This is a genomic window from Donghicola eburneus (assembly GCF_900115865.1).
In the GTDB taxonomy this organism is placed as follows: domain Bacteria; phylum Pseudomonadota; class Alphaproteobacteria; order Rhodobacterales; family Rhodobacteraceae; genus Donghicola; species Donghicola eburneus.
Map to the genome: position 1 here is coordinate 1 of NZ_FOXY01000010.1, position 55,179 is coordinate 55,179.

Consider the following 55,179-nt stretch of genomic DNA (forward strand, 5'->3'; position numbering starts at 1 on the left):
ATAGGCCAATAAGCGTCGCGGGATGGAGCAGCCCGGTAGCTCGTCAGGCTCATAACCTGAAGGTCGTAGGTTCAAATCCTACTCCCGCAACCAACATTACTTCTTCAATATTATCAAGGGCTTGGCTTCCTGGCCCCTTTGAGGCGTGCGCCTTCCTGTCTGTCGACCCCGTCGCAAGATGCAGAAGCGCTGCGAGATCCCCCTGAAGGTCGATCGCATACCCATCACGCGCGTCAGGGAGCAGCACAAGCTTCTCGATCAGACCCCGCAAGCTGTCCCAACTCTCAACCATCTCGGTCCGGTCCCCAAGAGAACGGATAAGGGCCGTCACCCGCGCGCGATACATATCCGCCATCTTCGGGTGAAACCTCACAGGGGCCTCTTCGCTGGCGCGCGAGAGGGCAGCCTCAACACGTTGGGTCCGTGCCATGTTCTTATCGATCGCCGCCTTCAGAAACTCCGCAGGGACAACGGTCTTGATCGAGGCGATCAGCGTCGCCTGTTCCTTTTGCAGACTGCGAAGCTCCCGTTCCAGAGCGGCTTTGCTGTGCTCCGACGTTGCCGCCCCGACTTTGCCGGAGCGTATTTTGCTCAATAACTAAGCGACCAGATCGACTGACTTCAGGTTTGCATAGAATGCTTCCTCTGCTTCACCTGCGGAATGTATCCGGTGGGTCGTGAGGGCGGCGATTGTTATACCGATCGACCCACTTGAGCGTTTCCCATTCGGCTTCATGGACAGCTTCTACGGTCCGATCGGATTTATCACCTCGGTATTGAAGAGGCCGATCAAACATTCGGCGAGTGCATTGTCGTAGGCAGCAACAACGCTTCCGACAGACAGATCTATCTCTGCATCCGCCGATCAGTCCGTATACTTGATAGACAGATATGGCTAGCCGCGGTCAGGATGGAAAACCAAGCTTTTGTGAGCTGGTGTTTATCCTTGCCAGATCGCTTCTATCTTGAGACACAAACAAGCCTCGGACTTTGCCCAGGCCAAGGCCCGGGGTGAGTCAGGTCTAGAACCAGGTCGTCTTCGTGCGGCAGAGATTCTTTGTGCCGCAGCCCAGATTCAAGAATTATGCCGAGCTTAATGCTTTGCTCCAAGACCGCTGCGTGGCGTGGCCAAGGCCAATCCCCAGCTAGACCGCAAGGATCGAATGACTTGGGAGGTGTTCCAAGCGGAGTGCGAGAGCCATTGTCCGTATGTCGCTACTCTTGATCGTTAGTCGGCAGGCGATTGCAGCGCAAGCGGCCGAGAGGGGGCTTCCGTTTAGTTCCTGTTTCTGTGTCTAAGACGTGCCTCGCGTGGTTCGACAACAACCGGTATTCAGTAGATGCTCGCGCCTTCGGATGCGCCGTTCGAGATCCGCGCCTATGCCGAGCGCATCAAGTTCTTGCAGGACGGCAAGGTCATTTGCCAGTATGATCGCGCTTTTGGCCGAATAGGGATATCTTTGATCCTCTGCACTACATCCCTGTTCTTGCTCGCAAAGCTGGCGCCGTGCGCAACGGGGCACCGCTCAAGGAATGACCTTTCGCCCACCATCAACCGGGTCCAACGCAAGCTTGGCAAGGTGCCGACCGCCAAATGGTCCAGATGCTGAGCATGATCCCCACAGACGGACCGGATGCCGTGGAGGCCGCTTGCCCTGAGGCCTTGAAGGAAGGCGCTCCAGCAGCTGCTTTCGTATTGAACATCTTGGCCCGACACCTTGAACTTAGAACGCCACTCACAATCGCCACGACGGATGCCTTGCGCCTGACCTGAGAGTTGGTGGCCGACTGCAAACGCTATGACAGCCTGAGGAGGCCCAAACATGGAAAGATCACAGGTGCTGTACGCGATGAGCCAGCTTACGCGCTACTGGATGATAACCGCCTACGACGCGATCATCGCCACATCGGTCGCCTGCCTTGCGCTGGCCAAAATGTCGACGAGTTTACCTTCGAAAATAAGCCCGTGAACGAGACGCTGGTGCGTGATCTCGCATCGGGTGACTTCCTTGATCAGCAGCGCAACGATCGTGTTGATCGACGGTACCGGAACCGGCAAGTCGCATCTCGCGGTAAGAATCGCACGATCCTGCATCAGACCGGGCAAGAGGGGTCGGTTTTTCAACGTGTTCGACCTCGTGAACAAGCTTGATGACGAAGCCCGTGATGATCGCCAAGCCCGCACCGCCGGTCTGCTATGCTGCCTCGACTTCCTGATACTCGACGACTGGGCTATCTGCCGTTCGCGCAAACTGGCGGACAGCTCCTGTTCCATCTCAACAGCTATCTCTACGAATGGACTTCGATCATCGTTGCAACCAACCTCGACTTTGGTGAGTGACCCTCCGTCTTCGGTGATGCCAAGATGACCACCGTGCTTATGGACCGTCTAACCCAGCACTGTGACATCGTAGAAACCGGTAACGAGAGCTGGCGCGTCAAGACCTGCGAATAGCGGAAACGTGCCTGGCCCGACGCGGCTACGCTACAAGAAGGCTACGCCCAGGCCAGCTGCCCTCGAACATCAGCGGGTCACTTTTAGTGGCGATAAGGGGAGGGAATTCGATGCCGATCGACAACGCGTGGAGTAGTGCCAGCGGGCCGCCATTTGCTTTAAGTGCTTCTCTCGGGTTCTTCAGTTTGTGGCAAATTCGGTGGTAAGGTGCCTCTGTCCATAGGCTACCAAAGAGCGAACCCGTGCAGTCTGATCTTCCCATTTTATGGAGCTTTCGTCGGTGCCCCTATGCCATGCGGGCAAGGTTGGGTGTGCGCAGTGCGGGCATTCGAGTGGAACTCCGTGAGATTAAGTTGAGGGCAAAGCCAGAGGCTTTCTTGCAAACATCGCCGACGGCGACCGTGCCGGCATTGCGTACGGCGGGCGGTGTCTTGGACGAAAGTCTGGACATCATGATTTGGGCTTTGCGCCAGAACGATCCCGATGCTCTGCTCGAAATGACTGCCGAAGGCTGGGACCTGATTTACCAGAATGATGGTCCGTTCAAGCGCGCCTTGGATCGCACAAAATATGTGACCCGTTATCCAGACTGCGACCCAGAAGAAGAACGCGCTAAGGCTGTTGCTCACCTGATGGGGCTGGAGGCCCGACTGGAAATGACACCTTGGCTCTTGGGCGAGCGGCAGACGCTGGCGGATCTGGCGATCCTGCCATTTATCCGTCAATTCGCCCATATTGACCGCGCTTGGTTCGATGCTCAGCCTTGGCCGCATCTGATCGCTTGGCTTGATCGGTTTCTTGCAAGCGATGGCTTTGCACAGGTGATGGAGAAATATGATCCTTGGCAAGCAGGCGACGCGCCGATTTTCTTTGGCGTGGTCTAGGTAAAACGACGAACGCTCTGGTGACGGCTCGCGGATCGGCGGATAGGTCAATCTAATCCGGGCGTTCCACCCGCCCAAGGGGCAGTTAAGGGCGCCGCAGATCGCAAGGCGCCCTGTTAGCGTTAGGCCAATGCCTTCGCTTCTTCGCGTAGAACGAACTTCTGGATCTTGCCCGTAGAGGTGCGCGGGATCTCTTGGAAGACGAATTTGCCGGGGACTTTGTAGTGGGCCAGATGTTCGCGGCACCACGATTTCAAAGCATCGGCATCAGCCTGTTGCCCTTGCGCCAGTTCGACGAAAGCACAGGGCGTTTCCCCCCATTTTTCGTGGGGCATGGCAACGACCGCGACCACAGAGACGGCGTCGTGACGATAGAGCACCTCTTCGACTTCGATGGACGAGATATTCTCGCCGCCAGAGATGATAATGTCCTTGGACCGATCCTTAAGCTGCACGTAGCCGTCAGGATGCACGACGCCGAGGTCGCCGGAGTGGAACCAGCCGCCGGCAAAGGCTTTGGCCGTGCCCTCTGGGTTGCGGAAGTAGCCCTTCATCACGACGTTGCCGCGGAACATGACTTCGCCCATGGTTTCGCCGTCATGCGGCACGGGTGTCATAGTCTCGGGATCCATGACCTCGAGCCCTTCGAGAGGCAGGTAACGGACGCCTTGGCGGGATTTCAGAGCCGCTTGCTCGGCAGGCGGCAGATCAGACCAGTCGTTGTGCCAATCGTTGACAACCGAAGGCCCGTAGGTTTCGGTCAGGCCGTACAAGTGGGTCACGTCAAAGCCGGCGGCGCGCATGTCGGCCAGCACCTTTTCCGGCGGTGGCGCCGCGGCGGTAAAGAACTGCACGGTGTGATCCAGAGCGCGCTTTTCGCTCTCTGGTGCTGTGATCAGCAAGGACATGACGATCGGGGCACCGCAGAGGTGCGTAACCCCTTCGTCCGCGAGCGCGGCCCAGATCGGCTCGGCACGCACTTGGCGCAGGCAAACATGGGTCCCGATGATTGCGGACAAGGTCCAAGGAAAACACCAGCCATTGCAATGGAACATCGGCAGGGTCCACAGGTAGACCGCATGCTTGCTCATGGATGTGGTCAGGGCGTTGCCTTGGGCCAGCAGATAGGCGCCGCGGTGATGATAGACGACGCCCTTGGGGTCGCCCGTGGTGCCAGAGGTGTAGTTGATGGTGATTGCGTCCCATTCATCCTCGGGCATGAGCCATGCAAACGCGGGGTCGCCTTTGGCCAAAAACGCCTCGTAATCCATAGCTTCGGTGTCTATGCGCGGCCCATCGTACTCGGGATCGTCACATTGGATGACGATCGGCGTGGCTTTGGCCTGTGCCAAAGCCTCTTGCAACAGGGGTATGAATTCGCTGTCCACGATAACGACTTTGGTCATCGCGTGGTCGAGTTGGAACGCGATGATCGCTGCATCCAAGCGGGTATTGATCGAATGCAGAACGCCGCCGCACATGGGAACGCCATAGTGACATTCCAACATGGCTGGAGTGTTGGGTAGCAACGCCGATACCGTATCGCCCCGCCCGATTCCATGCTGGCTGAGCGCAGACGCCAACTGGCGGGATCGGCTGTAGAACTCCGCGTAGGTGCGGCGGATTTGCCCGTGGACGATGGCGGTGTGCTTCGGGAACACGGTCGCCGCGCGCTCTAGAAACTGGATCGGGGTCAGCGGCTGGTGGTTTGCGGGATTGCGGTCCAGATCAGTGTTGAAGGGATTACTCATAGTCACACATCCTCCCATTGGGGTGCGCGTTTTTGAATGAATGCGTTGATGCCCTCTTCGGCATCGCGGGCTAACATATTTTCCACCATGACCTGTGCGGCATAAGCGTAGGCATCTGTCAGCTCCATCTCGCTTTGGGCATAGAAGGCGCGTTTGCCGGTGGCGAGGGTCATGCTGGATTTTGACGCGATCTTGCGAGCCATTGTCATGACGGTCTCGCGCAGTTCCTCTGCGGCGACGGCGTAGTTGATCAGGCCGATCTCTGCGGCGCGTATGGCCGATGTCATGTCGCCGGTCAGCAGCATTTCCATGGCGTGTTTGTTCGCCACATTGCGGGAGAGGGCCACCATTGGGGTCGAGCAGAATAGCCCGATATGCACACCGGGGGTGCTGAACTGCGCGTTCTTGTCGGCGACAGCCAGATCACAGCTCGCCACCAGTTGGCAGCCCGCAGCCGTGGCGATGCCAGAGACTTCGGCAATGACCGGCTTTGGGCAATTCACAATGCCCTGCATTACGCCCGAGCATTGGCTCATCACCCGAGAGAAGTAGGCGCGGCCCCCGTCGGATGCGTCGCGACCTGCGGTCATTTCCTTGAGATCGTGTCCGGCGCAAAATGCGGGGCCATTCGCAGCCAGAACAATGACGCGGACCTTCGGATCGCGGCCCGCCGTTTCAAATGCCTCGCCAAGGGCGGTCAGCATCGCTTCGGACAGGGCATTGCGTTTGGATGGGGTGTTCAGGGTTAATCTCAGGATGCCGTCAGCATCCAAGTCTTGCAGCAAGATCGCACTCACGTGGGGCTCCTTGCTTTAAATCTGAGTCGTGAGCGCGTCAAAAGACTGCGCATGCGCGATAAAAATCGGTCGAAATACGTGGTGACGCATCTGTCTCAACTCCTCCTCCGAGACAATGTCAGAGGATCGAAACGCACAACCAGAGGCGTGTCAATGCGCGTTCCTGAGGTCTATCCGGTTCACAGATGCGCAGAGCAAAGTGACGTAGCGTCCGTCTAACTCCTTGATTGCGCTAACAGAGCATGGTGCGCCAATGCGGTCACCTCGCGCAGGTAGGCGTCCTGAGACCAGCCGCAATCGCGAACCAAGCGTTCCCAATTCTCGACCGAGAGCAGCACCCAAAGAAGATCGGTTGCAGCCTCTTCGGTCAGGTCCTCTCGCAGGTCTCCATCAGTGGCTAAGGCGCGTATGGCCGCCGCGCATCCGTGCCGAACGGCCTGCATCCGATCATCCCACGCTGCTGCAGCCTCTGGGTCGCCTTGCATTGCGCGCAGGGCGACCGAGATCCCGTGGATCTGTGGAATGTACCCGCCCCACGCCGCGATAAAGGTCTCCAGCCTCTCGACCCCGCGTGTTGCTGCACGGCTTGGGGCGAGCCGTGTATCCACATCGTTCACCGAGTCGATGTGGCGCGTGACGGCGATCAGCAGTTCTGCGCGATTCGGAAAATGCAGATACAGCGCTTGGCGGCTGATCCCAGCCCCCTTGGCGATGTCGGACATGCGGACAGCTTTGTCGCCGGATTCCAAGAGCTTCCAAGCGGTTTCAAGGATGCGGGTGCGGGTGTCGGCAGGATTTCTTGACATCATGTCAAGTTATCGGTTAGCGATGGGTTGTCAACTTTACACTGTGTCAAGTTGATGCTGAAATTCGAACACACAAGGAGACGACCCTATGAACGTCATCGTTTTTGGCGCGACTGGCAGTGTTGGAAAGCTCGCAGTCTCGGAACTCTTGAACGCAGAACACAGTGTCTCGGCATTCGCCCGAACACCCGACAAATTGGAACTGACAAACCCAAACCTGAGGCGCATTTCTGGCGACGCACTACGCCCCGATGAGGTGTCCGACGCAGTCGCGGGCCATGACGCAGCGGTCATCACCTTGGGTGCGGGCCTATCACGCAGCAGCCTGATCCGGTCCGAAGGCACGTTGAACGTGATTAACGCGATGCAAGCTCACGGCGTCCGGCGTCTGATCTGCCAGTCTACATTGGGCGCGCACGAGAGTTGGTCGAACCTGAACTTCTATTGGAAGCGCATCATGTTTGGCGCATTTCTGCGCCCCGTGTTCAAAGATCATGAGTTGCAAGAAAGTCTGGTGCGGGCCAGCGGTCTGGATTGGACCATTGTGCGGCCGGGCGCCTTTACCGATGCGCCGGCGACTGGGGCGTACAAGGAGAATTTTCCGCCGAGTGATCGCAAACTGACCCTGAAAATCGCACGGGCCGACATAGCGGCGTTCCTCGCACGGCAGGTTGCTGATATGACCTATCTCAAGCGCTCCGTCGCGATCTCGAACTAATCCCAGCGCTTTCTTGAGCAGGAGAGGACGATGCCAGACCAGCCCGTACTTCATATGATCGCTGGCAAGATTGCCTCTGGGAAATCGACCTTGGCGGCAGAGCTTTCAGCCGGAAAAGGCACGGTTCGGATCTCAGAAGATGCGTGGTTGAACGCGCTCTTTGCCGACCAAATGACCACCCCAAAGGACTATGTCCGCTGCACAGCACGTCTACGTGCGGCGGTGGGGCCGCATGTCGGTGATCTGCTGCGGGCAGGGGTGTCTGTCGTGCTCGACTTTGCGGCAAATACGCCAGAGGTGCGGTCGTGGATGCGCGGGATCGTCGATGACACCGGAGCAGCCCATCGGCTGCATGTCTTGCAGGCCGATGACGCGCTGTGTCTGGATCGGCTGCGCGCCCGCAATGCATCCGGCGCGCATCCGTTTTTTGTAACCGAAGAGCAGTTCCACCTGTTCACGCAACACTATGTGCCGCCCCAGCCGGACGAAGGCTTTGATCTGGTCTTTCACCCGCAGACCGGGTGACGGACCGGCTCAGGCAAATTCGATATAATCCCAAATCTGCGAGTATATGACGGGAGTATCGAAGGCCAGTGTGATCGCGTCGCCAGTATCCTCGAAGCCAATCCCAAAGTTCCAACTTTCCGTGTCCTGAACGATGTGAATGTTTTGCGCGGCCATCGCGGCTTCGATCTCCTCCGCCGTCGCGGTGGATGTATCGATATCGACCCCGAACCCTTGAAGCCGGAGCTTGTCACCGCCGGTTTTGTCCATGCTGACCAAGTCGGTGCCACCGGCTACCCCCTTCTTGAAGATGAACAGATCAGCGCCGCTTCCGCCCCACATGTAGTCATCGCCGCGCCCGTCGATGAGCGTGTCATCGCCAAAACTGCCCGAGAGTCTGTCGTCGCCGCCGCCACCAATCAACCTGTCATTGCCAGCGCCGCCCTGAACATTGTCCGAGCCTGCGCCACCGGACAAGACATCCCGGCCGTCACCGCCCACCATGCTGTCATTGCCACTGCCACCGGTCAGGCGGTCGTTCCCGTCTTCGCCGCGCAAGGTATCGTGCCCGCTGCCTCCGGACAGCTTGTCCTTGCCCGCGCCGCCTTCGATAGTGTCTTTGCCGGCCTGACCGAACAGCTTGTCATTTCCGCTGCCGCCATAAATCTCGTCATTGCCTTTGCCGCCTTTCAGAACGTCGCGTCCGCCAAGGCCCTCGATAACGTCATCCTGATTGGTGCCGTAATAGCGGTCTCGCCCACTCGTGCCTTCCCAGCCTCCTTCGACGGCGAACTCACCGTTGACCAAGGGGGACAGGGAAACCAGATCTTGTTCGGTCCAGCTCTCGACAAAGTCCTGTACTGTCGGCCCTTCGCCGTTGAAGTCGATCAGGATGCGGTATTGCGCGGGTGCGAGGATGTGGACCTCTTCGATCTGAAGATCGGCAGTGCTCTCGACCCAGGTCTGGTTTTGCCCGAGTTCGGCCAGCGTCAGCGGCTCTGGCCAGTCGCCGTAAAAATCAGCTGTGACTGATCCAGTTGCCGCGCTGTAATAGGTCAGTCGGAATGCGCCCTCGGGAATGGCGCTTGGTTGAACCATCTCCGCCTGACCGGACAACATATTGTCCGTGGACCAATTTAGATCAAAAATTGCCCCGCCCCCTGCAAAGAATTGCAAATCGACATCGGCAAATGTGTATTCGATCAGACCATTCAGGTCGGTCAGCGTGACCTCGACTGTCATGGGGGCGTATCCTGTCCAAGAGGGTTAACTGAGCAATCCTTAAGCGCGTTTTCTCGATACCGGTATGCTGGTTTTCCTGTAGTCAGAGTTAACCTTTCCCAGCCCAACGGCTGGCTTTGACCTCTGAAAGACAGGCGCGGCGAGTGAAAATAATTCTAAACATTTTCTTAAATGAGCCCGTTCCACTCGATAGCGACCAGTTTACACGCGGCGCATGCAGGGGAGTTTAGGCCATGATCAAAGCAGGTTCGACGGGGGCAGTGAATGCCGCTCTGAACGCGATTTCTGCAGCAGATCAGGAGCGACAGAGATCGATGCAAGCTCTGACGACCGGATCGCGGATCAACAAGGCGGGCGATGACGTCGCAGGCGTATCCGGCGCGGCCAAACTGCGAGGCGAGATCGTGGCGGTGAAGCAGGGCATACGCAATATCGGGGACTTCGGCGGCTTTCTGGAAACGGCTGAATCGATCCATACCGGTGCCATCGATATTTTGCAGAACATGCGGGTTCTGGCTTTGCAGTCCGCGAATGGGGTCAATTCCTCGGATGAACGCTTTTCGTTGAACGACAGCGCACGGAATTTGTTGACCCAATATCGCGAGGAAACGTCTGGCGGCAATCTGGCGGCACGTTTCTTGGTCGACGGGTCCTTTTCTGACAAACAGCTGACCTTGGGCGCTGGCGATGACCGAAATCTGAACATCAGCATCCGTTCGATTCAGATGCCTGACATTGGCGAATTTCGCGTGGGCACCGAAGCGTCGATTTCCTTTACGACTGGCGCCGGCGAGGCAGCGGGGCCGATCCAAGGCGGGGCGTCGTTCCGCGTAGATAGTGCGGGGCGCAGCGCGACAGTGAGTCTGGACGCGGGCATGTCAGCGCGCGATTTGGGGGACAAACTGCGCGTGGGTGCTGGCGAAGCCTTGCAGGCCTCTGGTGTCGGCTTGGTGGCGTCGACGCAAGTCGAGGTCAGTTCGTTGGCCGCTGGCACTTTTGGGTTTTCGCTCAATGGCGTTCAAATTGCGGGTGTCGTTGATGGAGGCGGGGATTTGTCCAACATCGGCGCCCTGATCAATTCCAAGTCGAACCAAACCGGCGTCACGGCAAGTTTGGACTCCGACAAGACCACGATGACGTTGACCGATGCTATGGGTGACAACATTCGCCTGTCTAACTTTGAAAGCGCCAATGGCGCGCGCCTGCAGTTGACTGCGCTCGAAGGGGACGGCGTTGCGGCAGGAGCGACCAGCGGCATTCATCTCGGCGTGCTGGAAAGCGGCGGCAATCTAGGGGCCACGATCACGGGCCAGCTCAATCTGGTCGGGAACGAGAACATCAGCATTTCCCAAGACACCAACACGGCTGCGGGGCAGGGCTTTGCTGAAGCGGGGCTGAAGAACAGCAGCTTCAGCAGCCTAGGAGATATCGACCTGACCTCGACCGAAGGCGCGCTCAAAGCGGTGTCGATCATCGACAACTCCATTGCCCGCGTCGAAACCGGACGGGGCAAGCTGGGTGCGACGCAGAACACTCTAGAGGCACTGACTCGCAGCTTTGGACGTCTACGCAGCAATCTAGAGGCCAGCCATTCCCACATCATGGACGTCAACATGGTGCAGGAGGTCAGCCAGTTTGCCCAAAGCCGGATCATTATGAACGCGGCTCAGGCGATGCTCAGCCAAGGGATGAAGGTCCAATCAGGTTTCCTTGGCCTCCTGCGCAGCTAGGCGCGTTTGGGTCAGTTGATGGGCGAGAGCAGGGCAGGCTCGGTCACGATCTGACGCACGCCGTGAGAGTGATCTTCGTTAAATTTGTTCTCTTCGGCCCATGCGTGCAGCGACGTGATGTCGACCCGTGCACATGTTGGACGAACCGACCACGTGACCTGCAGCGGCGAGCATTCTTGTTGAGAATACTTTGGACCCGTGGTCGAGCCTGCAAACACCACTGGTTGCCCAGTGTCCGTGGGCAGAGTGTCAGGCTGGTGTAGGCCGTCTACGACTTTGCCGTGGTAGTCATAGGTCCGGAAATCTGCCGCATAGGGATCATTCACCACCAGAAAGACCTGAGCTTCGACCCGCAGTTGAGGATTGGCGCAGGCAGGGCTCATACAGGACCCTAGTCCTTCGCCGGGGGACACGTCGCAGGAGGAGTAGACCCAGTGCACCTCGATCGTGTCGCCGGGTTTGACACCGCCAAAGGGGCCGTGCCCATCAAAGGGGTCCTCGCGTTCCTGCGCCGTCAGCTCTTCGGTGTCATTGCACTTCCATCCGCCATGGGTGCCCTTACCGGCGGCAATCGCAAAGCCGGGGCCCTTGTGCTCGGCGTTGGTGTGGGTGTGAATGTTGCACAGGTTCAGATCAGACGCGGGTGGGGCCAGATTGAACAGACGGGGATTGCTGCCCGTGGTCTGGGTAATGTCGCGCGGCGTTTGCGGGCCGTAGCCGGTGCAGATATCAGCGGCCATGCCGGTTGCAGGCCACAGTGTTACGATCGCAGCACAAATCAGGCGTCGGTTCATTCGGTCTCTCCCCGTCCAAAGCGGTGCGCTGAGTTTCGTCAGCGCTTTGCGGAAACCTAGGGGAGAGGTCGTGAGCATTTCGTTACCAACCCCGCAGAACTGCGGGAATGGTTAATGGCGCCCTTAGTCAAACGACCGAATGGTGTCTGCCAGACGCTTGGCGCCCTCGCTCAGCTTCTCGGGGGTGTTGAGCGTAAAGTTAATGCGGATACCTGATTGGTCCTTGCCCTCTGGGTCAAACACGCTGCTGGGCGAGATGCAGACGCCATAGTCCAGACAGCGGCGCATCAGTTGCTCGGTCTGGATTGCGGGGTCTTTGACCTTGGCCCAGACGAACATGCCGCCGCAGGGTTTTTCCCACGTCAGGTGGTCGCTCAGATGCTTTTCCAACGCGGCACACAGGGCATCGCGGCGCGCGCGATATAGTGCCAGAACACGCGGCAGAGCGTTATCGGCGACACCTTCCTCATAGGCCTTGGCAGCGGTCATCTGGCAGACGCCGCTGCTGAACATGTCGGACCCTTGTTTCGCGGTCGCCAAGGCTTCGATCATCTCGGGCGCGGCGATGATCCAACCGATGCGCAGGCCGGGGGCCAGCTCTTTGGAAACTGTGCCGACGTAGATGACAGGGCCGCTGTAGGGGGTGCCGTCGCCGCTGAGTTCCAGCAGGGTCGGCAGGGGGTCGCTGTCGTAATAGAGCTTGCCGTAGGGGTCGTCTTCGATCAGCCAAGCGCCGGTCTTCTGGGCGGCTGCCAGCAATTCCTTGCGCTGCTCCAGACCGACCAAACGACCACTGGGGTTCGAGAAATTCGGGACCGTGTAGGCGAACTGCGCGCCGGTCATATCCTGAACCGGATCGAAATCCGCGGCTTCTAGGATCATGGGTTGGTATTCCGGCGTGCGGGGGCGCCACGCGTCCAGGGCTCCAAGATAGGTCGGGCTTTGGGCGGCGATCTTCTGGCCGGGGTTCAGCAGGACCTGACCGATCAGGCTCAGGGCTTGGGTGCCGCCGGTGGTGACCAGTACGTTGTCGCGGGTCAGCGGTACGTTGTCGGTGCTGTATCGCTTGGCCAGCACGTCGCGCAAATAGGGCAGACCGGGCACGGGGCTGTAGGTCATTGTCTCGGTCGGGTATTCGCGCACCACGCGGCCCGAAATCTCGGCGATTTCTTCGACGGGCCAGACATCGGGCGAAGGCAGGCCTCCGCCAAGGTTGATCAGGCCAGGAATTTGGCCTGCGGACAGAAATACGGAGATCACATCGTTCGTGTCGTTCAGCCAGCTGGCAAATGGGGCGCGATCGGTCATCGGAGGTGTCTTTCGGTTTTGTCTGTGTCGGGGTGGTCCCTGAAAGCAAATGCCACCCGTTTCGGGGTGGCATCGCGTTTTGGTCTGGTGGGCGCCCTTAGTCGCGGGTGCCTGCGAAACGCTGCTGCCACTCTTCGCGCTGATCATCGCTGATCTTGCCGAAAAGGTTGTCGGGCACGGAAAAGGCGTGACCGGCGGGCAGGCGCTTGACCGCGTCGGCGGCGCTGCCGGGCCATTCGGCGTCGACCTTCATTGCGGTTAGCAGCGTGTCAGCAGCATCGGGGATAAAGGGCGCGGACAGCACAGCATAGAGCGGGATCAGGTTCAGGGCGAAACGCACCTGACCGGCAGCCTTTTCGGGGTCCTCCTTGAAGGTCGACCAAGGCGCGGCCTCTTGCAGGTACTCGTTGCCCATGACCCAGATCGCACGCAGGGCACCGGCGGCCTTGCGGACTTCTTTGTCTTCCATGAACTGCTCGTAAGCGCGGATGTTCGCTTCGAGTTGGTCTATAAAGGCCTGATCCACGGGCAACTCGTCGCCACCTGCGGGAACCTCTTCGCCGAATTTGGAACGGCAGAACTTGGTGACTCGGCTGACAAAGTTCCCCAGCACGTCGGCAAGGTCTTTGTTCACCGAGGCTTGGAAGTTCTCCCACGTGAATTCGCTGTCCGAGGATTCCGGGGCGTGGCTTAGCAGCCACCAGCGCCAGTAGTCGGCGGGCAGAATGTCCAGCGCCTGATCCATGAACACGCCGCGCCCGCGCGAGGTGCTGAACTGGCCGCCATCATAGTTCAGGTAGTTGAACGATTTGATGTAATCCACCAGCTTCCACGGCTCGCCCGAGCCCAGAATGGTCGCGGGGAAGGACAGGGTGTGGAACGGCACGTTATCCTTGCCCATGAACTGGGTGTAGGTCACGTCGTCCGCGCCCTTGTCGGTGCGCCACCAGCGCTCCCAGTCGGTGCCTTTGCCCGCATCGACCCATTCCTGACCGCACGCGATGTATTCGATCGGCGCGTCGAACCAGACGTAGAAGACCTTGCCTTCCATGCCGTCCCAGTCCTGATCGCCCTTCTTGACCGGAATACCCCAGTCCAGATCGCGGGTGATGCCGCGGTCCTGCAGGCCGTCACCGTCGTTCAGCCATTTTTTGGCGATCGAGGTGGTCAGCACGGGCCAGCCCTCGCGGGTGTCGATCCACTCTTCTAGTTGGTCCTTCATCTGGCTTTGGCACAGATACAGGTGCTTGGTCTCGCGCATCTCCAGATCGGTCGAGCCCGAGATGGTCGAGTGCGGATTGATCAGGTCCACAGGGTCCAGCTGCTTGGTGCAGTTGTCGCACTGATCGCCGCGCGCGCTGTCAAAGCCGCAGTTCGGGCAGGTGCCCTCAATATACCGGTCGGGCAGGAAGCGGCCATCGGCGTGGCTGTACATCTGCGTCTCGCTGACTTCACGGATCAGGCCCTGTTCCGCCAGACGGCCTGCGAAATGCTGGGTCAGCTTGTGGTTCGCGTCCGAGGACGAGCGGCCAAAGTGGTCGAACGACAGGCGGAAGCCCTCGGCGATTTTGGCCTGAACCTCGTGCATTTCGGCGCAATATTCGGCGACGGGCTTACCGGCCTTGGCGGCGGCCAGCTCGGCGGGGGTGCCGTGTTCGTCGGTGGCGCACAGGAACAGAACCTCGTTGCCGCGGCCGCGCTGGTAGCGGGCGAACAGGTCCGCCGGCAGCTGGCTGCCCACAAGGTTGCCAAGGTGTTTGATGCCGTTGATGTACGGAATGGCCGAAGTGATCAGGTGCCGTGCCATGAGGTGCCCCCAGAATTCTGTTGTCCGGCCTCCCTTAGCGCATGAGGCTGCGGTGTTCCAGCAGAACTGGCGCTTGTGTGCCGGGCCTAGTCTGCCCCAGTGGTGGGCGTCAGGATCAGTGCCCCGCTGTGGTCCCGCGCCATGGTCCAACTGGCGGGGGCGGCCATACGGGCGCGCACACGGTCCAGCCGCCACGCCGGATGACCCGAGGGCAGAGGGGTCACCTGCCAGCGCGTCTCGACCCCCGGTGCGCCGCCCCGTTCGGGGGTCAGCAGGATGCCAATGGGGGCTTCGGCGCCTTTCTGCGCGCCGCGCTCGGCGGCCAGATGCAGACGGCGGATCGGGGTCAGTTCGGGGATTTCGCTGACCTCACTGATGACCGCCGAAACCGCGCCACTATCGAGCGCCTCTTCCATGGCCCACAGGATGTCGCGGGTCTGGCCTGCCTTGACCGTCAGGATGCGGGTCGGGTCGCACCAGGGTCCCAGGCCGGGGGCGAAGAGCGTTTCGGTGCTCCATGCAGGTTTGATCCACATGACTGGCCCGCTGGTCCGTCCCGCCCATTCCAGCGCGAAGACCCAGCGCGCCGCACCGCAGATTTCATGCACGCGCGCCCGCGCCACCCGCAGTCCGCCTGCGAGGGTCAATTCCGGACCGTCCCGATGGGGCCGCCGGTCCAAGAGATGGGCCTGATTCACCATGTCCCCATTTTATGTTCCTATTTTGTTCCGTAAAGGTATTCTATCGTTTGGGCAGTTTGTGATGTGCTGGAACGCGGCTAGGCTGCTGACAGAAGAGACATGATAAAGGGAGGAGATATCATGACCCGATTACTATGCGCCTTGGCGATCACCTGCATGGCCCTCTGGGGCCAGCTGGCCGAAGCTGGAGAGAAGATGAAAGTTGTTTACCACGTCGCTGACGCGGAGAAGGTCGGCTTTGCCCTTGGCAATATGGCCAACCACATCAAGGGCGCAGGCGGCCCAGAAAATGTGGAAATCGTGTTGGTCGTCCACGGTCCCGCGCTCAAGGCATTTCACGATGGCGTCGACGCTAATCCCAAGGTGCTGGAGCGTTTGACCGCCCTTCAGGGCAATGGCGTTACCTTTGAGGCCTGCGGCAACACCATGAACGCGCAATCGGTGTCCTTGGATGACCTGATGCCCAACTTCACCCGCCGCGACGAAGGCGGGGTGGTCCGCATCGCGGATTTGCAGTCCCAAGGCTACATCTACATCCGTCCATAACATTGCATTCCCATGATACGGGAAATGCAGGCGCCCCCCTTGAGTTTCCCAAGCGGGGGCGCATGTTTGCATCCAAGTTATTGCAAAGACAAAGGACTATCTGATGAAGACCAGACCGCTCGGCCGCACGGGCCTTGATGTGAGCGTATTCTGCTTGGGTTCCATGACCTGGGGCACGCAAAACACCGAAGAAGAGGGACACCAGCAGATCGAGCGCGCCATTGAGGCGGGCATCAACTTCATCGACACCGCCGAGATGTATCCCGTGAACCCGGTCCGCGCCGAAACCGTCGGCGTGACCGAGGAAATCATCGGCAACTGGTTCGAAAAGACAGGCCGCCGCGACGATCTGATCCTGGCAACCAAGCACAGCGGTGCAGGCTCGCATTCGCGGGATGGTGCGCCGATCACCGCCAAATCCATCCCCGAAGCTGTCGAGGGATCGCTCAAGCGCCTAAAGACTGACGTCATCGACCTGTATCAATTTCACTGGCCGAACCGCGGCAGCTACCACTTCCGCCAGATGTGGAACTACGACCCCTCGGGTCAGAACGCCGCCTACACCCAGCAGAACATGGAAGACTGCCTTGGCGCGCTGCAAAAGATGGTGGATCAGGGCAAGATCAAGCATTTCGGTCTGTCGAACGAATCCGCGTGGGGCACCACCAAATGGGTGCAGCATGCCGAAGCGGGCAAAGGCCCCCGGGTGGCTTCGATCCAGAACGAATATTCGCTGCTGGCGCGTTACTATGACACCGATCTGGCCGAAGCCTGCGTGAACGAGGATGTGGGCCTGCTGTCCTACACCACTTTGGCGGCGGGTCTGCTCACCGGCAAATACCAAAAGGGCCAGATCCCCGAGGGCTCGCGCATGGCGATCAACGGTGATCTGGGCGGCCGCAAGACCGAGCGCGTCTTTGATGCCGTGGATGCCTATCAGACGCTGGCCGACAAATACGGTTTGAGCCTGACGCAGATGTCGTTGGCATGGGCGCGTGACCGTCCGGGCATGTGCTCGGTCATCATCGGGGCGACCACCATGGACCAGCTCGAAGAGGTTCTGGGTGCCCACGATCTGGAGCTGCCTGCAGAGCTGCTGACCGAGATTGACGAGGTGCACAAACAGTACCCGCTGCCTTTCTAAACCATCACGGGGCCTTCGGGCCCCGTTTTCATTGGGGTGGCGCGTGAATTTTCTGGCGGGGCGGGCCGCAGGGTGCAATATCGCCCAATGGATGCGTGGATACTGATCACCTTTGCCGCCGCGACGTTTCAGACCCTGCGGTTTGTGCTGCAAAAACGCCTGAGCGCCAAAGAGTTGAGCGCGGCGGGGGCGACGTTTTCCCGCTTCATCTATTCTTTCCCCTTCGCTTTTGCGATCACACTGGCCTACCAGCAGTTGCGCGGGTTCGACTGGCCCGAACTGTCCCCAATGTTCTGGGTGCACGGCGCGGTTGGCGGCGTGGCGCAAATCCTTGCCACGCTTTGTGTGGTAATGCTGCTGGGGCGGCGCAATTTTGCGGTCGGGATCACCTTTAAAAAGACTGAAGTCATTCTGGCGGTCATCGTCGGATTGATTGTGTTGGGGGACGTGATCACTTTGCCCGCGCTTGGGGCGGTGCTGATCGGAATGGGCGGCGTGCTGCTTCTGTCAAAACAGGCCAAGGGCGCGGCGTGGGACAATGCAGCGGTTGCGCTGGGGCTGGGATCGGGTCTGCTCTTTGCGATCTCGGGCGTGACCTATCGCGGGGCGACCCTCGCGGTTCTGAGCGATGATCCCTTCTTGCGGTCCTCTGTGGCGCTGGCGATGGTGACACTGTTCCAGACCGTCGTGATGGCGGCATGGTTGCAGATCAGAGACCCCGGACAGATCACCAAAGTGGTCAAGGCGTGGAACCGTGCGGGTCTGATCGGGATCATGAGCCTGTTTGGCTCTCTAAGTTGGTTCACCGCGTTTACCTTGCAGCCCGCAGGTCTGGTCAAAGCGGTCGGTCAGGTTGAACTGATCCTGAGCATCATGGCGGGGCATCTGATCTTTGGCGAACGTCTCTCGCGGCGCGAACTTGTGGGTATCGCGACCATCGGGCTGAGCGTCGTCGTGCTGGTATTGGTCAGCTAAGAGGGCTGCCCCCGCCAAGACGGGCAAAGTGGATATCCTCGTCCCGATCTTTGTAAAACGGCACGCTGTCGGGCACCGGGCCGCCTCGCAAACGGGCGGCGATTTCGGCCAGAACGACCTCTGTGATAAAGGGCAGATCGAACTTGCGCACCTCGGGCAGGGGGATCCATTGCAAGTGGCTGAGTTCATCGCAAGCGGCCGAGAAATCGTCGGGATCTGTGACCAGCGCCTCTGCGTCGATCAAGAAGAAACGCGCATCGAACCGGCGTGGACGGCCGGGCGGAGTGATTGCGCGGAACACAAACTCCATCGCACCTGCCGCAGGCAGATAACCGCGCTCTGCGAACCCGAGCCAATCTTCGGGAACGGTGTCGGGCCAAGTGCCCGCTGTTCCCAAAATCTGGCCGGTCTCTTCCCACAACTCGCGGATCGCGGCGATGGGCAGGGCACGCGCCACGGCCTCTGGGGTCTGTTCGGCGAGCCGCGCACTGCAGGGATCGGGCAGGGGCGCAGCCATCGGGATGGTGCTGTCCCCAGCGTCTACGGCCCCGCCGGGAAAGACAAACTTCGAAGGCATAAACGCCGCTTTGGCTCCGCGCTGGCCCATCAATATGCGTGGGGCGGTGGACGCGTCACGCACCACGATCACGGTGGCGGCGTCACGGATGGCGGTTTTGTCGATGCCTGTCGAAATAGTGCTACCCTTTTGCACGCCCGAAGCCGTGCATCCTTTTTGACCACTGAAGCGCAACCATCGCGCCCTTTAACCTAGGCAAAAGGTAGAGCGAGAGCGCAACGCAGCCAATGGTGAAAATGGTGAACAGCACCAATGGATCAGGGCGCCATATTTCAAAGGCAAGCAGCAGGATCGGCGCCATCAGGTGGCCCACGATCAGGATGGTCAGATAGGCGGGACCGTCATCGGCACGCTGATGGTGCAGCTCTTCATGACACACAGGGCAAGTGTCGCGGACCTTGAGATAGCCCTTGAGCAGGGGACCACTGCCACAGTTCGGGCATTTGCGGCGCCAGCCTTTCCATAATGACGGGTAGAGCGGGCGATCCTCGCCGACGCCCGCTTGGGTGTTTTCAGACATTCCATCCTCGTTCACGCTGAATGTGCGGGAAACTTATACGTTAGCGCTCAAAGTAAAAGGGTGCGGAGTGTCCTTGCGTCTCCATGTCGCGAAGCATCGCGCAATCTCTTCTGACTCTTGCACAAAAATTTTGAGCCCCTTGCGACGGAATTCCAGAGCCCCCGCGTTTTACTTCATGAACACGGCGAGAGTTGAGGCCTCTCGCTGAGGTTCGAGGCCACACTGTAAATGGAAACTGGAAGGACGAACAGGATGACCAAGACTTCGACAAAAATCGTACTGGGACTTGCTGGACTGGCCGCGAGCGCCATGCTGATGGTCACCACCGCCCAAGCGCGCCCCGGCGGCATGATGGGTCACGGCGACCGTCCTGCTTTTGCCGAGCTGGATGCCAATGCGGACGGTGAAGTCTCTGCCGAAGAATTCGAAGCGTTCCGCGCTGCAAAATTCGCCGAAGCGGACACCGATGGCGATGGCGCACTGAGCCCTGACGAGATGGTCGCGCGGATGGAAGCGCAGCGCGCCGAACAGATGCGCAGCCGTATGTTGCAGCGCTTTGACACTGACGGCGACGGCAAAATCTCGCCCGAGGAAATGGCGGCCAAACGTCCCGGTGACATGATCCAGAAGATGGATAAGGACGGCAACGGCACCATCTCGGAAGAAGAGTTCGCTGCTATGGAACGCCCGATGATGCGCAAGGGTGACGGCCCCCGCGGTATGAAGAACACCTGTGAAAGCGATGGTGGTCGCCACGGCGGTGGTGAGCGTGGCGAAGGTGGCAAGCACATGCCCCGCTGCCAGTAACCGGCATTGATTAAGGGGTGGCGCGTTTCGGCGCGCCACCGGTTGCCGGTCTCGGCGGTAACGGAGTAATCAGGGCTTTATGACGATGCCTTATGACGCAGTGAGCGAGCTTTCGGACGAAGCGCTCTTGGTGCTTTACGCCAAGGGGGATCCGTTGGCTGCCCAAGTGTTGTCGCGCCGGTTCCTGCCGCGCGTGCTGGCCCACGCCACACGCGTGCTCAAGGATCAGGCCGAGGCAGAGGATGTCGCCCAAGAGGCAATGCTCCGTCTGTGGAAGATAGCGCCGGATTGGCGCGCGGGCGAAGCCCAAGTGACCACGTGGATGTACCGCGTCACGGCCAACCTGTGTACAGACCGCATTCGCAAACGCCGCAGTGTTCCGCTGGACTCAGCGCCAGAGCCCGAGGATGACACCCCGAGCGCAGGCGAGGCGATGCAGGATGCCGCACGGGCACAGGCCCTGAATGCCGCGCTCATGGAGTTGCCGGACCGTCAGCGCCAAGCCGTGGCCTTGCGCCACCTCGAGGGGTTGTCGAACCCTGATATTGCAGAAATTCTGGACTGCGGAGTCGAGGCTGTCGAAAGCCTGATTGCCCGCGGGAAACGCGCCCTGACCAAGATATTGCAGGGTAAACGAGAGGAACTGGGATATGTCGATGAATAAAGACGACGACAGCTTGGACCTGGAACTCTGGTTCAGTGCGTCCCGCAAACACACGCACGACCCCTCTGATGATTTGCTGGCCCGCGTTTTGGCGGATGCCGCGATGCTCCAGCCCGAGGCGCCTGGCATCGTGACCACCGCGCCCGATCCTGCGCCGCGTGTCTCGCTCTGGGCGCAGTTTACGAATGCGATTGGCGGCTGGTCCGGTCTTGCTGGTTTGGGGACTGCGACAGTGGCGGGCTTGTGGATCGGGCTGAGTGCGCCGAACACCCTAGTGACCCTGAGCAGCGCGATGACCTCTGGGGAATACGAGCCGACCTATCTGTCGGAGATAGAAGATTACGCCTTGTTGGTGATTGAAGAAGGGGCCGAATAAGATGGCTGATACGGACAAGCCCGCAAAATCCGCGGCGTCGACCCCGCGCTGGATCAAGGCCCTGTTGGCGGGATCGCTGGCGCTGAACTTTGCGGTGATCGCAGGGGCCATCGGGATGGCGGTCACCTTTGACGGCCCCCCGCCGCCCAAGGATGGCGGCATGTTCGGGATCAGCGGCTACGTCCGCGCCCTGCAAGAGGACAAGCGCAAGGAGTTCGGCCGCACAGTGCGTGATGCGCTGCCCCAGCGTCCGTCACGCGAAAGTTTTATGGCACAGGCGCAGGCGACTTTGGACCTGATCCGTGCCGAGCCCTTTGATGCAGCAGCTTTGGACGCGCAACTCAGCGCGATGGCCGAACGGTTCGAAGTGGGCCGCAAGACCGGAGATCGCGTGTTTGTTCAGATCGTTGAACAGATGACTCCCGCCGAGCGCGCGGATTACGCGGACCGTCTGGAAAAGCGCATCGAAAAAGGCTTTGAGCGCAACAAAGGCAAGTTCAAGCCGCACTAAGCGGCGCGACACACACGCGATTGCGGCCATCATTCTTGGCCGCATAAAGCGCGCCATCGGCAGCCTGTAGCGCGGTGTCGATTCCGCCGAGCCCACCTGAAAACAGTTGCACCCCCACCGAAACAGTCAGCGCCACTTCAGGTGCATCAGCACCAAGCGCGACAGGGCAGGCCGAAATGGCGTGGCGTATTTCTTCGGCCACAGCAATCGCGTGAGAGGGGTCTTCGACCGTCAGTCCGATCAGGAACTCTTCGCCGCCGATCCGCGCCAGAACAGGCGCATCGGGCAGGGCCGCATGTAATCGGCGCGAAATCTCGATCAGGGCTTCGTCGCCGGCGCGGTGGCCGTAGGTGTCATTGATCCGTTTGAAGTGATCCACGTCTACCAGCATCAAGGCTAGCATCTGATCGCTCCGGCGCGCCCGCTCGCTTTCCCGTGCCAGCGCAGGCATTGCGCCGCGCCGATTTTGCAGGCCTGTCATCGGGTCCAGTAGCGCCTCGGCGAAACCCTGACGCAGTGCGTCTTGTTCCGCTTTTATCCGCAGTTGCCGCCGCATCAGTGCGCTGATCCGCAACCCGATCTCGCGCGGGGCCATGGGGCCGACAAACAAATCGTCTGCCCCCATATTCATGAGCTCGATTCCGTGGCGTTCAAGCGCGGTGTCGAACAACCCAAGGATCGCTGCGCCGCCAGAGCCACGATGGGCCCGCAACTCCATCAGCAAATGCGCGGCCGGAAAGGGCTGGGCGTCACTGACCGCAAAGATCACCACCTCGGGCTTGGCGCCACTGTCGCAAGCCTTTGCGGCGTTGCTCCAGTCTGAGGCACGCATGGGGCCGGTCCACCCTTTGGCGATTTCTTTCAGCGCGGTCTTTGCGGTCTCTTGGGTCGCGCCGACGACTAGAACGGGGGCAAGCGCAAAGCAGGCAGGACTGTCGATCGCATAGCCCGCAGGCAGCGCTGCAGTGCCAGCGGCATCAAACCCCGCGCGGCGGGTCAGGCTACGCAGGCGAGCCACCAATTCGGCGGGATTGGCGGCGCGCCACAGGGCGTCGTCTGCACCGGCTGCCAGCGCATCGGCGGCTCTGTCCGACTCTGGGGTGTCGAGCAGCACCATAACGGGCACGCGTGCGCCCAACAGGTTCCGGACATGCTGGACCGCGTCCACTGGCAAGCCGCCCAGACACCGCGCTGCGATGATCACCGCATCAAACATCTCTTGCGGTTGAATTTCGGCGATAGAACCCAGCAAACTGACCTGATAGGACAGTTGGGACAAACGCACTTCGAGCATGATCCTGTTGATCGCCACATCATCAATGACAAGGATATGACCCGCCATGAGTTGCCTGCCTCTGGTTTGCTGCTGTTAGGTTATTTATCGGTAATGTGGGTTAAAACTTCCTTTCCAACTTCGGAGAAATTTGAATGAACAGTGCTGCTGCAGAGGTTTTGGCAATCAAGGCTCTGGGCTGGCTTGCCGCCCAAGAGGATCTGCTGGGGGTCTTTATGGGCTCTAGCGGTATCCAGCCCGACGAGCTGCGCACCAAAGCTGGCGATCCGGAATTTCTGGGGGCTGTGCTTGACTTCATTACCATGGACGACGCATGGGTCGTTCAGTTCTGTAATGACAACGGCTTGGCCTACGAGGAGCCGCTGCGCGCCCGTCAGGCCTTGCCCGGAGGACAGCAGGTACATTGGACATGAGCGCACCCGTCAAAGGCATTCTCTTCGACAAGGACGGTACCCTTTTCGATTTCAACGCGACATGGGCGGCATGGGCCTATGACTTTCTGACCGATCTCGCAGGGGGTGATGCATCCAAAGCGGCGTTTCTGGCAGGTACGCTTGGGTTCGATTATGCCCATCGTAGTTTTCACCCCGAAAGCCCCGTGATCGCGGGCACGCCAGAGGAAATCGCTCAATATATCATGCCATTCGTACAGGACGTGCCTGATGCCGAGCTTTTGGATCGCATGAACCAGTCCGCTGCAAACGCCCCACAAATAGAGGCTGTACCGCTTGCGCCGCTCTTGGATCAGATGAGGGCTGCCGGTCTGCGGTTGGGCGTTGCGACGAACGATGCAGAGCTGCCCGCCCGAAGTCACTTGGGCCGCGCAGGCGTGCTCGACAAGTTTGATTTCATCGCCGGTTTCGACAGCGGTTTTGGGGGCAAACCCGCACCGGGCCAGATGCTGGCTTTTGCGGACCAAGGTGAGCTGGACCCCGCGCATGTGGTCATGGTCGGCGACAGTCTGCACGATCTGCACGCGGGCCGCGCGGCAGGGATGCGGTGCGTCGGCGTTCTGACGGGTCTCGCCACAGGGCCCGATTTGTCGGAGCATGCTGATGTTGTCCTGCCCGATATCGGTTTCCTTCCCGATTGGTTAAAGCAACAGGGACTCTGGCCGGTGCCGGAAACACTTCGCTAACCCTTTCACCGATGCCATCAAATACTGCGAATTTTATCTGTTAGGGCGCTATTAAGCCTTCGTCCGCTACGCCTCTTTCAAACAAGGAGGCTCTGATGCACGGCTTGATTAATTGCGCGATCGAACGCTTTGTGCGGAATACCTACGGTGATCAGACGTGGCGGATGGCCTGCGCTGCGGCGGCAGTGCCAGAGCAAAAGTTCGAGCCGCTTCTCACCTACGAGGACCCGCTGACTCAATCGCTGATCGCCTCTTGCGCCGAAGTCCTGCGCCGCACTCCGGACGAGGTTCTCGAGGATTTGGGCTCCTCGCTTATCTCGGGGGCGGGAGATGCGGCGGTCGCGACACGCCGATTGCTGCGTTTCTCCGGTCGTAGCTTTGTCGATTTTCTCTATGCTCTGGACGATCTGCCCGACCGGATTGCGCTGGCCGTACCTGACCTGAAACTACCGGAGCTGCATGTGGAAGAGCAGCGCCCCGACCTGTTTTACGTGAGCGCAGGCGAGGGCTGGCCCGGCTACCTCCATGTCGTCCACGGAGTCTTGCGCGCGATGGCCGACGAATACGGTGTTCTCGTGCTCATCGACCTTGTCGATGGAAAGCCGGGGCTAGAGGTGCAGGTCATCGACATGGCGTTCACGGCGGGGCGCGCGTTTACCCTGCGCGCCGGATGACGATCTCGTCCCCCCAAACATCGCTGCTGGATCATCTATGCCCGCTGCATGCCGTTCTGGACGCAGAGGGGCAGATCACATCCTCCGGGCCGACCCTGACCAAGATTGTGGGGGGCGATCCCCAAGGCCCGATTTTGGACCTGTTCGATCTGCGTAGACCCACGGGGCTGACCGATCCCCAGACCTTGGTGAAGACTCGAACGGATCGTCTGCTTTTGTCGCCCAAGACCCAGCCGGATCTCAAGATGAAGGGGGTCCTGCATCCTATGCAGGGCGGTGCCGTCTTGAACCTGTCTTTCGGCCTGTCTGTCCGAGAGGCGGTGCAAGCCTATGATCTGACCCAACACGACTTCCCCGAGACCGATTTAACGGTCGAGATGCTATATATGATCGAGGCGAACACCTTGGCGATGACAGCTGCCATCGATGTGACCCGACGTCTGCAATCGGCGCGGCAGCGCGCGGAGTCGGCGTCGCACACCGATCAGTTGACCGGCCTCTTGAACCGGCGCGGGTTGGAGGTGGCGGTCGACGCGCTCAAAGAGGGGACGGTGCCCTGCGCCCTCGTGCTCATGGATCTGGATCACTTCAAATCGGTGAATGATACATTGGGCCATGCCGCAGGGGACCGCGTGCTAGAGCATGTTGCGAATCTCTTGCGGCGTTACACGCGCCAAAACGACGTGGTCGCGCGCTGCGGCGGAGATGAATTCACTCTTCTGATCCCTGAAATCACCGCACAAGATCTCAGTCAGAGACTGGACGCGCTCATTTCTGCTGTGAGCGCTCCCATAGAATTCGAGGGCCAAATGTGCCGCATCGGTGCCTCTGCGGGCTGGTCTGTTGTTGACGCGGCGGAACTCAAAGACTTTGAAAACTTAGTAAAAATTACCGATGAGGCCCTTTATGCAGCCAAGCAAAGCGGGCGGAGTTGTCATCGTCCCGCGCAGGTCGCGCAAAAATTGTAAATTACATCAGGGGCTTGCAAAATTTTCCTATTCGGCATTTTCATGAGGCGCTGCTTTTGGATTATTTCTATCCGTAAGTATGCCAAATGAAAAAGGGCGGCTCACTCGGCCGCACCGAAAGGGATGTAAATGAGAGTTCTGTTGGCTGACGACCACGAATTGGTCGCGCAAACAATCGCGGCATATCTACGCTCAGAGATACATGCCGATGTAACAGTGGTTCCCAATCTTCCAGAGGCCTTGCAGCAGGTCTCTATTCAACGCGCGTTCGATTTGGTGATGCTCGACCTCAATATGCCGGGTATGAATCACCTCGAGGGGCTAGAGAAGATGTTGTCTGCGTCGGATGGGGCGCGGGTGGCGATTGTCTCTGGTCACAACGGGCGCATCATCGCAGAAGAAGCGATTGCGCGGGGGGCCTCTGGCTTCTTGCCCAAAACGATCGCGCCGGTTTCCATGATTTCCGCAATCCGTCTGATGGTGGCGGGCGAGGTGTTCTTGCCCTTTGCGTCACTCATCGCAGTGGACGAAGACACCGCAGCGGCGCCCCTCACACGCCGCGAGCTGCAAGTGCTTCAAGGGATCTGTGAAGGTAAATCCAACAAAGAGATTGCCCGCACCCACGAACTGCAAGAGGTCACCGTCAAGCTGCACGTCAAAACCCTGAGCCGCAAGTTGGGGGCCAGAAACCGCACCCACGCGGCTATGATCGCCCGAGACCGTCAGCTCTGCTGAACGGAAGATGGCAAAAAAAACACCAAAGACGGCGTACGCGCCGTTTTTTTGTGTCTGCACTGTCAGGAAGAAGGTGGCAGTCCGTAGGGGAATCGAACCCCTCTTTCCAGGTTGAAAACCTGGCGTCCTAACCGATAGACGAACGGACCAGCCTTGGTGACGGGTGTTTACTGTTGGGGCGGTGTCTGTGCAAGAGAAAATCCGCAGATTTTGACAGTTTTTTGAACGCGCGAAGGCACATCAAAACCAAAGCAAATCTATGGAATTTCAATTGGGAAAAGTGGCAGTCCGTAGGGGAATCGAACCCCTCTTTCCAGGTTGAAAACCTGGCGTCCTAACCGATAGACGAACGGACCATCCTGTCGGTAGGGCGCTATTTAACGCCCCGAGCGGCGGACGCAAGTGCCAATTTGCGCTGTCGCTACAATTTGTTTTCGCCCGCTTTCAGAGCCGTCAGAAAACAAAAAAGCCGCTCCGAAGAGCGGCTTTTGACCCGACAACAGTGGCAGTCCGTAGGGGAATCGAACCCCTCTTTCCAGGTTGAAAACCTGGCGTCCTAACCGATAGACGAACGGACCATCCTGTCGGTGAAGGGGTATTTACTGTTCTGCGCAGCTCGGTGCAAGCACAAAATGCAGAACACAGCATGATTTTTCAGAAACCCGAAAAATCACGTGATAACAAAGCGGTATTTGAAAGCTCTGCGCGGGATTTCAGCCTTCGGACGCGGGCGCCGCATCTTCGAGCCGCAATTGAACGCTGGTGCGCCCTTGCCAGTGATTCAGTTCCAGACGACCGGCGAGATGGAACGGCGCGCCATTATGATTTTCGAGCCGCGTCCCGAGGTCCGTATCATACGCGCCAAAGCAAATGCCCTGCAGGCGTCCCCCCATGCCGTCGGACACGGTAAGCCGCAAATGGCTTTCGCCGACGCGCTTGGCAAAGGTGATCTTGCAAGAGGGCAGGGCAAAGCGCGGCCCCGGCGCACCCGCGCCATAGGGCCCCGCCGATTCCAGTTGCTCGATCAGTTCTGGTGTCGCAGCGCCGGGCATGATCGGGGAATCGATGCGCAGCGCGCGCGGACCGCCAGCCCCAGCGCCTTGGCGTTCTAGCAGTTCTGACAGCCGCGCCATCGCGGGCTCCAACTGCTCTTGCGAGACGGTCAGACCAGCCGCCATCTTGTGGCCGCCGCCCTTGAGCAGCAGTCCCTCTTGGGTCAGCTTGTGGATTGAAGCCCCCAGATCAACGCCATTCACCGAGCGGCCCGACCCTTTGCCTTCGCCATCCGCGAAACCGATCACGACCGAGGGGCGGTTGGTCGCCTCTTTCAAGCGCGAGGCGACGATACCCACGACGCCCGGATGCCAGCCGTCGCCCGCAGCCCAGACCAAAGGGAGCTCCAGACCGCGCCCCTCGGCTTGTTCCATCGCGGCGGCGCGCACGGCGGCCTCGATCTCTCGGCGTTCTGTGTTGTAGCCATCCAGCCGGTCGGCCAAAGCGCGTGCTTCATGTGGATCTGCGCAGGCCAACAGGCGCGCCCCCAAATCGGCTTGGCCCACGCGGCCACCGGCATTCACGCGCGGTCCCAAAACAAAGCCAAGCGAATAAGAGGTCGGCGCAGTGTCCATCCGCGACACGTCGCACAGGGCAACCAGACCGGGCCGTTCGCGCCGCGCCATGATCGCCAGCCCCTGACGGACGAGCGCGCGGTTCACCCCGATCAGCGGGGCCACGTCCGCAACAGTCGCCAACGCCACCAGATCGAGCAGGCCCATCAGGTCGGGCCCTTTGGCACCTTCCTCGCGCAGCTGTCGTCCCGCCTCGACCAACATCAAGAACACGACGCCCGCCGCGCACAAATGTGCCAGATCACCGGACTCATCCTGCCGGTTCGGGTTCACCACCGCCACGCAATCAGGCAGGGTCTCTAGCCCCATGTGGTGATCCAACACGATGACGTCCGCGCCTTGGGCCGCCGCGATCGGTTCGAAAGACAGGGTCCCGCAATCGACACAGATGATCAGGTCATGATCCCGCGCCAGCGCCTGCATGGCGGGCACGTTGGGGCCGTAGCCCTCGTCAATACGGTCTGGGATATAGAGCGTCGCCTCGCGCCCCATCGCCCGCAGCCACACCAGCAGCAGCGCCGCTGAGCTGCCCCCATCCACGTCGTAATCACCGAAAACCGCAATCTTTTCGCGCCGTTTGACCGCAGCCAAAAACCGGCGCGTCGCGACCTCCATGTCCCGCATCGAGCGCGGGTCAGGCAGCAGGTCACGCAGCTGAGGACGCAGATACTTTTCCGCACCATCCGCAGAGACCCCGAGCCGCGCCATCACACGGCACAGCGGCTCTGGCAGGCCGGTCTGTTGGGCCATGGCCAGTCCCAAACGCTCCACTTCGGGGCCGGGCCCCTCCCATGTGCGTCCGGTGAGCGAATACTCTACGTCCAGAAAAGCCAAATCAGCTGCGTGTCCTCGGAATACGGTAGCTCATGCGCCGGATGGATCCGGTTTTGCTGCGCATCAGCAGGGTTTCGGTCTGCACATAGCGCGGGGCACGGATCATGCCGCGCAGCAGGCTGGAATTCGTCACGCCGGTTGCGGCAAAAATCACGTGGTCGGTGACCAGTTCATCCCGCGTATAAACGCGATCCAACTCGCGATTCCCGAAGGAGCGGGCGAGGTGGCGTTCATCTTCATTTCGATAGATCAGCTGCCCATAGAAATGCCCGTCCAAGCATTTCAGCGCCGCCGCCGCCAGCACACCTTCGGGGGCGCCGCCGGACCCCATATACATGTCGATGCCGGTGTCTTCGGGCTCTGCGCAGTTGATGACCGCAGAGATGTCGCCGTCAGTGATCAGACGCACAGCCGCGCCGGTGTCGCGCAGCTCGTCGATCATGGGCATATGGCGCGGACGCTCCAGCATACAGACGGTCACATCCTTGGGCGCGCAGCCTTTGGCTTTGGCCAAGGCTTCGATGCGCTGGGTCGGAGTCATGTCCAGCGTGACCGTATCCGGCGCATATGTGCCGCTAAAGGCCAGCTTTTCCATGTAGATATTCGGAACCTGCGTGATCGACCCCTTGGGCGCCATTGCGATCACGCTCATGGCGTTGGGCAGATCTTTGGCGGCGAGCGTTGTTCCCTCTAGTGGGTCCACGGCCACGTCAAGCTCAGGACCATCGCCGTTTCCGACCGAAGCGCCCACGCCCATGCGGTCTGTGTCGGTTTCACCGATCACAACGGTCCCGCGCAGGTCCAGACGGCTAAGCTCGGTTTCCATTGCCGCACCGGCCGCTTTATCCGCCGCGCGCTCATCGCCGCGCCCGATCAGATCTTCGGTGGCAAGAGCTGCTTTTTCGGCAACGCGCCCCAGTCCAAGGGCGAGCATACGGTCCTGAAAATCATCCGGCGCAGACATAAAAACTTCCTTTTTGGTAATACGCCCCGCCTCTAGCCTATCGAAACAGGGCGCAAAAGTCAGTTAAACCTGCTCAATCCGCAGAGCGACGGGCTCTGCGTCCAAGACATTGGTCGCAGGCAGCGCCGCCAGTGCGCTGTCCAGAGAATCGCGAGTGCACTTGTGGGTCACGATCAGCACAGACGCGGTCGACTCGTTGTGTGCGGTCTGGCGCATCCGGTCGATCGAGATGCCAGCTTCGCCCAGAATGGTCGCAACTTTGGCCAGCGCTCCGGGTTTGTCGGCCAATTCCATGCGCAGATAGTAGGGGGCAGGGACCGCACTGCGGGCCGACTCCGCCTGAACCAACTGGTCCGCCGGAACGCCAAAGGTCGCGATCTTCAGACCGCGTGCGATATCGCAGATGTCGCCCATCACAGCGCTTGCGGTCGGACCTTCGCCCGCGCCGGCACCGCGCAGCACGATCTGGCCGACGCTGTCCCCTTCGAGGATGCACATGTTGGTCGGCCCTTCGAGCGCGCCGAGGGGCGAATTCGCAGGCACCAGACAAGGCGACATACGGCTTTCCAGACCACGGCCAGACATCTGTGCGACGCCCAGCAGCTTGATCCGGTAGCCCATGTCGCGCGCATGGCGGATGTCGGAAATCGAAATGCGCTCAATGCCTTCAATCTCGATCCCGTTGAAGTCCACCTGCGTGCCAAACGCGATCGACGCCAGAATGGCCAGCTTGTGGCCCGCGTCGATGCCGCCCACGTCCAAGGTCGGGTCCGCCTCGAGGTAGCCAAGCGCGTTGGCCTCGTCAAAGACGGTCTCGTAGGTCAGGCCCGCGCTTTCCATGCGGGTCAGGATGTAGTTGCAGGTGCCGTTCATCACGCCCATGACGCGGGTGATCTGGTTGCCTGCCAAGCTCTCGGTCAAGGTCTTGATGACAGGGATGCCGCCAGCGACCGCCGCTTCGAACCGCAGATTCACGCCTGCGCCCTCGGCCTCTTCGGCGAGTGCCTGACCGTGCACGGCCAGCATCGCCTTGTTGGCGGTGACCACGTGCTTGCCCGCTTTCAGGGCGGCTTCGGTCGCGGCTTTGGCGGGGCCATCGCTGCCACCCATCAGTTCGACGAACACGTCCACATCATCGCGGGTCGCCAGCGCAACGGGATCGTCTTCCCATGCGAAACCGCTCAGGCTGACGCCGCGATCCTTGTCACGGGTGCGCGCGGACACGGCGCTGATTTCGATCTTGCGACCGGTGCGGGCGGACAGCAATTCGGCTTGCTGTTTCACGATCTTGACGACGCCGATGCCGACGGTGCCCAGACCGGCAATGCCAAGGCGCAGGGGTTGGGTCATCGGAGCCTCCAGTTTTTCTGTCTTTGGTTAGTTCTGATCGCGCGCCATCTAGCCGCTTTTGTGGACCGCTTCAATGCGGCGCAGGGGCTATTGGCGCAATAGACGCAGGTTTATTGGGCCTGAGCCGCCAACCGGTCGGCCCGCGCCTGCAGCGCCGCCATGGATTCGTCGTCCGAGTCCGTCGGCGCGGGGGCAGAGATGCCGGGGGTCAACGTGATCAGGTCAGGGTAGGGGGCCGTCTCGACATAGGCGCTCTCGACCTCGGTCAGGTCGGGCATCGGCTCGCATGCCGCCAATAGGCAGGCAAGGCTGGCAAAGCAGATGATCGGGCGCATGCGGGCTCTCCGTCGGCAATCAAATGGTTCAGACCTGCATAGGCAGACCCGACCTTCGCATCAAGCACGAACGGAGGGCTTTGCCATGAACGTCCGTTCAGTTATTGATGGGGATATGGCACGTACCACAGGCTCTCATTCCGACATCACTGGTCCCCGCATCCGCGAGGTCGCCCTGCGTCTTTTCGCAGCCGAAGGCTATGCTGCCGTTTCCATGCGGAAAATCGCAGCCGAGGTGGGGGTGCAGGCAGGGGCGCTGTACAACTACACCCCCGATAAACAGAGCCTGCTGTTCGATCTGATGCACAGCCACATGGAGGACCTGCTGGCTGCGCGGTCTGAGGCTGGCACCACAGGCACGCCGACGGATCGACTCGAGGCGTTCACGCGGTTTCACATCAGCTATCACGAAGAGCGCCCGCACGAGATTTTCATCGCCTACATGGAGCTGCGAAACCTGACCCCCGAGAATTTTGCGGTGATCGAAGAATTGCGCGGCAAATACGAGGATGAACTCTCGGGCATTCTGCGCGCAGGGGTCGAGGCGGGTGAATTCACTCTGGTCGATCCGCGCGTGGCAACCCGCGCCATCATTTCGATGCTGAACGGTGTGACCACGTGGTACCGCCGCGAAGGGCGCCTGACCCTGACCGAGGTTGAAACGATCTACTGGGACATGGTGCGCAAGGCTGTCGGGGCCTGAAACGCAAAACCCCCGCGCAGCGCGCAGGGGCCAAAGCTGTTTAGTGGGCGGGCTTGATGAACGTCCCGTTCCGCAACTCCCGCATCGCCTGCTGCAATTCGGCCTGCGTGTTCATGACGATCGGGCCATGCCATGCCACAGGTTCCTGAATCGGGGCGCCGGAAATCAGCAAGAACCGGATCCCCTCGGGGCCCGCCTGAACCGTCACTTCGTCTCCAGTCCCGAACCGGATCAAGGTGCGGTTGCCGGACATATCGCGAATGTTCACTTCTTCGCCCATGACCTCTTTCTCCAGCAGCACACCGGTGGGCGCACTGGCGTCGGCAAAGGCACCGGCCCCTTCGAACACATAGGCGAACGCACGGCGGTAAGTGTCGATCTTGAAGGTCTTTTTCACGCCCGCAGGCACAAAGATATCCAGATACTGCGGATCAGCGGCAATCCCATCGACAGGGCCGGTCTTGCCCCAGAACGATCCGACGATCACCTTGACCCGTGTGCCGTCGTCATCGATGATTTCAGGGATCTCTTTGCCCTGAACATCCTGATAGCGCGGCGCGGTCATTTTCAGGCTGCCGGGCAAGTTCGCCCATAGCTGAAAGCCATGCATCTGACCGTTGATGTTCCCCTTGGGCATTTCCTGATGCAAGATGCCGGACCCAGCCGTCATCCACTGCACATCGCCTGCGCCAAGCGTCCCCGTGTTCCCCAGACTGTCACCGTGATCGACGGTGCCGTTCAGCACATACGTGATGGTTTCGATCCCGCGGTGGGGATGCCAAGGAAAGCCACGCTCGAAATGCTGCGGAATGTCGTTCCGGAAGTCATCGAACAGCAGGAACGGGTCCAGCTCTGACGGATCGTGAAACCCAAAGGCACGGTGCAGGTGCACGCCCGCGCCCTCCATCGTGGGCTGGGCAAGGCGGGTTTCGAGGGTCGGTCGCAGGGACATTGGCTTTCTCCAATCTGAAGTTACGCCAAATATAGGGGGCCCAGAGGGCCTTTCCAAACCTTAGCTCTGTGGGGCTGAACAGGGGTTCCGTGCGAAACTGCACATGCGCGCATTCGGAAATGTGCAAGTAAAATCAATGGTTAATGCGGAAATGCAACGTCAGGTCTGCACCTGTGGCTATAGGCGGATATGATATTCTGAGTTACACATATACCTACACGGCGAGACGGTCAGCAAGTTCCCTGCAGACCATCGGACCGGGGTGCAAGTAGCCGCTCTCCTTGCACTCATACTTATAGCGGGGGTTTCGACCCCCGTATTTTTTTGCCCAGATTTTCGGTCCTGATACGGGTCTACGTTGACCTCTGGGCCTGCCCGTGCGACCTGATTGCACTGAAATGATCCAGCGCAGGACAATGGTTATGACCGATAGCATCTCGATCCGTATCTCCCCGTCGCCTATGCGCATCTGGCTGGGCGTGGCCGCCATGATGGGACTGGGCGCGATCTTGATCTATCTGGCGCTGGCGCATCCGCCCGTGACCTTGGTGTTGCGGGGCTTTCTACTGTTGTTCGGTGGCTTCGCCATCTTTGGCGGTTGGAAAATGATGCAGTCGGGGCAGCTGTCGCTGATCCTAGAGGGTGACAGCCTGACAGACAGTGCCGGCCGTGTGGTCGCCACCATCGATAATATCGAAAAGGTCGAGCGCGGGGCTTTCGCGTTCAAACCATCGCACGGTTTCCTGCTTCACCTGAACGAACCCATGCCGCGCGCATGGTTCCCAGGGGTGTGGTGGCGCATGGGGCGCCGCGTCGCGGTTGGCGGTGTCCTGCCCGGAGGCGAGACCAAGGCCGTGGCCGATATGATCGCCGTCCGCAAATCCGGCATGGAACTCTAATCCCTAGCAAGCCTGCCAGCAAACCTGAGGGGTAAAGCGCGGACGTGTGATCACATTCGCCGCCATCTGGAACTTGTCCATGTCGATCCGGACAGACAGAGGCGGGGCCCAGCCATCACTGCTTTTGCGCAGGGCTTCCGGCACGCTGACATCCGTCCGCGCCTCAATCATGATGATCCGCTCGCCGTTTTGCAGTTGGGGCAGGTCGTCTTCCATGCCCTCTAGGTCCGCATCAGTCAGCCGGTTGGTGATCAATGTGCCGCGCACATTGGACCAATCGACCAGATAGGCCTCTTGCGATGCGCTCCAGCGCATGATGGTAAACCGGATGCCATAACCGGCCCGTCGTCCGACGATTTCCTGATACACGGCCTCCATCCCGTTCAGATAGGCGTCGTCCAAGGGCACCGTTTCACGGGAGATGGCGTCCCCGATGGAATACGCAGCTTTTTGCGACAGGTTGTTCGTGCGGAACCCGTCGAACAGCACCAAGGACAGCAAAAATAGCATCAGGATCGGCGGCATGTACAAGATCGCCTCGAGCGTGATGCTGCCATCGCTGTGCCCGAAAAACCGGCGCATTCGGGATCGTAGGGCCTGCAACATCTTAGGGCTCCTGAACAAAGGTGCTGATCGCCACGAGGGCAGTGCCGCCATCGGATTCGCGCTTCATCGCATTGCCGACGTGAAGGGCAGGGAACAGCGGCTCGATGCGCGCACAGGCCCGCACCAGCATCAGATCATTAGGCTGACCGGGGTTGAAGTTCACTGCAGGCTTGATCGGCTCTGACTTGTCCACGCAGTCCGCATTTGCAGGCAGACCGGCAAAGGCACGCGGGTTCGCCCGCTGCAATTCCAGCTTCAGATCGCTAAAGCAATCGCCCCCCAGATTGCCCGCCCCGTCGCAAATGATCTCCTTCAGTTCGTCATAGGTGGGCTGGGCGTTCTGCGTGCTGATCCGGATTTCACGGATCGCCATATCCAGTCCGCGCTCCAGCGCCGTGGCGCGCAGCATCCAGACACTGGTTTCAATGCTCCAGAACAGGGCAAACAAGAAGATCGGAAAGACCATGACAAACTCGACCGAGGATGTCCCGTCCTCCCGCCGCCACACGCGGCGCAGGGCAGTTTTCATGCGACCCATCATTGCACGAGCCTCAGCTGGTTGATCTGGCGGCCGATCGCGGAAAAGACTTCCTCGATCTCGACCCCGTTCACGTCAAAGAAGTGGGACTCGGTCGAGGCGCAGCTGCGCAGGGCGTTCTTGCCCCCATCAGGCGCTTCGAACGCCACAGAGAAGATGACGATGTTTTTGTCCTTGGCCGCATTGCAGATCGCGTTCAGTCGCGCGTTTGCCCCAGCCGCGTTTACCTTTTCTTCATAGGCGTAGGCATATTTGTAGAACAGGTCGATAGGCGCACGGTAGTCGTAGTAGGGGCGTTCAATGAACTTGTAGGCCATCGACGTCGTGCCCCAACGGGCGAACGTTTCTTGGTAGGTCATGCGGCGCGCGCTGTCCCCGCCGTCGATCGAGTTCCAGTAGCGGTACTTCTGCTCGTACTGTTCGAGCCGCTCCCAGAAAAACACCGTGCCTTGGTTATAGGCCGACAGGTTGTAGCTGAACCGGTCATCGCGGGGGTCCGAATTGCCGCGCTCGTCCACCCAGATGTTGGAATCCCCGCTGCGCAGGTAATCCTTCAGGTCATACTGGCTGGTGTTCTCCCCGTCGGTCATCAGAACGATCACCTTCAGCGTATCTTCGTCGTCAAAGGCTGCAGGACGCGTCGCCGCACGGCCGTCGATCCATCCGCGACCGGCCCAGTTGGCGGCGATCGGGCGGAACGCGGGGTCCAAGAAACCTGCGCCCCACTTCATGCCCACATCGATCGCGGTGTTCCCGCCAGCTTGCAGGCTGTTGATATAGGCCTTCAGGTTGGCGGTGTCGTTCGCGATGGGCCACAGGGCGGCCGTGTTTCCGGTTGGACACCACGGCTGCGCGATCTCTGTCGAGTTTTGGTCGTTCGAAAACGGGTCGAAATGCGCCACACGCTGATAGGTCTTGTCCAAAGAGATCGCGGTGGTGTTGAAATCCGAACTCTCAAAGGACATGCAGTGCGAATAGGTGTGCTCTGTCGTCATGGGGAACGACGACGCCAGATAGGGCCCCACGTTGACCACAGCCGAATAGGGCACAATGGACACGGTGGTCATGCCGGTCTCGCCCTCTTGGATCACGGCATCTACGAATTCTGACGCTGCGGTCCGCATCCGGCCAAGGCGCCCGTTGTTCGCCATGGATCCCGAGATATCGAGTACGAGCGAGATTTCCACGTTGCTCACTGACTCTTCGGCGGCACCGTTGGCGCGGGCGGGCAGGCTGCTTCCGCGCGCCTCGAAGTTGTCCAGCGACTTGGCATCGTTGTCGTAGACGTAGGGCGTGTCCTGATTGTTCCGGTAACCTGAATCGCCCGCTCTCAGGAACACTGTCGGCACAGAGATCGAGGCTGTCGCCTCGACGTTCCGCATGTTCAGACCTTCTTTGATCTTGATCGAGTCGATTGAGTCTTCAATGCCCGCCGCCCTGAAGTAGCTGCGCACCACTGCCTCTGGATCGCCCTCTTGGTCCAAGTCGGCCGCCGCCAGAACCGCGCGGTCCAGCGTGTTCTGCAACCGCGTCCGCTCGAATTCGTGCATCATCACGTCGATCGCGATGTAGCCGAACCACAGCATGAACGGGAATTGCCAGAGGAATTGAAGCGAGATGACGCCGTCCTCGTTCCGGCTGAAACGATGGCAGAACCCTTTTGCACGCTGTGCAAGTCTCGCAGATTTTTGCCTGGATTGGTTCATGTTACTCTCGACACAAGTCACTCATATTCGAAAGACTGTATTCCAATACCTTATGGCAGGATTGGGGCGCATGCCGGGCAAACTTGGGGAAAGAGTTAATTTCAGGTTAATAAAATATTGAGGGTTTTCAGGTACTCAGCCCCCTTCGTCAGAAGGGATAGGCCATGTTCCGATAGTTCAGATGCGCGCAGAACATGAATGTGGGACTCTGATTTTATCCACAGGTTTCAAGAGCCTGTCATGAAATCAAACGAGAGGACCGCCCATGCGCCCGCCCAAGGAACCGACTTTCCGCGAAAGCGTCGACATGATGTTCAACCGCGCCGTGGCGCTTATGGACCTGTCTCCGGGCCTCGAGGAAAAGATCAGGGTTTGTAATTCTACTTACACGGTGCGGTTCGGGGTTAGGCTGCGCGGGCAGATATTCACATTTACAGGTTATCGCTCGAACCACTCCGAGCATATGGAGCCTGTAAAGGGCGGCATCCGCTATGCCCTGACCGTCGATCAGGATGAGGTCGAGGCCCTGTCGGCGCTCATGACCTTTAAGTGCGCGCTGGTCGAGGCGCCGTTCGGCGGCTCCAAAGGGGGGCTCTGCATCGACCCCACCCAGTGGGAGGTTCACGAGCTAGAGCAGATCACCCGTCGCTTTGCCTATGAGCTGATCAAGCGGGACCTGATCAACCCCAGCCAGAACGTGCCCGCCCCCGACATGGGCACAGGCGAGCGGGAGATGGCTTGGATCGCGGACCAATATGCGCGGATGAACACCACCGACATCAACGCCAAGGCTTGCGTCACCGGCAAACCCCTGAACGCGGGCGGGATCGCAGGACGGGTCGAGGCCACAGGGCGGGGTGTGCAATACGCCTTGCGCGAATTCTTCCGCCACCCAGAGGATATCAAGGCCGCAGGTCTCAAGGGCACGCTCGAGGGCAAGAAGGTCATCGTGCAGGGTCTGGGCAATGTGGGCTACCACGCGGCCAAGTTCTTGGGCGAAGAGGATGGCTGCAAAATCATCGGTATCATCGAGCGGGACGGCGCGCTCTTTGATGAGAGCGGGATCGACGTCGAAGCTGTCCGCCAGTGGATCATCAAACATGGCGGGGTTAGCGGCTATCCCGACGCCGCCCACCACGCCGAGGGCGCGGCGGTTCTGGAAGAGTCGTGCGACATCCTGATCCCCGCCGCGATGGAAGGCGTGATCAACATGGGCAACGCCGACCGGATCAAAGCGCCCCTGATCATCGAGGCCGCAAACGGTCCCGTCACGGCGGGCGCGGACGACATCCTGCGCAAGAAGGGCACTGTGATCATCCCCGACATGTACGCCAACGCGGGCGGTGTGACGGTGTCGTATTTCGAGTGGGTCAAGAACCTGAGCAAGATCCGCTTTGGCCGGATGCAGCGCCGTCAGGAAGAGGCGCGGCACGAATTGATCGTCAAGGAACTGGAGCGTCTGGACCATTACTTGGGGGACAGCTGGTCGATGACGCCGGACTTCAAGGAAAAGTATCTGCGCGGGGCAGGAGAGCTGGAGCTTGTGCGCTCTGGCCTCGATGATACCATGCGGATTGCCTATCAGGCCATGCGCGAGGTCTGGCACAGCCGCGATGATGTCGACGACCTGCGGACGGCCGCCTATCTGGTGGCGATCAGCAAGGTTGCGATGAGCTATCAGGCCAAGGGGCTGTAGCACCACGTTCTGCGGCGGCGGGCACGGATGGCCCGTGTTGAGCCGTGAGTATTTTTGCAAAGCAGAAAGAGGCAGGTCCGCGCGAAAGGGCGGGCCCGTCTCTGCGTTCGGGGGCTGGACATCCCGCGAGCGTGGGGGGATATTCAGCCAATGAGTTTGCCCCCCAATTTCATCGAAGAGTTGCGCACCCGTGTGAGCCTGTCCCAAGTGGTCGGGCGCAAGGTCGTGTGGTCGAAAAAGTCCAACCGCGCCAAGGGGGATTGGTGGGCGTCGTGTCCTTTTCATCAGGAAAAATCTGCGTCTTTTCATGTGGATGACCGCAAGGGGTTTTATTACTGCTTTGGGTGTCATGCCAAAGGGGACGCGCTGACCTTTGTTCAAGAGACCGAGAATGTCGGTTTCATGGAAGCGGTCGAGATTCTGGCCCGTGAAGCTGGCATGCCTATGCCCGCCCGTGATCCGCAAGCCGCCAAGAAGGCGGACCGCCGCAGCCAGTTGGCTGAGGTCATGGAAGAGGTCGTTAAATTCTATCGCATGCAGCTGAAGACCGGGGCCGCGCAAGACGCGCGGGCCTATCTGGATCGACGCGGTTTGGGGATGAAAGGGCAGGACCGGTTCGAGATCGGCTACGCCCCGAACGAGAGCCAAGCTACGTGGAACCATCTGAAGGGTAAGGGCATCCCGGACGAGATGATCATTGCCACCGGTGTCTGTGCTGAGTCCGATCGGGGCGGGGCCCCCTATGACCGGTTTCGCGGGCGCATCATGTTCCCGATCCGCGATGCACGGGGGCGGTGCATTTCCTTTGGCGGGCGGGCGATGGACCCGAATGCGCGGGCGAAATACCTGAACGGCCCCGAGACAGAGCTCTTTGACAAGGGCAACAGCCTGTACAACCACGGGCCCGCGCGCGAAGCGGTGGGGCGGGGGCAGACCCTGATCGTGGCCGAAGGCTATATGGATGTGATCGCGCTGGCTTTGGCGGGGTTCGAGGGGGCGGTCGCGCCACTTGGCACTGCGATCACGCCAGAGCAGTTGCAACTGATGTGGCGGATCAGCCCAGAGCCGGTGATTGCTTTGGACGGGGACAAAGCTGGCGTGCGCGCCGCGTATCGTCTGGTGGATGTGGCGCTGCCGCTACTCGAAGCGGACAAAGCCCTGCGGTTTTGCCTGATGCCCGAAGGGCAGGACCCCGACGATCTGATCAAAGCCAAAGGCCCCGAGGGCATGGCCGAGATTTTGGGCACCGCGATGCCTTTGATCGACATCCTGTGGCGCCGCGCCATCGAGGATCAGGTGTTCGACAGCCCAGAGCGTAAAGCCGGCTTGGACAAACGCCTGCGCGAAGAGATCAAACAGATACGCAGCCCTGATCTGCGCAGCCATTACGGCCACGCGATCAAGGAGTTGCGGGCAGGGCTCTTTGGCACTGCGGTCAGCGCCGAAGAGCCGCGCCGCGAATGGACCCCGCGCCAGAATTGGCAGCCGCGTCAGGGGGGCGGGGGGCGCCGTCCTTGGGGGGCACCGCCGTCCAAACCGTTGGGTACGACGCTGACGTCGGCCTTGGTTCAGGACGAGAACTTCGAGATTTCCCTGCGCGAGGCCGTGGTGCTGGCTACCATCGTATCCACGCCGATGGTGCTGGAAGAGGCGATGGACCTGCTCGAAGCCATGGAATGTCAGTCACAGGAGCACAACACCCTGCGCGGGGCGCTGCTGATGATGAACGGACGGTCCAATGCCTTCCGCGCAGAGCTCGAGGCATTGGTGGGCGGTGAAATCCTTGAAAACCTGCTGAGACAGAACCATATCTCCATTTGCCCGTCGGTTCGGCGGGCAGGCGATCTGGAAACGGCCAAGTTGACCCTCATGGAAGAGACGGCAAAGCTCAAAGCAGCACATGGCCGTCTGGCGGAAATAGCCGAGGCAACCGAAGAGCTGACAGGCGCCGCGGACGAAGCGATCACCTACCGGCTGGGGCAGGCTGCCTTGGCCTTTGACCGTGCGACCCGCGCACAGCAGGAAGACACAACAGAATACGAGAAGGCCGACAACGGCATGCGCGTGGACCGAAAAGAGCGCGAAGCCCTTCATGGGCTGCTCGCGAATCTCGGAAAAACGCCGAAACATTGAACGTTAAGGGGAATCGGGCGAAAAACCCTGATCAAGAGGTGCGCGAATCAGAACGAATCAGTTATTGAGTCGTACTGACCGGCGCGAATCACGCCCGCCAAGGAGCAAAGACCACATGGCAGCCAAAGATACCGAAGACCGTAAGTCCGACGATCAGGATCAGGACCAGGAAATCTCGCTCGATCTGAGCCAGGCCCGGGTCAAGAAGATGATCGGCGAGGCGCGGGAACGGGGCTACATCACATACGATCAGCTCAATCAGGTTCTGCCGCCCGATCAAGTGTCTTCGGAGCAGATCGAGGACGTCATGTCGATGTTGTCCGAGATGGGCATCAACATCATCGAAGATGACGAAGCCGAAGAAGAAGAGCAGGGCTCGACCGAAATTGTCACCAAAGAGCAGGGCGGCGCTGTCGCCGTAGCCGGTGCCGAGAAAGAGAAGCTGGATCGCACGGACGACCCTGTCCGTATGTACCTGCGCGAGATGGGAAGCGTTGAGCTGCTGTCGCGCGAAGGTGAAATCGCGATCGCGAAACGGATCGAGGCTGGCCGCAACACGATGATCGCAGGCCTCTGCGAGAGCCCGCTGACCTTCCAGGCGATCACGATCTGGCGCGACGAACTTTTGTCCGAAGACATTCTGCTGCGCGATGTGATCGACCTCGAGACGACCTTTGGCCGCTCGGGTGGTGAAGATGGCGAAGAAGGCGACGAGCCCGTGATCGGTGCGCCCGCTGCGGCGCCTGCGAACACCAACTCGGAAACCCGCTCGAACGAGCAGGAATACGACGCTGACGGCAACCCGATCAACAACGACGATGACGACGACGAAGACGAACAGGCCAACATGTCGCTGGCCGCGATGGAAGCTGCCCTCAAGCCCCGCGTTCTGGAAACGCTGGACCAGATCGCGGCTGACTTCGAGCTTCTGTCGGAAATGCAGGACCTGCGGATCAGCGCAACCCTGAACGAGGACGAGAGCTTCTCTGAAGGGGAAGAGGCGCGCTACCAGCAGCTGCGTTCGGAAATCGTTGTTCTGGTGAACCAGCTTCACCTGCACAACAACCGTATCGAAGCCCTGATCGACCAGCTCTACGGCATCAACCGCCGCATCATGTCCATCGACTCGGCCATGGTAAAGCTGGCGGACCAAGCCCGCATCAACCGCCGTGAGTTCATCGAAGAGTACCGTGGCCACGAGCTGGACCCGAACTGGCTGGATCGCATGCGCGAGAAGTCCGGTCGCGGCTGGCAGGCGCTGATCGACCGTTCCTCGGACAAGATCGAGGATCTGCGCAACGACATGGCGCAGGTCGGCACCTATGTGGGCCTCGATATCAGCGAATTCCGCCGCATCGTGCAGCAGGTCCAGAAGGGTGAGAAAGAAGCCCGACAGGCCAAGAAAGAGATGGTCGAAGCCAACCTGCGCCTCGTGATCTCGATCGCGAAGAAGTACACGAACCGTGGTCTGCAGTTCCTCGACCTCATTCAGGAAGGCAACATCGGCCTGATGAAGGCCGTGGACAAGTTCGAATACCGCCGCGGTTACAAGTTCTCGACCTACGCGACATGGTGGATCCGTCAGGCGATCACCCGTTCGATCGCGGACCAGGCACGGACCATCCGTATCCCTGTCCACATGATCGAGACCATCAACAAGCTGGTCCGCACCGGCCGTCAGATGCTGCACGAAATTGGCCGCGAACCCACCCCCGAGGAACTGGCAGAAAAGCTCCAGATGCCTCTGGAGAAGGTCCGCAAGGTCATGAAGATCGCCAAAGAGCCGATCTCTCTGGAAACGCCCATCGGCGACGAAGAGGACAGCCAACTGGGCGATTTCATCGAGGACAAGAACGCGCTTCTGCCCCTCGACAGTGCGATTCAGGACAACCTGCGCGAAACCACGACCCGTGTACTGGCCTCGCTCACCCCGCGCGAAGAGCGCGTTCTGCGTATGCGTTTCGGCATCGGCATGAACACCGACCACACTCTGGAAGAGGTCGGTCAGCAGTTCAGCGTGACCCGCGAACGTATCCGCCAGATCGAAGCGAAGGCGCTCCGCAAACTCAAGCACCCCTCGCGGTCGCGCAAGCTGCGTAGCTTCCTCGACCAGTGAGGACGCTGGTCATATTTTTGATCGTGTTTGGCGCGGGGATCGGGATACCGATCCTCGCGCTTTTCAATTGTGGTGGGTGGAACGAAGGCACGATGCAGGTGGCCTACTGCGTCGTCGATACGCCCGACCTGCGCTTCGTGGCAGAGGTGGTGTATGCCGTGGTCCTGCTGTCCTCCTTCACGCTTGGCCTGCCGATCTTTGTGTATCTCATGATCTTGTTGGCGCTGGCACTGCTCTTGCGGTGGCTCTCGTAAACAGGGGTCCCCTCCTGCCGCTGTTTTGCCCGGACGCGCTAAAACGGGCTTCAGCGGCGTCGTAACTCTACGAAGGGAGAGTTTGCGCATGCTTTTTACGGGGAGGGACCTCCTCAAAGGGCAAGCGCTGCGCTCCGATCCAAATATCCAAGGGAGGATACTCTGATGGAAATCTCGCCAAGCAACACGATCGGTTCTGACCAGATTGCGGCTGTGAACAAACCCGACAAAGTCGAAGAGGTCCGCGAGCAAAAGACCCCGACAGAGCGCCTGACCGACACTGTGTCCCTGTCGCCCGAAGCCAAAGCCCGCATGGAAGCGAACGCGACCACGGCGGCCTCTTAACAGTTTTTGCAGAGACGTCGTTGGTCAGGTCAGGGCCGCGCGATGAACCGCATCCATTCGGGTGCGGCCCGTGCGTGGTCTGTCCAAGCAACCTGTGAAGAGGGAGCACCGATGAACGTTTCATCTGCCAGCAGCGCCATGGCGGCGCAGGTCGCCCCGGCGGCCAATTCAGGGGCTCAAGCCGCCCCCGAAGCCAAGGCGCCAGCCCCCGCGACAGACACCGTGTCCCTGTCGCCCCAAGCCAAGGCGCACCTTGCCGCGCAAAAGTCCTGCGGCTGCTGATCAACCAAACGGAAAAGGGCGCCCCATGGGGCGCCCTTTGCACGTCTTGCCGCCGCTTACGCTTGCGGCGGTTGCCCGTTGCTGGCGGACAAACCGCCATCCACGGGCAGGTTCACGCCGTTGACGAACCGCGCATCATCAGAGGCCAGAAAGGCGATGACGTCCGCGATGTCCTCGGGCTCGGCGGGGCGGCCAAGGGGGATGCGCTCCATGAATTTCTGAATTTTGTCGTCATTGCCCAAGATGCCCGTGGTCATCTCGGATTTCGTCAGGGACGGGCAAACGGCATTCACACGCACGCCACTGTTGCGGGCGTCCAAGGCCAGCGCGCGGGTCAGGTTGGTGACGCCGCCTTTGGCCGCGTTATAGGCAAACATGTTCCAGTCGCCACCGATCCCCGACACAGAGCTGGTCATGACCACGTTGCCCTTGGACTCTTTCAGCGCGGACCACGCAGCCTTGGTGACCAGATAGGCGCTGGTCAGATCGGTCTCGATGACGTTGTGCCAGTCATCGGGGGTGACATCGTCGATGCTGCCCGTGACAGCGGTGCCCGCGTTGTTCACCAACACGTCGATCTGGCCATAAGCGTCGAGCGCGCCTTGGGCGATCTTGTCCGCGCCCTCTTGCTGACTGACATCGGCCACGACGACCGTGCTGTTCGGGATATCCTTGGCCACGTCCTTCAGCTTGTCCTCGCTGCGGGACACAAGCACGACATTCGCGCCTTCGCGGCCAAAGCGGCGGGCGGTTGCCGCGCCGATCCCCGAAGAGGCGCCGGTCACGATGACGGTTTTTCCGGTAAAGCGGGTCATGGTAATCTCCTGTAAAGTATTCAAATTCGAGGCCGCAGCCGCGTCGCTGGCACAACGGGAGATGCGCGGGATCGTTCCAAATCCGGCGCGCGGTCCAAGGTCACGTTGGCGCGAGCCACGTCATGACGTGAGCCATACGTAAACCATACGCGAGCTGGCATCCGCTTTGGCCGCTGGATCAAGGGGTTGGGCCGTGACGGGCGGCGCGCAGCAGGGTACGCTGCGCAGACCCTAGAAAAGAGCAGAGCGCGCCATGCACACCACCTTTACCATTTCGACCCGCGGTCAGGGCATCTACGAATTCACCCGCGATGTCGCTGACTGGGTGCGCGGGGACGGGGTTCTGACCCTGTTCATCCGGCACACCTCGGCCAGCTTGCTTATCCAGGAAAATGCCGACCCCGAAGTGAAAGTGGATCTGGTCAATTACTTCTCGCGCCTCGTGCCGCCTTCGACCGATCCGGCGATGTCCTATCTGACCCACACCTACGAGGGCCCAGATGATATGCCCGCGCATATCAAAGCCTCTATCCTACCGATTTCATTGACGATTCCTGTGATTGGTGGGCGGCTGGCGCTGGGAACATGGCAGGGTATCTACCTGTTTGAACACCGAGATCGCCCCCATCACCGCGAAGTCGTTGCAAAATTGATTCAGGGCTAAGACGAAAGTGCAGGCCGCATATAGGGGGATCAAGAAAGCTCTACCCAAATTGTAGAGGCAGTCCTATAGTGCCTGTGGATAACTGGGGCGGCGCCCCCAATTCAGCGGTCTGAACAAAGGAAATTGCCATGCGCTGCCCGTTCTGTGGAAGTGTCGACACTCAGGTCAAGGATTCCCGTCCTGCAGAGGATCACGTGGCGATCCGACGTCGACGTTTCTGCCCGTCGTGCAGTGGTCGATTTACAACCTATGAGCGTGTTCAACTGCGCGATCTGGTGGTCGTCAAAACCTCTGGCCGCCGCGAGGATTTCGACCGCGACAAGCTGGAACGCTCGATCCGCATCGCGGCCCAAAAGCGCCCTGTGGAGCCTGAGCGTCTGGATCAGATGATCTCTGGCATCGTGCGCCGTCTCGAAAGCCTTGGCGACACGGACATCCCGTCCAAAATGATCGGCGAGATCGTGATGGAGGCGTTGGCCCGCATCGACACTGTTGCCTATGTGCGGTTTGCAAGCGTTTACAAGAACTTCCAAGCGGCGGATGACTTTGACAAGTTTGTCAGCGAGCTGCGCCCGACCGCTCCGGCAGAGCCCACGACAGAGTGATCGACAGACATCAAGACCGGCGCTTCATGGCGCTCGCCCTGTCTTTGGGGCGTCGGGGTATGGGCAATGCGTGGTCCAATCCCGCCGTCGGCTGCGTGCTAGTGCACGGTGCGCGGATCGTCGGTCGTGGCTGGACCCAGCCCGGCGGCAGGCCACACGCAGAGGTTGTGGCTCTGGCCCAAGCGGGCCCTGAAGCGCGTGGCGCCACCGCTTTTGTCACGCTAGAGCCCTGCGCTCATTTCGGCAAAACACCGCCCTGTGCGAACGCCTTGATCGAGGCCGGTGTGGCCCGCGTTGTTATCGCCGCAACCGACACGGACCCGCGCGTTGCAGGGCAGGGCATCGCCAAGCTTCGGGACGCAGGTATCGCCGTCGAAACCGGCCTTATGGAGGCCGAAGCGCTAGAGGATTTGTCTGGCTTTTTCCTGCGCTTAGCCAAAGGTCGACCCAGAGTCACCCTCAAGCTTGCCAGCAGTTTTGACGGCCGGATCGCCACGGCTTCGGGCGAAAGCCAATGGATCACGGGGCCTGCGGCGCGCCGACATGTCCACGGAATGCGGATGCGCCATGACGCCGTCATGGTCGGTGGCGGCACAGCTCGCGCCGACGATCCGCAATTGACCGTGCGCGACATGGGCGTCAGCCACCAACCGACGCGCGTCATCGTCTCGCGCAAGCTGGATTTGCCCCGCGCAGGCCGCATGTGGCAGAGCATCCCCGAGGTCCCAATGATCCTGTGCCACGGGCCAAACCTGCCCGAGGACACACTGGCGCCTTGGCGTGATCAGGGCGCGGCACTCGTGGAATGCGCGCTGGACGGCCGCCGTGTGGATGTACACAGCGTGCTGCAAGGCCTTGGCGATCATGGCCTCACGCGCGTCTTTTGCGAGGGTGGCGGTGCGTTTGCGGGCTCACTCCTGCAAGCGGATTTGGTTGATGAACTGGTCGGGTATACGGCCGGTCTTGCACTGGGGGCCGAGGGGCAACCGGCCATTGGGGCGATGGGGCTTGATGCCTTGGCAGAGGCGCCGCGCTTTGATCTGGTCGAGACACGCCCCATCGGGCCAGACGTGCTGCACCGCTGGCTCCGGCGGCGGTGATCTAGCGCCAAAGGTGGGCGTAGCCTGCCAGCAATCCTTGAGCTTTGGACAATAAACGCAAGGGCAGGCCAGCCCTTGGACCTTGGCCACTTGCCAGCCGTGCGACGGCCACTTCGACGGGGCAGGGGCGGCCCGTCACCGGATCGAAATAACGCGGATAACAGATCAGCGCGCCGTGCACCAACTCTGGCAGGGTCAGTCGCGCGCGGCGGCGTGTGGGGACTGGCCCCAAATCTCGGGTCAGGCCCCAGCCCGCGTAGAACGGCGCGCCAAGGGTTGTGATGGGCACCCCGCGCAGCAGCGCCTCGAACCCGAGGGTCGAGGTCATGGTCCAGACCTGATCGACCTGCGCCAGCAGGGCCGCAGGGTCCGTTCCGCGCACCACCAGATCGGCCAGTTCTGCCATATGATCCTCGGGGATGGCACCGGTGCGCAGGCCGGCTTCGACATCGGGGTGGGGCTTGAACAAGATCGTCGCGTCCGGGTTTTCGATCCGCGTCCGTTGCAACAGGGCCAAGTTGGTCTTCTCTATCCCGGCGCCGAGCCGGATGGACGCGTCATCCTCGACTTGGCCAGGCACCAGAATGAGCGGCCGTGCGGGCAGCTCGGGGAGGTTCCCTTCCAAATTGTACTTGCTGATATTTTGCGCGATCAGCGTCTCGATCAGCCGTTCGGCGCGGTCGATCTGATCTCGCCGCAGGCCCGTCGAGTTGTTGAGGATCGTCTCCAGATCGCTTTTGCGGGTGGGATCATAGTAAATCCCGCGCCTGTCAGTCACCAGCGATAGCGGCGGCACCAGTTCTGCACCAAGCCCACGGGACCGCAGGAACCCGTCCTCGACCCGCGTAACTTCCCAATCGGGCTCGGTTTTCCCCGCCCACGCCATCCATTCGCGGCCCGTTTCGGCGCTGAGTTCTACGGCCTTTTCCGGATCATCGGCAAAGCGAATGCCCGCCCCGTGCCCGTAGAATTTGGCCAGCGTGCCGCGTTTCCACAGCCGCATCCCCGAGGCGACCCACCCCATCCGATCCTCGCGCCATGCGCGGGTCTCTGCCTCGAGCGTGTCGAGCACGCGTTCGAGTGGGCAAAGCTGGTCTGTGTAGGGGTCGTACCAAGTGGGGTACAGGATCATCGCGGCCGCAAAGAGCTGTGCCGGGGTCAGGCGGCGTTGACGCCGCGCAAGCGGCACGCGGTCTTCGCTCAGGTCCCAACCCGCGTAAAAGGGCTGGCCGTAGACATGGGGGCGGTGCCCTGCAAGGATCGCCTCGAACCCCAGTTGGGACGAGACGGTATAGACCGCTGTCGCGCCCTCTAGCAGGTGCCACGGACTGATGGCATCGTCGCACAGGGACACGCGGTCGTTGCAGTCGTCTGGCCCGTACATGCCGCTACGGTGGCCTTCGGCGGTTTCGGGGTGTGTGCGGATGACGATGCGCTGGCCGGGGTTTTCCTCGATCGCATCCCATAGCATTTCCAGAAACCGGTTCCGATCCCCGTTCGAGGCGCGCAAAGAGGCATCGCCAGCCACTTGGTCCACCACCAGAACGTAACCCGCTGCGGGACCCTGAACGGTCGGATCATAAGCGTTGTACTTGGACAGGTGCAGCGCCCGCATCCGTGCCATACAGGCCTTGGCTCGGTCCAGAAGCGCTGTGTTGTCCAGCGGCTCATGCTTCAGGATCCGCTCCAAGGCCGAGGGCTGTGCAGGATCAAAGTGCAGGCCCTCTGTATCAATCAGCAATCCAAGCGGCGGATCCCCTGCGCGGCCCGGCTGAACCGAACGTAGGAACGCATCCTCCAGATGGATTTCTTCAGCACCCGTGCGAGCACACATGCGCGCGCCACGCTCTGCCGTGTGACCAGCCCCCCACGTCAGCACCGCATCCTGCGGCGACGGCCAGCCCAAACGTGGCGCATAGCCCGCGAGCGTCAGGATGCGCTTGATCCGCGCATCGGTCAGAAGGGTTAGGCTGGATGCAAAACACCGCCGAGAGGTGTTGCCCCCGGCGGTGCTATGGATGCTGGACTCGTCCAAGAACTTAGCCGCCGAGACCGGAGGCCGCTCCTGCAAGAGAGTTCACAGAGTTCAGACCGCCAAGCAGGGCGCTGATGGTTTTGTTCCAACGCACGAACGGCGCTTCGGTCACGTACAGGGTGTCCTCGTCGCGGATCGCAAAGTCGCGGGCTTCAAACATGCCTGTGGGTTCGGTCAGGTTGAGCACGTAGACAAGGCGCTGGTCGCCGACCAGATCGTCACGGCCGAGAACCATATTTGCGATCTCAGCGGGCTCGTTGCGGAAGACGAAAACGCCTGTCGGGTCGGCCGCGTTGGTTTGCAGGCCCCCCACAGTCGCTATCGCCTCGATCGCCGAGATGGTCTGGCTTTCGAACGGCACTCGGGTCTGGTTGCCCGTCGCGCCAAGCGAGGTAAAGCTGCGGGTGTCTTGCTCGACCAGAACGCGGTCGCCATTGCGCAGGGCAATATCAAGGCGAGTATCGTCAAAGATGTCTTGGAACCAGACTTCGCCTTGCTGGTTGCCGCGTACGACTGTGATCTGGGCAATTTCAGGCTCGATCGTGATACCGCCTGCGCGGGCCAGCATGCCCGACAGAGTGCGGCTCGGGCGTTCGATCGGGTATAGACCCTGACCCCCGACTGATCCGATTACGGAAACAGCGGCGCCATCACCGGCAAGACGGCGAACCTCGACCTGCGGGTCAGGGGTCTGCTCTTCGAGCTGGTTTGTAATGATTCGGCGGATCGCTTCGGGGGTGTTGCCCGCTGCTTTGATCCGGCCCGCATAGGGCACGAAAATGAAACCTGCGCCATCAACCTGCACTTCTTGCAGGGTGGTCGCGTTGCCTTCGGCACCGGACAGCAGACCGTCATCTACGTTTTCCCAGACCGTCAGGCCCAGCGTATCACCGGGGCGGATCGTATCAGATCCGACGACGCCGGCATTGATGAATTCATCAGAAAAACCGAGGGCAGGGGTGACAGATGTGGCTCTTGTCACTCGGGAGTTCACGCTCACGACAAAGGCATCGCCGCTCCGCATGACAGAGCCTTCGAAAATCTCGTTTTTAGAGGGGCCGGAGCGGGGCAAGCCGCACGAGGCCACACTGAGTGTTACTGCGGCCAACAAGACCCCACGCAACAGACGCGACGTTGTATTCTTCACTGCTCAGGTCTCCTCGACCTATGATTTTTGCCTTGTTTTTTGAAGAAGCTAGCGGAAAAGCAATCAAAAAGCCAGCATTTCGGTCGTCAACAGTTATTGCACGATGCGAAGATGTTGCCGAGGTGCCGCGGTCCCGTGCAGAAGCGCATCATAAGGGTCATCGGCCATCAGCATCATATCAACGACCTGCCGCAGCACCTGTCTGCGCCCTTGGGCCGAATAAAAGCCGCCGCCCACCTGAGAAGTCTCAAGGAGATAGCGACGATAATCTTTGTAAGCCCGAAGATCAGGTCGCGACGGCTGCGCATAGAATTCCGGCAGGGGCTGGGTGCTGACGAATTCAGGCTTGTCATAGACCGCACGGCCAAAGACCCGCAGCGCCATACCGCGCCATAACACCTGCTGCGCAGCGGTTGAATTAACAGTCACTGCGCTGCGCGCATCATTCAAAAGCGCGGCGAGTTTGCCCCCGCGCAGATAGTGGACACGTCCTTCGACCCCGAGCTTGCGGGCCAAGTCGCGGATGTCCGCGCGGATCGGAACGCGCCCATCCTCGAGCGGGTGGGCCTTGAACACCAGATGATGATGCTGAGGGGCGCCCTTGGCGAACCCGTCAATCACCGTCTCTAGAAATTCGCGCATGGACCCAAACGAAGAGTGCGCCTGAAAGCTGCTGTCATGGGCCAACTGCAAGAGCACCACATGGTAGGGAAAGCCGCCGCGGCGCACGCGGGCTGTGGCCAGCACACGCTCCAACCATTGCGCAGGCATCAACAATAACCGGCGCAGATACAGGCGGAACTCTTCGGCCACGGGGATGTCGCGGTGGGCACGGAAGTTCCTGTAGTCGCCATTCCAAAACATCACATACCAATGGTAAAGCGCCCCATAGAAAACGTGCTGACGCATGTCGCCCCATTTCGCGGGGGGAAGGGGGGCATCCTGATCTATGCCCGCCAAAGCCTCGCGCATTTCGGGAACGGTCATCTCCATCAGGCGCGAATTGCCGTTGCTGCCCCCGCGCTCGTACGTGATCCAGTAGGGGCGCATGTACCCCTCTTCGAATACGTGAACGGTCAGGCCTTCGTCCTTGGCAATCTCGATTGCGTTGGCATGGATCGACCGGACATCGCCATAGAGCACGATGTCGGTGACCTTTCTCTCGGCGATCAAGGTACGAAAGAATGCGGGCCACGCGTCCTGTGGCTGGTTAAAGGCGATGTAAGTCGATTTATCCCGCCAGAACGCGGCATCGCCCGCGTTAAAGCCAACGCGCAAAACGTTTCCGCCTGCGTGGCACAACATCTCTGCCAGACGGGCAAAGAATGGCCCGTGGGGTCCCTGTAGAAACAGGAAAGTGCGGTCAGAGTTTGTAATTTGGGTCATTTACTCAATAACGTACAGTATTCAGTCCTTTCTATGGGACCGCGTTGGCAAAAATAAGCAGAAACTCTGACACACGCTTGAGAAAAGGCGGTTAAACCGCTACCTCCGCCTAGAAACTACGGAGGTTTTTCATGTTCACAGGCATTATTACCGACATGGGCCGCATCGCAGAGCTCGAGCAGGGCGACAGCCTACGCGCGCGAATCGAGACGGTGTACGACATGGACACTGTGGATTTGGGCGCCTCGATCGCATGCGATGGCTGCTGCCTAACCGTGGTAGAGATGGGGCCAAACTGGTTCGACGTTGAGATCAGCGCCGAAAGCATCTCGAAAACCAACATCGGTGAATGGGCCGTCGATAAACGCGTGAACCTAGAGCGCGCGCTCAAGGTGGGCGACGAGCTGGGGGGGCACATCGTGTCTGGCCACGTGGACGGCGTCGCCGAAGTGGTCAAGATCGAAGAGGATGGCGGCAGCACCCGTGTCACTCTGCGCGCCCCCGAAACGCTGGCCAAATACATTGCGCCCAAAGGATCGGTCGCGCTGAACGGCACCTCGCTGACCGTAAACGAGGTGAACGGCTGCGATTTCGGTATCAACTTTATCCCGCACACCAAGCAGGTAACGACGTGGGGCGGTGTGTTCGTCGGACAGCAGATCAATCTCGAGATCGACACGCTGGCCCGCTACGTGGCGCGCCTGCGCGAGTGGGAATAACACCTGCACATATTCATATCCTGTATTGTGATGTGACAGGTTTGCGCTAGGGTTCTTTCCGAACAGGGAGGAATACCATGGCACATTTCAAACCAAGCCGTCGCGAATTGCTCAAGCTCTCCGCGATGGCGCCCGCCTTTGCACTGACCGCGACAGCGCCCAAAGCGCAGATCGGCGCGCCTGCGTCGGACAATCCCAGCCATTTCAGCTTTGCCATCGGCGAGGCACAGATCACCGTAATCTCTGACGGGTTCTTCGAGACGCCCGCCAGCGGTCTGGGGATCAATGCCGACCCCGAAGAGGTGCAAGCCTTTCTCGCGGCGCATTATCTGCCCACCGACACCAGTCTGTCCCACACCAACCACCTTGTGATCGATATTGGTGACGCGCGGGTTCTGGTAGATGTGGGGTCTGGCAACCGGTTCATGCCCACGGCGGGGCGCCTGATGGCGAACCTCGAGTCGGCTGGCATTGATCCTTACAGCATCACCCATGTGGTCATCACCCACGCACACCCCGACCACATCTGGGGCATCCGCGATGACTTTGACGAGGCGATCTTGCCCGACGCACAGTATTTTATTGGTGCGGCTGAACATGCGTTTTGGCTACAGGACGGGCTTGCCGCGTCTTCGCCCGCCGAAATGCAGCAATTCGTTGTGGGCGCAGTGAACAGTCTGAATGTTGATGGGGCCGAGTGGACCCTTGTGGCGGATGGCGATGCAATTTGTCCGGGCGTCACCGTGATGGAAACACCCGGTCACACCCCCGGTCACATATCTGTGCATGTCGAAAGTGGCGGCCAACAGCTTGTCGCGCTTGGTGATTCTATGAATCACGCTTATACTAACTTTGCTCATCCCGACTGGTTTAATGGGTTTGACATGGACGGAGATCAAACCGTCGCCACGCGTCAAACCCTGCTGGATCGCGCAGCCGAGGATGGCCTGACCGTTGTCGGGTACCACTTTCCCTTTCCGGGCGTGGGGCATGTAATGCGCGAAGGCGGCAGCTACAGGTTTTTGCCCGCTCTCTGGCGTTTCAAAGGTTAGCTGTGATTATCCTTTTTCCTCTCTCTCATTCGGTCGGAGGGTTTGGCACGATCTGACCGACGAGATTGAGGAAACCCGAGAGCACACCATTGCGTCACCCCGACTTCTTTTTGATGGGTCCGCCAAGTCGGTCGGCCGCGCAGCTATGGCGTTGGCTGAGCCAGCATCCTGAGCTGTTCATGCCCGCGCGGCGTGAGCTGGGATTGCATGCGTTGCCTGACCTGTCGGGGGATCTCGACTGGGGGCAGGACCCGAGACTGGTGGATCTGGTGACATCGCCCGAAGAGTACTTGCGCTCATTCCAGCCTGCGGGAGAGCGCAAGCGCGGGGATGGTTCCACCCTCTATAGCCTTGTCCCCGAAGCGCCGCGCCGCATTTACAAGGCGAATCCCGACGCCAAGCTGATCTTTGTCCTCGAGGCACCGGTCAGCCGTGCCTTTCATGCCCACGCGCACAACGTGGAATTGGGCGTTGAGACGCAGACCAGTTTTGACATTGCGTTGGAAATCGAGCCAGAGCGGATCAAGGCTGGGGCCTCTCCTTTCCTCTGTTACGCGACGGGCAGCCAATACCGCCAGATGATCGAGCCGGTGGATATTCTGTTTGGTCAAGACAACGTCCTGATCCTCATCGCCGAGGACGCAGAGCGGGAACCGCGCATGACCGTAAGACGGATTGCCAAGTTCCTTGGCGTTTCGCCCTACGATGACCTGCTTCCTTTTGTGCCGCGTGAACGCCAAAGCATCGTGTCCGAGATGCTGGCACGTCTGCGCTCGCGTCGGAAACATCCTGAAATCAGCGCCCAATTCCGCAGTGCGATGGTGTCTGAAATTCAATGGATGGAACGTCGGACCGGATCCTCTCTGGACGCGTGGCTCAAGAGAGATCAAGAGTAGGGGCGGAAACGTGCTACACCGTATCGGGACGCAGCGCCGCACCCCATACCTTCGGGTGGTTCGGGGCGGCGCGCTGCGTTATCTGCGCGGTACACGATGAAGGAGAGACGGTATGTCCGAAAACAGTCGTTTTGAAACACCCGGCCCCGTCGAAGAGAACCTGCGCGACGCAATTTCTCCGATCGAGGATGTGATCGAGGATGCCCGCAACGGCCGCATGTATATTCTGGTGGATCACGAGGACCGCGAGAACGAGGGCGACGTTTGCATCCCCGCGCAGATGTGCACCCCCGAGGTCATCAACTTTATGGCCACCCACGCGCGGGGCCTGATCTGCATGACCTTGAACAGCGAACGTATTGATGCGCTGGGTCTGCCGTTGATGGCGACCACCAATTCCTCGCGCCACGAAACCGCGTTCACCGTGTCGATCGAAGCGCGCGAAGGCGTGAGTACCGGCATTTCAGCCCATGACCGCGCCCGAACTGTGGCGGTCGCGATTGATTCCAGCAAAACGGCTGCCGATATCGCGACCCCCGGCCACATCTTCCCCCTGCGCGCCCGCGATGGCGGCGTTCTGGTCCGCGCAGGCCACACCGAAGCCGCGACCGACGTCGCCCGTCTGGCTGGCCTGAACCCCTCTGGTGTGATCTGCGAGATCATGAATGACGACGGCTCCATGGCGCGTCTGCCTGATCTGGTGGCCTTTGCCCAACGGCATGGGCTCAAGATCGGCACGATCAGCGACCTGATCGCCTATCGCCGCCGCTACGACAATTTGGTCAAGGTAGAGAGCGAGAGCACCATCACCTCTGAATTCGGTGGTGAGTGGACCATGCGGGTCTACACGGACACGACCCAAGGCGCACAGCACATTGCTCTGATCAAAGGGGACATCTCGGGCGACGCCCCGGTCCTGACCCGAATGCACACACTTGATCCCATGCTCGATATGCTGGGTACGGGCCCCAAAGGGCGCGCCTTTGAATTCAG

At 60.2% G+C, this 55,179-nt stretch carries 54 protein-coding genes, 4 tRNA genes and 2 pseudogenes (1 of these 60 only partly in view); 34 read left to right on the forward strand and 26 right to left on the reverse strand.

The genetic code is table 11. The features are described from left to right. The first annotated feature begins 16 nt into the window (after window positions 1–16). The 4 genes and pseudogenes from BM225_RS16270 (at window position 17) to BM225_RS16295 (ending at window position 3,339) form a co-directional block, all read left to right on the forward strand. A tRNA-Met gene (locus BM225_RS16270) sits at window positions 17–93 on the forward strand. Window positions 94–1,026: 933 nt separating this feature from the next. After that, window positions 1,027–1,891, forward strand: a pseudogene (locus BM225_RS22190) (Mu transposase domain-containing protein); the annotation flags it as partial. Next, window positions 1,824–2,455, forward strand: a pseudogene (locus tag BM225_RS16290) (ATP-binding protein). The pseudogenes BM225_RS22190 and BM225_RS16290, both read left to right, overlap by 68 nt. Before the next feature lie 293 nt (window positions 2,456–2,748). Continuing rightward, window positions 2,749–3,339 (forward strand): glutathione S-transferase, encoded by a 591-nt coding sequence (locus tag BM225_RS16295; protein WP_083595629.1) that lies wholly within the window; start codon window positions 2,749–2,751, stop codon window positions 3,337–3,339. 122 nt (window positions 3,340–3,461) lie between these two features. Here the strand turns inward: BM225_RS16295 and BM225_RS16300 are convergent, their stop codons facing one another. From BM225_RS16300 to BM225_RS16310, 3 genes are all read right to left on the reverse strand, one after another. Next, complete coding sequence (locus BM225_RS16300) at window positions 3,462–5,090, reverse strand: acyl-CoA synthetase (RefSeq protein ID WP_072705784.1); 1,629 nt, start codon at window positions 5,088–5,090, stop codon at window positions 3,462–3,464. Between the two features lie 2 nt (window positions 5,091–5,092). After that, window positions 5,093–5,887 carry an enoyl-CoA hydratase gene (locus BM225_RS16305; protein ID WP_072705785.1) on the reverse strand — a complete coding sequence of 265 codons (795 nt, stop codon included), beginning with the start codon at window positions 5,885–5,887 and terminating at the stop codon, window positions 5,093–5,095. A gap of 215 nt (window positions 5,888–6,102) precedes the next feature. After that, on the reverse strand, window positions 6,103–6,696 hold the full coding sequence (locus tag BM225_RS16310) for a TetR/AcrR family transcriptional regulator (protein ID WP_245780524.1): 594 nt from the start codon (window positions 6,694–6,696) through the stop codon (window positions 6,103–6,105). An 85-nt stretch (window positions 6,697–6,781) separates the two neighbouring features. On the opposite strand from BM225_RS16310, the gene BM225_RS16315 reads away from it, so the two are divergent. Both BM225_RS16315 and BM225_RS16320 read left to right on the forward strand, forming a co-directional pair. Next, complete coding sequence (locus tag BM225_RS16315; protein ID WP_072705786.1) at window positions 6,782–7,411, forward strand: NAD(P)-dependent oxidoreductase; 630 nt, start codon at window positions 6,782–6,784, stop codon at window positions 7,409–7,411. 30 nt (window positions 7,412–7,441) lie between these two features. Further along, entirely contained in the window at window positions 7,442–7,936 is a 495-nt protein-coding gene (locus tag BM225_RS16320) for a P-loop nucleotide/nucleoside kinase family protein (protein WP_072705787.1), read from the forward strand. A gap of 9 nt (window positions 7,937–7,945) precedes the next feature. On the opposite strand, the gene BM225_RS22325 is transcribed toward BM225_RS16320, so the two are convergent. Then, window positions 7,946–9,157, reverse strand: a complete 1,212-nt coding sequence (locus BM225_RS22325; protein ID WP_072705788.1) for a calcium-binding protein — start codon at window positions 9,155–9,157, stop codon at window positions 7,946–7,948. 233 nt (window positions 9,158–9,390) lie between these two features. Here BM225_RS22325 and BM225_RS16330 point away from each other — a divergent pair, with 233 nt between their 5' ends. Continuing rightward, entirely contained in the window at window positions 9,391–10,887 is a 1,497-nt protein-coding gene (locus BM225_RS16330) for a flagellin N-terminal helical domain-containing protein (protein WP_072705789.1), read from the forward strand. Window positions 10,888–10,898: 11 nt separating this feature from the next. On the opposite strand, the gene BM225_RS16335 is transcribed toward BM225_RS16330, so the two are convergent. The 4 genes from BM225_RS16335 to BM225_RS16350 all read right to left on the reverse strand — a co-directional run bounded on the left by BM225_RS16335 (window position 10,899) and on the right by BM225_RS16350 (window position 15,497). After that, the gene (locus BM225_RS16335) at window positions 10,899–11,681 is read right to left on the reverse strand and encodes a delta-class carbonic anhydrase (RefSeq protein ID WP_072705790.1); all 783 of its coding nucleotides are present in this window, start codon (window positions 11,679–11,681) and stop codon (window positions 10,899–10,901) included. A 123-nt stretch (window positions 11,682–11,804) separates the two neighbouring features. After that, on the reverse strand, window positions 11,805–12,989 hold the full coding sequence (locus tag BM225_RS16340; protein WP_072705791.1) for an aminotransferase-like domain-containing protein: 1,185 nt from the start codon (window positions 12,987–12,989) through the stop codon (window positions 11,805–11,807). A gap of 97 nt (window positions 12,990–13,086) precedes the next feature. After that, window positions 13,087–14,796, reverse strand: coding sequence for a methionine--tRNA ligase (gene metG / locus BM225_RS16345; RefSeq protein ID WP_072705792.1), 1,710 nt, complete (start codon window positions 14,794–14,796; stop codon window positions 13,087–13,089). 86 nt (window positions 14,797–14,882) lie between these two features. After that, window positions 14,883–15,497: an ImuA family protein gene (locus BM225_RS16350; RefSeq protein WP_072705793.1), complete on the reverse strand. Its 615-nt coding sequence runs from the start codon at window positions 15,495–15,497 to the stop codon at window positions 14,883–14,885. 120 nt (window positions 15,498–15,617) lie between these two features. On the opposite strand from BM225_RS16350, the gene BM225_RS16355 reads away from it, so the two are divergent. From BM225_RS16355 to BM225_RS16365, 3 genes are all read left to right on the forward strand, one after another. Then, a complete protein-coding gene (locus BM225_RS16355) occupies window positions 15,618–16,043 on the forward strand; it encodes a DsrE family protein (protein WP_072705794.1) in 426 nt (141 codons plus the stop codon). Between the two features lie 103 nt (window positions 16,044–16,146). Beyond that, complete coding sequence (locus tag BM225_RS16360) at window positions 16,147–17,187, forward strand: aldo/keto reductase (protein WP_072705795.1); 1,041 nt, start codon at window positions 16,147–16,149, stop codon at window positions 17,185–17,187. 87 nt (window positions 17,188–17,274) lie between these two features. Continuing rightward, a complete protein-coding gene (locus BM225_RS16365) occupies window positions 17,275–18,162 on the forward strand; it encodes a DMT family transporter (RefSeq protein ID WP_072705796.1) in 888 nt (295 codons plus the stop codon). Here the strand turns inward: BM225_RS16365 and BM225_RS16370 are convergent. Both BM225_RS16370 and BM225_RS16375 read right to left on the reverse strand, forming a co-directional pair. Next, window positions 18,155–18,874 carry an NUDIX hydrolase gene (locus BM225_RS16370; RefSeq protein ID WP_245780525.1) on the reverse strand — a complete coding sequence of 240 codons (720 nt, stop codon included), beginning with the start codon at window positions 18,872–18,874 and terminating at the stop codon, window positions 18,155–18,157. The genes BM225_RS16365 and BM225_RS16370 overlap by 8 nt on opposite strands. Further along, a complete protein-coding gene (locus tag BM225_RS16375) occupies window positions 18,861–19,259 on the reverse strand; it encodes a DUF983 domain-containing protein (RefSeq protein ID WP_072705797.1) in 399 nt (132 codons plus the stop codon). Before BM225_RS16375 ends, BM225_RS16370 begins: the two co-directional genes overlap by 14 nt. A gap of 252 nt (window positions 19,260–19,511) precedes the next feature. Here BM225_RS16375 and BM225_RS16380 point away from each other — a divergent pair, with 252 nt between their 5' ends. The 4 genes from BM225_RS16380 (at window position 19,512) to BM225_RS16395 (ending at window position 21,617) form a co-directional block, all read left to right on the forward strand. Further along, complete coding sequence (locus tag BM225_RS16380) at window positions 19,512–20,066, forward strand: EF-hand domain-containing protein (protein ID WP_072705798.1); 555 nt, start codon at window positions 19,512–19,514, stop codon at window positions 20,064–20,066. Window positions 20,067–20,145: 79 nt separating this feature from the next. After that, complete coding sequence (locus tag BM225_RS16385) at window positions 20,146–20,730, forward strand: RNA polymerase sigma factor (RefSeq protein ID WP_072705799.1); 585 nt, start codon at window positions 20,146–20,148, stop codon at window positions 20,728–20,730. Next, on the forward strand, window positions 20,717–21,106 hold the full coding sequence (locus tag BM225_RS16390; protein ID WP_072705800.1) for a hypothetical protein: 390 nt from the start codon (window positions 20,717–20,719) through the stop codon (window positions 21,104–21,106). The genes BM225_RS16385 and BM225_RS16390 overlap by 14 nt, the downstream gene beginning before the upstream one ends. A gap of 1 nt (window position 21,107) precedes the next feature. Further along, on the forward strand, window positions 21,108–21,617 hold the full coding sequence (locus tag BM225_RS16395; RefSeq protein ID WP_072705801.1) for a periplasmic heavy metal sensor: 510 nt from the start codon (window positions 21,108–21,110) through the stop codon (window positions 21,615–21,617). On the opposite strand, the gene BM225_RS16400 is transcribed toward BM225_RS16395, so the two are convergent. After that, window positions 21,604–22,959 (reverse strand): GGDEF domain-containing protein, encoded by a 1,356-nt coding sequence (locus BM225_RS16400; RefSeq protein ID WP_072705802.1) that lies wholly within the window; start codon window positions 22,957–22,959, stop codon window positions 21,604–21,606. The two genes, BM225_RS16395 and BM225_RS16400, sit on opposite strands and share 14 nt — an antisense overlap. Before the next feature lie 86 nt (window positions 22,960–23,045). Between BM225_RS16400 and BM225_RS16405 the strand changes: the two genes are divergently transcribed. From BM225_RS16405 to BM225_RS16425, 5 genes are all read left to right on the forward strand, one after another. Continuing rightward, entirely contained in the window at window positions 23,046–23,324 is a 279-nt protein-coding gene (locus BM225_RS16405; RefSeq protein ID WP_072705803.1) for a DUF3572 domain-containing protein, read from the forward strand. Beyond that, window positions 23,321–24,049, forward strand: a complete 729-nt coding sequence (locus BM225_RS16410) for an HAD family hydrolase (protein ID WP_092465005.1) — start codon at window positions 23,321–23,323, stop codon at window positions 24,047–24,049. Before BM225_RS16405 ends, BM225_RS16410 begins: the two co-directional genes overlap by 4 nt. 95 nt (window positions 24,050–24,144) lie before the next feature. Continuing rightward, entirely contained in the window at window positions 24,145–24,723 is a 579-nt protein-coding gene (locus BM225_RS16415) for a heme NO-binding domain-containing protein (protein WP_072705805.1), read from the forward strand. Beyond that, window positions 24,720–25,691 carry a GGDEF domain-containing protein gene (locus BM225_RS16420; RefSeq protein WP_072705806.1) on the forward strand — a complete coding sequence of 324 codons (972 nt, stop codon included), beginning with the start codon at window positions 24,720–24,722 and terminating at the stop codon, window positions 25,689–25,691. Before BM225_RS16415 ends, BM225_RS16420 begins: the two co-directional genes overlap by 4 nt. Before the next feature lie 129 nt (window positions 25,692–25,820). Next, window positions 25,821–26,426 carry a response regulator gene (locus BM225_RS16425; RefSeq protein WP_072705807.1) on the forward strand — a complete coding sequence of 202 codons (606 nt, stop codon included), beginning with the start codon at window positions 25,821–25,823 and terminating at the stop codon, window positions 26,424–26,426. A 74-nt stretch (window positions 26,427–26,500) separates the two neighbouring features. Here the strand turns inward: BM225_RS16425 and BM225_RS16430 are convergent. From BM225_RS16430 to BM225_RS16460, 7 genes are all read right to left on the reverse strand, one after another. After that, window positions 26,501–26,575 (reverse strand) — tRNA-Glu (locus BM225_RS16430). Window positions 26,576–26,707: 132 nt separating this feature from the next. Further along, window positions 26,708–26,782 (reverse strand) — tRNA-Glu (locus tag BM225_RS16435). A gap of 147 nt (window positions 26,783–26,929) precedes the next feature. Further along, window positions 26,930–27,004: transfer RNA gene (locus BM225_RS16440), tRNA-Glu, on the reverse strand. A 135-nt stretch (window positions 27,005–27,139) separates the two neighbouring features. Next, window positions 27,140–28,888, reverse strand: coding sequence for a single-stranded-DNA-specific exonuclease RecJ (gene recJ, locus BM225_RS16445; protein ID WP_072705808.1), 1,749 nt, complete (start codon window positions 28,886–28,888; stop codon window positions 27,140–27,142). Between the two features lies 1 nt (window position 28,889). Further along, window positions 28,890–29,852, reverse strand: coding sequence for a fructose-bisphosphatase class II family protein (locus BM225_RS16450; RefSeq protein WP_072705809.1), 963 nt, complete (start codon window positions 29,850–29,852; stop codon window positions 28,890–28,892). Between the two features lie 63 nt (window positions 29,853–29,915). Next, window positions 29,916–31,202: a homoserine dehydrogenase gene (locus BM225_RS16455; protein WP_072705810.1), complete on the reverse strand. Its 1,287-nt coding sequence runs from the start codon at window positions 31,200–31,202 to the stop codon at window positions 29,916–29,918. Between the two features lie 110 nt (window positions 31,203–31,312). Continuing rightward, window positions 31,313–31,537 carry a hypothetical protein gene (locus BM225_RS16460; RefSeq protein ID WP_072705811.1) on the reverse strand — a complete coding sequence of 75 codons (225 nt, stop codon included), beginning with the start codon at window positions 31,535–31,537 and terminating at the stop codon, window positions 31,313–31,315. 115 nt (window positions 31,538–31,652) lie between these two features. Between BM225_RS16460 and BM225_RS16465 the strand changes: the two genes are divergently transcribed. Next, on the forward strand, window positions 31,653–32,240 hold the full coding sequence (locus BM225_RS16465) for a TetR/AcrR family transcriptional regulator (RefSeq protein WP_072705901.1): 588 nt from the start codon (window positions 31,653–31,655) through the stop codon (window positions 32,238–32,240). Between the two features lie 40 nt (window positions 32,241–32,280). Here BM225_RS16465 and BM225_RS16470 read toward each other — a convergent pair whose 3' ends face one another. Further along, window positions 32,281–33,192, reverse strand: a complete 912-nt coding sequence (locus BM225_RS16470; RefSeq protein WP_072705812.1) for a pirin family protein — start codon at window positions 33,190–33,192, stop codon at window positions 32,281–32,283. Between the two features lie 422 nt (window positions 33,193–33,614). Here BM225_RS16470 and BM225_RS16475 point away from each other — a divergent pair, with 422 nt between their 5' ends. Further along, window positions 33,615–34,091 carry a hypothetical protein gene (locus BM225_RS16475; RefSeq protein ID WP_072705813.1) on the forward strand — a complete coding sequence of 159 codons (477 nt, stop codon included), beginning with the start codon at window positions 33,615–33,617 and terminating at the stop codon, window positions 34,089–34,091. A gap of 3 nt (window positions 34,092–34,094) precedes the next feature. Here BM225_RS16475 and BM225_RS16480 read toward each other — a convergent pair whose 3' ends face one another. Genes BM225_RS16480 through BM225_RS16490 form a run of 3 tightly spaced genes read right to left on the reverse strand, consistent with a single transcriptional unit; the run spans window position 34,095 to window position 36,941 of the window. Further along, window positions 34,095–34,697, reverse strand: a complete 603-nt coding sequence (locus BM225_RS16480; protein ID WP_072705814.1) for a hypothetical protein — start codon at window positions 34,695–34,697, stop codon at window positions 34,095–34,097. Window position 34,698: 1 nt separating this feature from the next. Next, the gene (locus BM225_RS16485; protein WP_245780526.1) at window positions 34,699–35,226 is read right to left on the reverse strand and encodes a TadE/TadG family type IV pilus assembly protein; all 528 of its coding nucleotides are present in this window, start codon (window positions 35,224–35,226) and stop codon (window positions 34,699–34,701) included. Window positions 35,227–35,234: 8 nt separating this feature from the next. After that, window positions 35,235–36,941 carry a TadE/TadG family type IV pilus assembly protein gene (locus tag BM225_RS16490; protein ID WP_072705816.1) on the reverse strand — a complete coding sequence of 569 codons (1,707 nt, stop codon included), beginning with the start codon at window positions 36,939–36,941 and terminating at the stop codon, window positions 35,235–35,237. Window positions 36,942–37,206: 265 nt separating this feature from the next. Between BM225_RS16490 and BM225_RS16495 the strand changes: the two genes are divergently transcribed. The 6 genes from BM225_RS16495 to BM225_RS21855 all read left to right on the forward strand — a co-directional run bounded on the left by BM225_RS16495 (window position 37,207) and on the right by BM225_RS21855 (window position 43,767). After that, window positions 37,207–38,637 carry a Glu/Leu/Phe/Val family dehydrogenase gene (locus BM225_RS16495; protein WP_072705817.1) on the forward strand — a complete coding sequence of 477 codons (1,431 nt, stop codon included), beginning with the start codon at window positions 37,207–37,209 and terminating at the stop codon, window positions 38,635–38,637. Window positions 38,638–38,787: 150 nt separating this feature from the next. Further along, window positions 38,788–40,770 (forward strand): DNA primase, encoded by a 1,983-nt coding sequence (gene dnaG, locus BM225_RS16500; protein ID WP_072705818.1) that lies wholly within the window; start codon window positions 38,788–38,790, stop codon window positions 40,768–40,770. Between the two features lie 115 nt (window positions 40,771–40,885). Beyond that, window positions 40,886–42,886 (forward strand): RNA polymerase sigma factor RpoD, encoded by a 2,001-nt coding sequence (rpoD, locus tag BM225_RS16505; RefSeq protein ID WP_072705819.1) that lies wholly within the window; start codon window positions 40,886–40,888, stop codon window positions 42,884–42,886. Window positions 42,887–42,903: 17 nt separating this feature from the next. Next, entirely contained in the window at window positions 42,904–43,140 is a 237-nt protein-coding gene (locus BM225_RS16510) for a hypothetical protein (RefSeq protein ID WP_072705820.1), read from the forward strand. A 165-nt stretch (window positions 43,141–43,305) separates the two neighbouring features. Continuing rightward, window positions 43,306–43,485 (forward strand): hypothetical protein, encoded by a 180-nt coding sequence (locus tag BM225_RS16515; RefSeq protein ID WP_072705821.1) that lies wholly within the window; start codon window positions 43,306–43,308, stop codon window positions 43,483–43,485. Between the two features lie 111 nt (window positions 43,486–43,596). Further along, on the forward strand, window positions 43,597–43,767 hold the full coding sequence (locus tag BM225_RS21855; protein ID WP_177218644.1) for a hypothetical protein: 171 nt from the start codon (window positions 43,597–43,599) through the stop codon (window positions 43,765–43,767). A 56-nt stretch (window positions 43,768–43,823) separates the two neighbouring features. Here BM225_RS21855 and budC read toward each other — a convergent pair whose 3' ends face one another. Beyond that, entirely contained in the window at window positions 43,824–44,582 is a 759-nt protein-coding gene (gene budC / locus BM225_RS16525; protein WP_072705823.1) for a meso-2,3-butanediol dehydrogenase, read from the reverse strand. A gap of 253 nt (window positions 44,583–44,835) precedes the next feature. Between budC and BM225_RS16530 the strand changes: the two genes are divergently transcribed. From BM225_RS16530 to ribD, 3 genes are all read left to right on the forward strand, one after another. After that, on the forward strand, window positions 44,836–45,246 hold the full coding sequence (locus tag BM225_RS16530; protein ID WP_072705824.1) for a secondary thiamine-phosphate synthase enzyme YjbQ: 411 nt from the start codon (window positions 44,836–44,838) through the stop codon (window positions 45,244–45,246). A 128-nt stretch (window positions 45,247–45,374) separates the two neighbouring features. Further along, complete coding sequence (gene nrdR / locus BM225_RS16535; protein WP_072705825.1) at window positions 45,375–45,851, forward strand: transcriptional regulator NrdR; 477 nt, start codon at window positions 45,375–45,377, stop codon at window positions 45,849–45,851. Then, complete coding sequence (gene ribD, locus BM225_RS16540) at window positions 45,848–46,951, forward strand: bifunctional diaminohydroxyphosphoribosylaminopyrimidine deaminase/5-amino-6-(5-phosphoribosylamino)uracil reductase RibD (protein WP_420809862.1); 1,104 nt, start codon at window positions 45,848–45,850, stop codon at window positions 46,949–46,951. The genes nrdR and ribD overlap by 4 nt, the downstream gene beginning before the upstream one ends. A 1-nt stretch (window position 46,952) precedes the next feature. Here the strand turns inward: ribD and BM225_RS16545 are convergent, their stop codons facing one another. The 3 genes from BM225_RS16545 to BM225_RS16555 form a co-directional block, all read right to left on the reverse strand. Beyond that, on the reverse strand, window positions 46,953–48,986 hold the full coding sequence (locus BM225_RS16545; protein WP_092465006.1) for a capsular polysaccharide biosynthesis protein: 2,034 nt from the start codon (window positions 48,984–48,986) through the stop codon (window positions 46,953–46,955). Window positions 48,987–48,990: 4 nt separating this feature from the next. Then, window positions 48,991–50,133 carry a polysaccharide biosynthesis/export family protein gene (locus BM225_RS16550; protein ID WP_072705827.1) on the reverse strand — a complete coding sequence of 381 codons (1,143 nt, stop codon included), beginning with the start codon at window positions 50,131–50,133 and terminating at the stop codon, window positions 48,991–48,993. Window positions 50,134–50,226: 93 nt separating this feature from the next. Further along, window positions 50,227–51,519 (reverse strand): capsule biosynthesis protein, encoded by a 1,293-nt coding sequence (locus BM225_RS16555; protein WP_072705828.1) that lies wholly within the window; start codon window positions 51,517–51,519, stop codon window positions 50,227–50,229. Between the two features lie 131 nt (window positions 51,520–51,650). Between BM225_RS16555 and BM225_RS16560 the strand changes: the two genes are divergently transcribed. From BM225_RS16560 to ribB, 4 genes are all read left to right on the forward strand, one after another. Then, window positions 51,651–52,238 carry a riboflavin synthase gene (locus BM225_RS16560; protein WP_072705829.1) on the forward strand — a complete coding sequence of 196 codons (588 nt, stop codon included), beginning with the start codon at window positions 51,651–51,653 and terminating at the stop codon, window positions 52,236–52,238. A gap of 77 nt (window positions 52,239–52,315) precedes the next feature. Then, on the forward strand, window positions 52,316–53,290 hold the full coding sequence (locus BM225_RS16565; protein WP_072705830.1) for an MBL fold metallo-hydrolase: 975 nt from the start codon (window positions 52,316–52,318) through the stop codon (window positions 53,288–53,290). A gap of 179 nt (window positions 53,291–53,469) precedes the next feature. Further along, window positions 53,470–54,186 carry a sulfotransferase family protein gene (locus tag BM225_RS16570; protein ID WP_143095405.1) on the forward strand — a complete coding sequence of 239 codons (717 nt, stop codon included), beginning with the start codon at window positions 53,470–53,472 and terminating at the stop codon, window positions 54,184–54,186. Window positions 54,187–54,298: 112 nt separating this feature from the next. Next, on the forward strand, window positions 54,299–55,179 hold the 5' portion of the coding sequence (gene ribB / locus BM225_RS16575; protein ID WP_072705832.1) for a 3,4-dihydroxy-2-butanone-4-phosphate synthase. It continues 250 nt past the right edge of the window; only the first 881 of its 1,131 coding nucleotides appear in the window; the start codon lies at window positions 54,299–54,301; its stop codon lies off the right edge, out of view.

What these genes read in the sequence shown, in the direction of transcription:
- BM225_RS16295 (WP_083595629.1), top strand. Translation starts at nt 2,749, where the DNA reads ATGCGGGCAAGGTTGGGTGTGCGCAGTGCGGGCATTCGAGTGGAACTC.
- BM225_RS16300 (WP_072705784.1), bottom strand. Translation starts at nt 5,090, where the DNA reads ATGAGTAATCCCTTCAACACTGATCTGGACCGCAATCCCGCAAACCAC.
- BM225_RS16310 (WP_245780524.1), bottom strand. Translation starts at nt 6,696, where the DNA reads ATGATGTCAAGAAATCCTGCCGACACCCGCACCCGCATCCTTGAAACC.
- BM225_RS16315 (WP_072705786.1), top strand. Translation starts at nt 6,782, where the DNA reads ATGAACGTCATCGTTTTTGGCGCGACTGGCAGTGTTGGAAAGCTCGCA.
- BM225_RS16320 (WP_072705787.1), top strand. Translation starts at nt 7,442, where the DNA reads ATGCCAGACCAGCCCGTACTTCATATGATCGCTGGCAAGATTGCCTCT.
- BM225_RS22325 (WP_072705788.1), bottom strand. Translation starts at nt 9,157, where the DNA reads ATGACAGTCGAGGTCACGCTGACCGACCTGAATGGTCTGATCGAATAC.
- BM225_RS16330 (WP_072705789.1), top strand. Translation starts at nt 9,391, where the DNA reads ATGATCAAAGCAGGTTCGACGGGGGCAGTGAATGCCGCTCTGAACGCG.
- BM225_RS16335 (WP_072705790.1), bottom strand. Translation starts at nt 11,681, where the DNA reads ATGAACCGACGCCTGATTTGTGCTGCGATCGTAACACTGTGGCCTGCA.
- BM225_RS16340 (WP_072705791.1), bottom strand. Translation starts at nt 12,989, where the DNA reads ATGACCGATCGCGCCCCATTTGCCAGCTGGCTGAACGACACGAACGAT.
- metG (WP_072705792.1), bottom strand. Translation starts at nt 14,796, where the DNA reads ATGGCACGGCACCTGATCACTTCGGCCATTCCGTACATCAACGGCATC.
- BM225_RS16350 (WP_072705793.1), bottom strand. Translation starts at nt 15,497, where the DNA reads ATGGTGAATCAGGCCCATCTCTTGGACCGGCGGCCCCATCGGGACGGT.
- BM225_RS16355 (WP_072705794.1), top strand. Translation starts at nt 15,618, where the DNA reads ATGACCCGATTACTATGCGCCTTGGCGATCACCTGCATGGCCCTCTGG.
- BM225_RS16360 (WP_072705795.1), top strand. Translation starts at nt 16,147, where the DNA reads ATGAAGACCAGACCGCTCGGCCGCACGGGCCTTGATGTGAGCGTATTC.
- BM225_RS16365 (WP_072705796.1), top strand. Translation starts at nt 17,275, where the DNA reads ATGGATGCGTGGATACTGATCACCTTTGCCGCCGCGACGTTTCAGACC.
- BM225_RS16375 (WP_072705797.1), bottom strand. Translation starts at nt 19,259, where the DNA reads ATGTCTGAAAACACCCAAGCGGGCGTCGGCGAGGATCGCCCGCTCTAC.
- BM225_RS16380 (WP_072705798.1), top strand. Translation starts at nt 19,512, where the DNA reads ATGACCAAGACTTCGACAAAAATCGTACTGGGACTTGCTGGACTGGCC.
- BM225_RS16385 (WP_072705799.1), top strand. Translation starts at nt 20,146, where the DNA reads ATGACGATGCCTTATGACGCAGTGAGCGAGCTTTCGGACGAAGCGCTC.
- BM225_RS16390 (WP_072705800.1), top strand. Translation starts at nt 20,717, where the DNA reads ATGTCGATGAATAAAGACGACGACAGCTTGGACCTGGAACTCTGGTTC.
- BM225_RS16395 (WP_072705801.1), top strand. Translation starts at nt 21,108, where the DNA reads ATGGCTGATACGGACAAGCCCGCAAAATCCGCGGCGTCGACCCCGCGC.
- BM225_RS16400 (WP_072705802.1), bottom strand. Translation starts at nt 22,959, where the DNA reads ATGGCGGGTCATATCCTTGTCATTGATGATGTGGCGATCAACAGGATC.
- BM225_RS16405 (WP_072705803.1), top strand. Translation starts at nt 23,046, where the DNA reads ATGAACAGTGCTGCTGCAGAGGTTTTGGCAATCAAGGCTCTGGGCTGG.
- BM225_RS16410 (WP_092465005.1), top strand. Translation starts at nt 23,321, where the DNA reads ATGAGCGCACCCGTCAAAGGCATTCTCTTCGACAAGGACGGTACCCTT.
- BM225_RS16415 (WP_072705805.1), top strand. Translation starts at nt 24,145, where the DNA reads ATGCACGGCTTGATTAATTGCGCGATCGAACGCTTTGTGCGGAATACC.
- BM225_RS16420 (WP_072705806.1), top strand. Translation starts at nt 24,720, where the DNA reads ATGACGATCTCGTCCCCCCAAACATCGCTGCTGGATCATCTATGCCCG.
- BM225_RS16425 (WP_072705807.1), top strand. Translation starts at nt 25,821, where the DNA reads ATGAGAGTTCTGTTGGCTGACGACCACGAATTGGTCGCGCAAACAATC.
- BM225_RS16450 (WP_072705809.1), bottom strand. Translation starts at nt 29,852, where the DNA reads ATGTCTGCGCCGGATGATTTTCAGGACCGTATGCTCGCCCTTGGACTG.
- BM225_RS16455 (WP_072705810.1), bottom strand. Translation starts at nt 31,202, where the DNA reads ATGACCCAACCCCTGCGCCTTGGCATTGCCGGTCTGGGCACCGTCGGC.
- BM225_RS16460 (WP_072705811.1), bottom strand. Translation starts at nt 31,537, where the DNA reads ATGCGCCCGATCATCTGCTTTGCCAGCCTTGCCTGCCTATTGGCGGCA.
- BM225_RS16465 (WP_072705901.1), top strand. Translation starts at nt 31,653, where the DNA reads ATGGCACGTACCACAGGCTCTCATTCCGACATCACTGGTCCCCGCATC.
- BM225_RS16470 (WP_072705812.1), bottom strand. Translation starts at nt 33,192, where the DNA reads ATGTCCCTGCGACCGACCCTCGAAACCCGCCTTGCCCAGCCCACGATG.
- BM225_RS16475 (WP_072705813.1), top strand. Translation starts at nt 33,615, where the DNA reads ATGACCGATAGCATCTCGATCCGTATCTCCCCGTCGCCTATGCGCATC.
- BM225_RS16480 (WP_072705814.1), bottom strand. Translation starts at nt 34,697, where the DNA reads ATGTTGCAGGCCCTACGATCCCGAATGCGCCGGTTTTTCGGGCACAGC.
- BM225_RS16485 (WP_245780526.1), bottom strand. Translation starts at nt 35,226, where the DNA reads ATGAAAACTGCCCTGCGCCGCGTGTGGCGGCGGGAGGACGGGACATCC.
- BM225_RS16490 (WP_072705816.1), bottom strand. Translation starts at nt 36,941, where the DNA reads ATGAACCAATCCAGGCAAAAATCTGCGAGACTTGCACAGCGTGCAAAA.
- BM225_RS16495 (WP_072705817.1), top strand. Translation starts at nt 37,207, where the DNA reads ATGCGCCCGCCCAAGGAACCGACTTTCCGCGAAAGCGTCGACATGATG.
- dnaG (WP_072705818.1), top strand. Translation starts at nt 38,788, where the DNA reads ATGAGTTTGCCCCCCAATTTCATCGAAGAGTTGCGCACCCGTGTGAGC.
- rpoD (WP_072705819.1), top strand. Translation starts at nt 40,886, where the DNA reads ATGGCAGCCAAAGATACCGAAGACCGTAAGTCCGACGATCAGGATCAG.
- BM225_RS16515 (WP_072705821.1), top strand. Translation starts at nt 43,306, where the DNA reads ATGGAAATCTCGCCAAGCAACACGATCGGTTCTGACCAGATTGCGGCT.
- BM225_RS21855 (WP_177218644.1), top strand. Translation starts at nt 43,597, where the DNA reads ATGAACGTTTCATCTGCCAGCAGCGCCATGGCGGCGCAGGTCGCCCCG.
- budC (WP_072705823.1), bottom strand. Translation starts at nt 44,582, where the DNA reads ATGACCCGCTTTACCGGAAAAACCGTCATCGTGACCGGCGCCTCTTCG.
- BM225_RS16530 (WP_072705824.1), top strand. Translation starts at nt 44,836, where the DNA reads ATGCACACCACCTTTACCATTTCGACCCGCGGTCAGGGCATCTACGAA.
- nrdR (WP_072705825.1), top strand. Translation starts at nt 45,375, where the DNA reads ATGCGCTGCCCGTTCTGTGGAAGTGTCGACACTCAGGTCAAGGATTCC.
- BM225_RS16555 (WP_072705828.1), bottom strand. Translation starts at nt 51,519, where the DNA reads ATGACCCAAATTACAAACTCTGACCGCACTTTCCTGTTTCTACAGGGA.
- BM225_RS16560 (WP_072705829.1), top strand. Translation starts at nt 51,651, where the DNA reads ATGTTCACAGGCATTATTACCGACATGGGCCGCATCGCAGAGCTCGAG.
- BM225_RS16565 (WP_072705830.1), top strand. Translation starts at nt 52,316, where the DNA reads ATGGCACATTTCAAACCAAGCCGTCGCGAATTGCTCAAGCTCTCCGCG.
- BM225_RS16570 (WP_143095405.1), top strand. Translation starts at nt 53,470, where the DNA reads ATGCCCGCGCGGCGTGAGCTGGGATTGCATGCGTTGCCTGACCTGTCG.